Origin of the sequence: Evansella vedderi (assembly GCF_030813435.1) — a bacterium.
GTDB classification, from domain to species: domain Bacteria; phylum Bacillota; class Bacilli; order Bacillales; family Salisediminibacteriaceae; genus Evansella; species Evansella vedderi.
The window spans coordinates 1-57,671 of record NZ_JAUSUG010000006.1; the positions used below are offsets into that span (position 1 = coordinate 1).

Annotated in this window: 47 protein-coding genes and 2 pseudogenes; 31 read left to right on the plus strand and 18 right to left on the minus strand. The window is 36.4% G+C overall.

The genetic code is table 11. The features are described 5' to 3' along the window. The 5 genes and pseudogenes from J2S74_RS08820 to J2S74_RS08840 all read right to left on the minus strand — a co-directional run. Positions 1–582: pseudogene (locus tag J2S74_RS08820) on the minus strand (IS3 family transposase); the annotation flags it as partial. A gap of 421 nt (positions 583–1,003) precedes the next feature. After that, positions 1,004–3,451 (minus strand): CotH kinase family protein, encoded by a 2,448-nt coding sequence (locus J2S74_RS08825; protein WP_307324396.1) that lies wholly within the window; start codon positions 3,449–3,451, stop codon positions 1,004–1,006. Between the two features lie 35 nt (positions 3,452–3,486). Continuing rightward, on the minus strand, positions 3,487–4,176 hold the full coding sequence (locus J2S74_RS08830; RefSeq protein ID WP_307324398.1) for a DUF4956 domain-containing protein: 690 nt from the start codon (positions 4,174–4,176) through the stop codon (positions 3,487–3,489). 117 nt (positions 4,177–4,293) lie between these two features. Next, positions 4,294–5,031 carry a polyphosphate polymerase domain-containing protein gene (locus tag J2S74_RS08835; RefSeq protein ID WP_307324401.1) on the minus strand — a complete coding sequence of 246 codons (738 nt, stop codon included), beginning with the start codon at positions 5,029–5,031 and terminating at the stop codon, positions 4,294–4,296. Positions 5,032–5,218: 187 nt separating this feature from the next. Beyond that, the gene (locus J2S74_RS08840; protein WP_307324404.1) at positions 5,219–5,617 is read right to left on the minus strand and encodes a C40 family peptidase; all 399 of its coding nucleotides are present in this window, start codon (positions 5,615–5,617) and stop codon (positions 5,219–5,221) included. Positions 5,618–5,901: 284 nt separating this feature from the next. Here J2S74_RS08840 and J2S74_RS08845 point away from each other — a divergent pair. From J2S74_RS08845 to J2S74_RS08855, 3 genes and pseudogenes are all read left to right on the plus strand, one after another. Continuing rightward, positions 5,902–6,747 (plus strand): annotated as a pseudogene (locus J2S74_RS08845) (Rpn family recombination-promoting nuclease/putative transposase). Positions 6,748–6,976: 229 nt separating this feature from the next. Further along, the gene (locus J2S74_RS08850) at positions 6,977–7,483 is read left to right on the plus strand and encodes an RpnC/YadD family protein (RefSeq protein ID WP_307324407.1); all 507 of its coding nucleotides are present in this window, start codon (positions 6,977–6,979) and stop codon (positions 7,481–7,483) included. 229 nt (positions 7,484–7,712) lie between these two features. Continuing rightward, positions 7,713–8,219 (plus strand): RpnC/YadD family protein, encoded by a 507-nt coding sequence (locus J2S74_RS08855; RefSeq protein ID WP_307324409.1) that lies wholly within the window; start codon positions 7,713–7,715, stop codon positions 8,217–8,219. 104 nt (positions 8,220–8,323) lie between these two features. On the opposite strand, the gene J2S74_RS08860 is transcribed toward J2S74_RS08855, so the two are convergent. From J2S74_RS08860 to pgsB, 4 genes are all read right to left on the minus strand, one after another. Further along, positions 8,324–10,030 carry a gamma-glutamyltransferase family protein gene (locus J2S74_RS08860; RefSeq protein ID WP_307324411.1) on the minus strand — a complete coding sequence of 569 codons (1,707 nt, stop codon included), beginning with the start codon at positions 10,028–10,030 and terminating at the stop codon, positions 8,324–8,326. Positions 10,031–10,050: 20 nt separating this feature from the next. Then, a complete protein-coding gene (locus tag J2S74_RS08865) occupies positions 10,051–11,238 on the minus strand; it encodes a CapA family protein (protein ID WP_307324414.1) in 1,188 nt (395 codons plus the stop codon). Positions 11,239–11,253: 15 nt separating this feature from the next. Further along, positions 11,254–11,703 carry a poly-gamma-glutamate biosynthesis protein PgsC gene (gene pgsC, locus J2S74_RS08870; protein WP_307324417.1) on the minus strand — a complete coding sequence of 150 codons (450 nt, stop codon included), beginning with the start codon at positions 11,701–11,703 and terminating at the stop codon, positions 11,254–11,256. Between the two features lie 66 nt (positions 11,704–11,769). Continuing rightward, on the minus strand, positions 11,770–13,011 hold the full coding sequence (pgsB, locus tag J2S74_RS08875) for a poly-gamma-glutamate synthase PgsB (protein ID WP_307324420.1): 1,242 nt from the start codon (positions 13,009–13,011) through the stop codon (positions 11,770–11,772). Between the two features lie 2,203 nt (positions 13,012–15,214). On the opposite strand from pgsB, the gene J2S74_RS08880 reads away from it, so the two are divergent. Continuing rightward, positions 15,215–16,243 carry an NAD(P)H-dependent glycerol-3-phosphate dehydrogenase gene (locus J2S74_RS08880; RefSeq protein ID WP_307324422.1) on the plus strand — a complete coding sequence of 343 codons (1,029 nt, stop codon included), beginning with the start codon at positions 15,215–15,217 and terminating at the stop codon, positions 16,241–16,243. Between the two features lie 146 nt (positions 16,244–16,389). Here the strand turns inward: J2S74_RS08880 and wecB (J2S74_RS08885) are convergent, their stop codons facing one another. From wecB (J2S74_RS08885) to J2S74_RS08905, 5 genes are all read right to left on the minus strand, one after another. Continuing rightward, complete coding sequence (gene wecB, locus J2S74_RS08885) at positions 16,390–17,535, minus strand: non-hydrolyzing UDP-N-acetylglucosamine 2-epimerase (protein WP_307324425.1); 1,146 nt, start codon at positions 17,533–17,535, stop codon at positions 16,390–16,392. A 164-nt stretch (positions 17,536–17,699) separates the two neighbouring features. Continuing rightward, positions 17,700–19,238, minus strand: a complete 1,539-nt coding sequence (locus J2S74_RS08890; RefSeq protein WP_307324428.1) for an N-acetylmuramoyl-L-alanine amidase — start codon at positions 19,236–19,238, stop codon at positions 17,700–17,702. A 153-nt stretch (positions 19,239–19,391) separates the two neighbouring features. Then, the gene (locus J2S74_RS08895; protein WP_307324430.1) at positions 19,392–20,585 is read right to left on the minus strand and encodes a CDP-glycerol glycerophosphotransferase family protein; all 1,194 of its coding nucleotides are present in this window, start codon (positions 20,583–20,585) and stop codon (positions 19,392–19,394) included. Then, positions 20,578–20,976, minus strand: coding sequence for a glycerol-3-phosphate cytidylyltransferase (tagD, locus tag J2S74_RS08900; RefSeq protein WP_307324433.1), 399 nt, complete (start codon positions 20,974–20,976; stop codon positions 20,578–20,580). The genes J2S74_RS08895 and tagD overlap by 8 nt, the downstream gene beginning before the upstream one ends. Before the next feature lie 246 nt (positions 20,977–21,222). Beyond that, complete coding sequence (locus tag J2S74_RS08905; protein WP_307324435.1) at positions 21,223–23,289, minus strand: S8 family serine peptidase; 2,067 nt, start codon at positions 23,287–23,289, stop codon at positions 21,223–21,225. A gap of 195 nt (positions 23,290–23,484) precedes the next feature. Between J2S74_RS08905 and J2S74_RS08910 the strand changes: the two genes are divergently transcribed. Then, positions 23,485–25,647 (plus strand): bifunctional glycosyltransferase/CDP-glycerol:glycerophosphate glycerophosphotransferase, encoded by a 2,163-nt coding sequence (locus J2S74_RS08910; protein WP_307324436.1) that lies wholly within the window; start codon positions 23,485–23,487, stop codon positions 25,645–25,647. Positions 25,648–25,727: 80 nt separating this feature from the next. On the opposite strand, the gene J2S74_RS08915 is transcribed toward J2S74_RS08910, so the two are convergent. Continuing rightward, positions 25,728–26,687, minus strand: coding sequence for an LCP family glycopolymer transferase (locus J2S74_RS08915; RefSeq protein ID WP_307324438.1), 960 nt, complete (start codon positions 26,685–26,687; stop codon positions 25,728–25,730). Positions 26,688–27,154: 467 nt separating this feature from the next. Between J2S74_RS08915 and J2S74_RS08920 the strand changes: the two genes are divergently transcribed. The 23 genes from J2S74_RS08920 (at position 27,155) to J2S74_RS09030 (ending at position 51,157) form a co-directional block, all read left to right on the plus strand. After that, positions 27,155–27,292, plus strand: a complete 138-nt coding sequence (locus J2S74_RS08920) for a hypothetical protein (RefSeq protein WP_307324442.1) — start codon at positions 27,155–27,157, stop codon at positions 27,290–27,292. 38 nt (positions 27,293–27,330) lie between these two features. Continuing rightward, positions 27,331–27,489 (plus strand): LytR family transcriptional regulator, encoded by a 159-nt coding sequence (locus tag J2S74_RS08925; protein ID WP_307324444.1) that lies wholly within the window; start codon positions 27,331–27,333, stop codon positions 27,487–27,489. 369 nt (positions 27,490–27,858) lie between these two features. Continuing rightward, positions 27,859–28,605, plus strand: a complete 747-nt coding sequence (locus tag J2S74_RS08930; protein ID WP_307324446.1) for a YveK family protein — start codon at positions 27,859–27,861, stop codon at positions 28,603–28,605. Continuing rightward, positions 28,586–29,296, plus strand: coding sequence for a CpsD/CapB family tyrosine-protein kinase (locus tag J2S74_RS08935; protein ID WP_370875993.1), 711 nt, complete (start codon positions 28,586–28,588; stop codon positions 29,294–29,296). The genes J2S74_RS08930 and J2S74_RS08935 overlap by 20 nt, the downstream gene beginning before the upstream one ends. 117 nt (positions 29,297–29,413) lie before the next feature. Beyond that, positions 29,414–30,181, plus strand: coding sequence for a tyrosine-protein phosphatase (locus J2S74_RS08940; protein ID WP_307324449.1), 768 nt, complete (start codon positions 29,414–29,416; stop codon positions 30,179–30,181). Positions 30,182–30,835: 654 nt separating this feature from the next. Continuing rightward, the gene (gene galU / locus J2S74_RS08945; RefSeq protein ID WP_307324452.1) at positions 30,836–31,717 is read left to right on the plus strand and encodes a UTP--glucose-1-phosphate uridylyltransferase GalU; all 882 of its coding nucleotides are present in this window, start codon (positions 30,836–30,838) and stop codon (positions 31,715–31,717) included. Between the two features lie 70 nt (positions 31,718–31,787). Beyond that, positions 31,788–33,605, plus strand: coding sequence for a polysaccharide biosynthesis protein (locus J2S74_RS08950; RefSeq protein WP_307324455.1), 1,818 nt, complete (start codon positions 31,788–31,790; stop codon positions 33,603–33,605). A gap of 172 nt (positions 33,606–33,777) precedes the next feature. Beyond that, positions 33,778–34,209, plus strand: coding sequence for a hypothetical protein (locus tag J2S74_RS08955; RefSeq protein ID WP_307324457.1), 432 nt, complete (start codon positions 33,778–33,780; stop codon positions 34,207–34,209). Between the two features lie 353 nt (positions 34,210–34,562). After that, on the plus strand, positions 34,563–35,195 hold the full coding sequence (locus J2S74_RS08960) for a sugar transferase (RefSeq protein WP_307324460.1): 633 nt from the start codon (positions 34,563–34,565) through the stop codon (positions 35,193–35,195). After that, complete coding sequence (locus J2S74_RS08965) at positions 35,196–35,993, plus strand: NAD-dependent epimerase/dehydratase family protein (RefSeq protein WP_307324463.1); 798 nt, start codon at positions 35,196–35,198, stop codon at positions 35,991–35,993. A gap of 9 nt (positions 35,994–36,002) precedes the next feature. Continuing rightward, a complete protein-coding gene (locus tag J2S74_RS08970) occupies positions 36,003–36,842 on the plus strand; it encodes a glycosyltransferase (RefSeq protein ID WP_307324467.1) in 840 nt (279 codons plus the stop codon). A gap of 213 nt (positions 36,843–37,055) precedes the next feature. Beyond that, the gene (locus tag J2S74_RS08975; RefSeq protein ID WP_307324469.1) at positions 37,056–38,399 is read left to right on the plus strand and encodes a nucleotide sugar dehydrogenase; all 1,344 of its coding nucleotides are present in this window, start codon (positions 37,056–37,058) and stop codon (positions 38,397–38,399) included. An 18-nt stretch (positions 38,400–38,417) separates the two neighbouring features. Then, positions 38,418–39,767 (plus strand): oligosaccharide flippase family protein, encoded by a 1,350-nt coding sequence (locus tag J2S74_RS08980; protein ID WP_307324471.1) that lies wholly within the window; start codon positions 38,418–38,420, stop codon positions 39,765–39,767. A 12-nt stretch (positions 39,768–39,779) separates the two neighbouring features. After that, positions 39,780–40,871, plus strand: a complete 1,092-nt coding sequence (locus J2S74_RS08985; RefSeq protein WP_307324473.1) for a CapA family protein — start codon at positions 39,780–39,782, stop codon at positions 40,869–40,871. Positions 40,872–40,903: 32 nt separating this feature from the next. Beyond that, the gene (locus J2S74_RS08990; protein ID WP_307324475.1) at positions 40,904–42,478 is read left to right on the plus strand and encodes an asparagine synthase-related protein; all 1,575 of its coding nucleotides are present in this window, start codon (positions 40,904–40,906) and stop codon (positions 42,476–42,478) included. 68 nt (positions 42,479–42,546) lie between these two features. Then, the gene (locus J2S74_RS08995) at positions 42,547–43,917 is read left to right on the plus strand and encodes an O-antigen polymerase (RefSeq protein ID WP_307324476.1); all 1,371 of its coding nucleotides are present in this window, start codon (positions 42,547–42,549) and stop codon (positions 43,915–43,917) included. Next, complete coding sequence (locus tag J2S74_RS09000) at positions 43,892–45,028, plus strand: glycosyltransferase family 4 protein (RefSeq protein WP_307324478.1); 1,137 nt, start codon at positions 43,892–43,894, stop codon at positions 45,026–45,028. The genes J2S74_RS08995 and J2S74_RS09000 overlap by 26 nt, the downstream gene beginning before the upstream one ends. Positions 45,029–45,219: 191 nt before the next feature. After that, positions 45,220–46,332, plus strand: coding sequence for a glycosyltransferase (locus J2S74_RS09005; RefSeq protein WP_307324865.1), 1,113 nt, complete (start codon positions 45,220–45,222; stop codon positions 46,330–46,332). Between the two features lie 137 nt (positions 46,333–46,469). Beyond that, positions 46,470–47,543 carry a non-hydrolyzing UDP-N-acetylglucosamine 2-epimerase gene (wecB, locus tag J2S74_RS09010; RefSeq protein ID WP_307324481.1) on the plus strand — a complete coding sequence of 358 codons (1,074 nt, stop codon included), beginning with the start codon at positions 46,470–46,472 and terminating at the stop codon, positions 47,541–47,543. A gap of 320 nt (positions 47,544–47,863) precedes the next feature. After that, positions 47,864–48,424 carry an N-acetyltransferase gene (locus J2S74_RS09015; RefSeq protein WP_307324484.1) on the plus strand — a complete coding sequence of 187 codons (561 nt, stop codon included), beginning with the start codon at positions 47,864–47,866 and terminating at the stop codon, positions 48,422–48,424. An 18-nt stretch (positions 48,425–48,442) separates the two neighbouring features. Continuing rightward, positions 48,443–49,573 (plus strand): DegT/DnrJ/EryC1/StrS family aminotransferase, encoded by a 1,131-nt coding sequence (locus tag J2S74_RS09020; RefSeq protein ID WP_307324486.1) that lies wholly within the window; start codon positions 48,443–48,445, stop codon positions 49,571–49,573. 31 nt (positions 49,574–49,604) lie between these two features. Next, positions 49,605–50,615, plus strand: a complete 1,011-nt coding sequence (locus J2S74_RS09025) for a Gfo/Idh/MocA family protein (protein WP_307324488.1) — start codon at positions 49,605–49,607, stop codon at positions 50,613–50,615. A gap of 356 nt (positions 50,616–50,971) precedes the next feature. Then, complete coding sequence (locus J2S74_RS09030) at positions 50,972–51,157, plus strand: hypothetical protein (RefSeq protein ID WP_307324491.1); 186 nt, start codon at positions 50,972–50,974, stop codon at positions 51,155–51,157. A gap of 410 nt (positions 51,158–51,567) precedes the next feature. On the opposite strand, the gene J2S74_RS09035 is transcribed toward J2S74_RS09030, so the two are convergent. Next, positions 51,568–51,756 carry a hypothetical protein gene (locus J2S74_RS09035; RefSeq protein ID WP_307324492.1) on the minus strand — a complete coding sequence of 63 codons (189 nt, stop codon included), beginning with the start codon at positions 51,754–51,756 and terminating at the stop codon, positions 51,568–51,570. A gap of 97 nt (positions 51,757–51,853) precedes the next feature. On the opposite strand from J2S74_RS09035, the gene J2S74_RS09040 reads away from it, so the two are divergent. The 3 genes from J2S74_RS09040 (at position 51,854) to J2S74_RS09050 (ending at position 56,328) form a co-directional block, all read left to right on the plus strand. Then, positions 51,854–53,422 carry a YifB family Mg chelatase-like AAA ATPase gene (locus J2S74_RS09040; protein ID WP_307324494.1) on the plus strand — a complete coding sequence of 523 codons (1,569 nt, stop codon included), beginning with the start codon at positions 51,854–51,856 and terminating at the stop codon, positions 53,420–53,422. Positions 53,423–53,445: 23 nt separating this feature from the next. Then, entirely contained in the window at positions 53,446–54,222 is a 777-nt protein-coding gene (locus J2S74_RS09045) for a transposase (protein WP_307324496.1), read from the plus strand. Between the two features lie 552 nt (positions 54,223–54,774). After that, positions 54,775–56,328 carry an IS1182 family transposase gene (locus J2S74_RS09050; RefSeq protein ID WP_370875994.1) on the plus strand — a complete coding sequence of 518 codons (1,554 nt, stop codon included), beginning with the start codon at positions 54,775–54,777 and terminating at the stop codon, positions 56,326–56,328. 186 nt (positions 56,329–56,514) lie between these two features. On the opposite strand, the gene J2S74_RS09055 is transcribed toward J2S74_RS09050, so the two are convergent. Together J2S74_RS09055 and J2S74_RS09060 are read right to left on the minus strand one after the other, a co-directional pair. Then, positions 56,515–57,024, minus strand: a complete 510-nt coding sequence (locus J2S74_RS09055) for a competence protein ComK (RefSeq protein WP_307324499.1) — start codon at positions 57,022–57,024, stop codon at positions 56,515–56,517. Positions 57,025–57,276: 252 nt separating this feature from the next. Next, complete coding sequence (locus J2S74_RS09060) at positions 57,277–57,549, minus strand: helix-turn-helix domain-containing protein (RefSeq protein ID WP_307324501.1); 273 nt, start codon at positions 57,547–57,549, stop codon at positions 57,277–57,279. Positions 57,550–57,671 lie beyond the last annotated feature (122 nt).

The following is a 57,671-nucleotide window of genomic DNA, read 5'->3' on the forward strand; positions in this document are numbered from 1 at the left end:
TTGTTTTCCTTGGCTTAAATTGAGCGATTGTATATTTGGAGACAAGTCCTTGTTCTGTCATGATTCTTCCAATACGACGACGTGAAACTTGCCAACCTTGCTTTTGAAGTTCTTTCTTAATTTTTCTTTGTCCGTAAATATTGCGGCTGTTTTTAAAGATTTCAACAATTAAATTGGATAGTTCTTCATCCTGATTATCTCGGATCTTTGCTTCATAATAATACGTACTTCTTGGTAGTTGTAGGACTTCGCACATTGCTGATACCGAGTATTTGTGAAGGTTATTACGGATCACATCTACTTTCGTCCCATGATCAGCGCGGCTTGCTTTAAAATATCATTTTCCATCGCCAGTCGTTGATTTTCTTTTCGTAGTCTAATTAACTCCTCCTGTTCTGGAGTTCGATTGTCTTTCTCTTCAAAGGATCCAGTTGATTTATGTTGGCGTACCCATTTATCAAAGACAGAAGGCGTCAGCTCGTATTCTTTGATAATTTCACTTCTAGGTTTACCTGAAAGAGACAACTGGACAATCTGTTCTTTAAACTCTTTTGAATATAATCTTCTTTCCCTTTTGGCCATAATTGATTCTCCTTCGACTTTGTATTGAGTCAAGTTTATATGACCTTAACGAATCTGTCCAATTTAGTGTAACCTATTCATTCATGAAACGCGTAACGAAACGGAAAGGCCACATACCTGTCTCATCAAGCGTTCATGAAACGCGTAACGAAACGGAAAGGCCACATACCTGTCCCATCAAGCATTTATGAAACGCGTAACGAAACGGAAACACTACATACCTGTCTCATCAAGCATTCATGAAACGCGTAACGAAACGGAAACACTACATACCTGTCTCATCAAGCGTTCATGAAACGCGTAACGAAACGGAAAGGCCACATACCTGTCTCATCAAGCATTCATGAAACGCGTAATGAAGTGGAAAGACTACATACCTGTCTCATAAAGCGTTCATGAAACGCGTAACGAAATGGTTCGCCTAACCTTCCTTGGCGAAAACGGGTTTCAATGTGATGTCCTCCGTTAAAACCACTTCAAACGATTCATCCTGAATATTATTATCGTTATCTTCCCAGCCTACAAACGTATAGCCATCGTTAGGAACGGCAGTAATGGTTACTGGCAGGCCGCCGAAATAATATCCTGACCAATTGGAGGCATCAGTCACACCAGGGGTACTTTCATCCACCAAAATGGAATTAACCACAACCGTTCCTGCTGCAGGATCATGATTTTCCACAGAAATAGTATATTTATCCCCAAGTTGGAAGAAATCGCGTAAATGTTCCCATTGGTAGCCTGGACGCTCCTCAGCAAAACGCCTTAACACATCCACTTCCTTTTCCCATTGTTCATAAGATTCAGGGATACTCCAGCGATCGATATGCTCCCTCATTTCAACCTTATACAGCTCATAAAAATCTTCCATTTGACCCAAAACTCTCTCGGGTAAAAAGGCAGTATTGAGCATATCGGAAAAGCGATTGATAAATTTTACTTTAAAGTCTTCGTTCTTTATGAAAGCGGGGAAGAGGACATGGAACCATTTATCTCCAGTAGCTAGTTCTAGAGAATTTGTATTCACATTACTTCCACCTATCACGCCTAAACCATGTGGAATACCAAAACCATAATCCGTGTCAAACAGCATCCAGCGCCATCGGCCGTCTCGAACATCGGTCACCTTTGAATCTCCTTTAGAGTTATTCCTCGGTTGGGGATCTTCCCCTTTATTATAACGCCATAGCCTTACGTTATTTTTTAGCCAATCGGTGTTTGCCAAATACATTTGGGCGACATAATAATCCACAAAGTTATCAACATCCATTAGCGTTTGGACGTAGTCGTAATTTTTATCCACACTTAAATCATTGTTTTCCACAAAAGAAATCATGGCTTTGTAATGTTCTACGCCGTCCCTTGAGCCATCATCAAACTCCCCGTCATTTTCAATAATCGTTACGTCGTCCTCATCTACATCATATTGGTTAGCCAAATACCACTTATCATAGCGCTCGCGAATATTCTGGATACCCCAATATTCTCCGTTAATGAAAACAATGACTGGCCTAGAGCCTTGGGTATCCATATTCATGTGTTTCACTAGACGTTGATGCAACGCGTCTCGAAACATCGTATAGTGAAAATCATTTCCGGAGTTACGTAACAATAGCCTTTTATGGATAAGATTGCTCTCATCCCCAAACAGATCGTAATAAATGAGGTTTGTTCCGTATTCCGATCGTGCATATAAGCGGAGGGGTTTCTGGGAGAGATTGCTACTATAAGCCCCATGAACCCGTACCCCAATTCTTTGTGAAAAACCTAAAGTGCCATCTGTCTCATAAAACTCCATATTTGCTTCCCGTTCCCAGTCCTTTCCACGATTGTGCCAATTTTTATTTACGAAAAGGCCTGTTTCTTCATCGAAAAAATTATTGGAATCGGTGCTAATGGACAGGATAGGCAGACTATATTTACGCCGCATATTTTCATGAACAAAATAGGTGTGTGTAGCTGTTTCTGTAGCCAGTCCATCTTGTGTGATTGCTTTAGCCTTAACGACCGTTCCTTTGAAAACGTGATCCGTTGGCTTCCGCCAATAGGTGGAATTTTCATCTGTAGCTGTTCTGATATTCGAGAGGTTATTTGGTTCACGGCTTCTATCGGAAATGAAAATAGGTTCCTCGTATGTCAACGTACGTTCAGGGTTCCCTTTAGGGTCTGGCTCCGACCCATCCAAAGTATAGTAGATGACTGCTTCTGGATAGGGGGATATGAGTTCAAGCTGCACTTCCCTTTCGTAAAAGCCCCCACTCTTTGAAAAAACCACAGGTAATTGAAAGTCAGTTTTTTTAATAGAACGATAGGCTTCAAAGACAGGAGAATAAGCCACAATAGGATTGCCATTTAAGAAAAGCTTTTTATTCAAATTTTTTAAACCGGCAAGAGGTTTAATATTAGAGACCCTATTATAGCTTAAGTTCAACTCTTTCAGATTAGACAATTTCTTAAGGGGGGAAATATCGATCACTTTATTCTCCCGTAAGTTAAGTTCTTCTAGCTTTTTTAGTTTCATTAAAGGGGTTATATCCTCAATGTAATTGCCCCTTAAGTTTAAGGAAAGTAAGGAGGTGAAATGCTCGAGGCCCCTTAAATCCTGTATATTCCTGTTTCGAAGAGATAAGGATTCCACCTTTTTTACTGTAGCGGCCTCCAGCATACCTTCAGGGAGGTCCAACTCTTCCCGAATAGCTTCCTCTAACATAGGATCAGGAATGGTAATTTCTTTCCTAAATAAACCATCAATGAACAAGGTTTGTGCTGCAACTAAATTTTTTTCTCCAGTAAAGGAACTCAAAGGATTCCAGCTGCCAACAGAAAATAGTAATACGAGAGTGAGAAACAATATCTGATACTTTATCATTTGTATGATCCTCCAACGTTTACTCGTGGGTTGCATTAATAATTCGAGTAATTGGTGTAATTAAGGGATACATTTAGATTGGCGTTCTTTTCCCTAATAGCATCTATTAGTTCCTTATCTTTCACATTGGCCTTCGTAACAATGGTGTATTCCAATTGAATCATCGTTCCAAGGTTCGTCGTTTGAACTCTTGCGAGGGAATACGTCTCAATGAATTTTTGAAAAACCTCGTCAAAAAGGCCATCATACTGTAAATTCTCAGGGACGGTTATTTTTAAGGTGCGAGTTTCCATTTTTTTTGCACCGTAATCGACCACATACAGAAGGTAAATGAGTGCCGATAAGGAAATGGTAAAGGTAATGGCCAATAAGTAAAATCCGAGACCGCAAGCAATCCCAGCTGCCATTCCGAAGAAGATAAAGGCGATATCCTTCGGGTCACTCATGGCACTTCTAAATCGAATGATGGAAAAGGAACCTACTAAGCCGAATGCAACGGCAATATTATTACCTATAACAATCATAATGATGGAAACTACGATTCCCATAATGATAATCGTGTGTACAAAGGATTGGGAATATCTCGTTCCTTTGTAGGTATATTTATATAATTGCGTAATGATAAGGACGAGAATAAAGCTTAGGAAAATAGCAAAGAAACCATCAATAATGGTCACTGACGTTGTGAGATCATTGTTTCGGATAATATGAAAAAACTGATCCATCTCCATAACTCCTTTAAGAAGTGTCGTCAAGTAGAAATATAGTAAAGGCAGTTTTCATAAAGCTTGGAGAAGCGAAAGGCGGCGACTCCAGCGGGAAAAGCAACGGCTGAAGATTTGCTAAGCCTCTTTCATATTAGCTTCCCCAATATTTGTTAATAATTCAGTACTTGTACAAAATTTTGAAACGCTCTTTTGGGGACAGTGAGATTCACTAAGGAGTCGGGACAGCCAAAAGGGGACGCTATGATCTACCTTCACTTCCATGACCACAAGCTTGGGATTCACAAAAAAGCTTCCTTGGGGTCCATTTTCAATTCTCAGATCCTCTTTCCGACACCTTAGGTTATAATCGAAGGTCACCCGCAAATCAGGATCATCAACTCCTACAAAGGCTTGGCGATCATAGCTTACGATATTTTCAGGCTGTAACCGATAGATTTGTTTAAAAGCATCTAACTCTCTAAAAATTTGTAGATTAGAAATACCAAGCTTGGAAAAATCAGAGACGGATCCATTTATATAGTCATAGGCATCCCCTAACCGGATACTAGTCCTCCGTTTACTAACTCTCTTTTTATACTTTTTCTTCACTTCGAAGAAGGCGAAATCCTCCAGTGTTGCAGAGTTATAAATTCGTAACCTAAGCTTTTGCCTGAAAGGAGCTTTATTCCTCGTTTCAAAATAAATTCTTTTATCCTCAGAATCAAAATATAGACTAATAATCGTATATTTCCCTTCCGTATCTCCGTAACTGTCATAACACATCCGTTTTAATAATTCCTCCGTAATCCTTTCATACGTGGAGAAGGGAATTAAGTATTTTAATTCATAGCGGCTAAAGATCTCTTTCGACATTGGATTTCCCTCCTAAAAACAAAAAAGCCACATCCTTATGATGTAGCTTTTCCTGCGTACGTTCAGGAAATGTATGAAAATTTAAGGGCATGGAACGGCTCTGCTCATTGCCACTCGGACTGGTGAAAGAGGGGAGGGGGAAGAGGTGAAGTTAACGAATGCAAATAAAATGATTCCCACAGAAAAACTACTCATCAATCACCCTTTTTGCCCCAAGAAATACGGTTTTCCAATAGGGATACAAGTTTGAAATCTTCACTTTTTTACCTTTGCGAAAAGTGTGAAGAATTTTTTTGTTTCCTATATACAAAGCCACATGACCAATTTTTTCTATACCTTTCCGTTGTTTTCTTTTCGTGGTTGTAAAAAACAGTAAATCCCTTTTTTTAATATTAGGATAAGAAACTGCTTTTCCAACTTGAAATTGTTGTCTGGAATTCCGGGGAAGATGAATGCCATTTTGTTTGAAAATATATTGGATAAACGAACTGCAATCAAAATGATTGTCCGAACCAGCGGGAGCATTAAAGACATATGGCTTCCCCAATTGTTTTAACCCAGTTTCCATTATTTTGTTGATTGTCAAATCGTCTCCCCCTTTCAAATTGATTATCTAGTATAAATTATTAATTTAATCACCATTTGATTGAACAAGAGGGGGCCTGTCCCCGCTCGATTTTTGCGGAATTTTGTCGAGAAATTCAAAGATTTATTCCTCTTGAGTAATTGCCTTTATGAGGGATTTTATCAAGATGTCCTAAAAATAGAGAGGATGTTTTAAGTCCTTTTAATGTATTGATTTTTGTTGACGGGGACGTTTGTTCGGTGTATATTGGTGGTGAACAAATGTTCTTATAAGGGGTTGAGGGTATGTCTGAGCGATTGGATCATGACCGATTGTTTAAAGAACTTATCGAGACGTTTTTCAAGGAATTCATCCAGTTGTTTTTTCCAAAGGTTTACGAGTACTTAGAATTTGACCAAGTCCGTTTTCTTTCAGAAGAATTATTCACGGATGTAACAGAAGGGGACAAGTTTCGCCTGGATTTAGTTGTTGAAATGAAATGGAAAGGTGAACCAAGTCTTATCATTGTTCATGTGGAACCTCAATCTTATTATCAAGATACGTTTAATGAACGAATGTTTATTTACTTTTCCCGCCTTTATCAGAAATATCGCCGCAAAATCTTGCCTATTGCAATCTTCAGCTACGATGAAAAAAGAGATGAACCAACAACCTTTCAAATAGACTTTCCTTTTTTTACACCATTGGATTTTCGCTATTTAACAGTTGAACTTAATAAGGAAAATTGGCGAAACTAGATTCGCTCGGACAACCCTGTTGCAGCGGCACTTCTAAGTAAAATGGGGTATAATAGTAGTGAAAAAATAGAAGTAAAAAAAGCATTTTTTCGCATGTTACTGCGTTTGGAGTTAGATAAAGCAAGGGAATCTTTAATTGCTGGATTTTTTGATACTTATCTAAAATTGAATGAAAAGGAAGAAAAATTATTTCTTGAAGAGGTGAGAAGCATGAGCTCAAAGGAAGGTGAGAAAATCATGGAAATCATGACTTCGTATGAGAGAAAAGGGATAGAAAAAGGAGTTATGAAAGTTGCCAAGAGAATGTTGTTAAAGAATATGCCGATGGAGGAAATTGTTGATATTACAGGTCTGCCGATGGAAGAGATAGAAAGATTAAAGGAAGAGCTTTAATTTATGGAGGAAGCACCGGGGATTGTCAAATGTTTTCCTTTTTGTTCCGAGAGGGTAGGAACAACATTTGGTACTTGAACTGAAAGAAGTAGTGGCTTGTTAAATTTGAGTCACTGCTTCTTTTTTGTTGTCAGGGGTTGATCTGAAAAGGTTCTTGTACCTAGTTTAGAAAATAGGAAGATATTAAAAAAGCACGTTTGGTTTCATAGACTTTCCGTTTTTTACACCATTGGATTTTCGCTATTTAACAGTTGAACTTAATAAGGAAAATTGGCGAAACTATATTCGCTCGGACAACCCTGTTGCAGCGGCACTTCTAAGTAAAATGGGGTATAATAGTAGTGAAAAAATAGAAGTAAAAAAAGCATTTTTTCGCATGTTACTACGTTTGGAACTAGATAAAGCAAGAGAATCTTTAATTGCTGGATTTTTTGATACTTATCTAAAATTGAATGAAAAGGAAGAAAAATTATTTCTTGAAGAGGTGAGAAGCATGAGTTCAAAGGAAGGTGAGAAAATCATGGAAATCATGACTTCGTATGAGAGAAAAGGAATAGAAAAAGGGATAGAAAAAGGGATAGAAAAAGGGATAGAAAAAGGAATAGAAAAAGGAATAGAAAAAGGAGTTATGAAAGTTGCCAAGAGAATGTTGTTAAAGAATATGCCGATGGAGGAAATTGTTGATATTACAGGTCTGCCGATGGAAGAGATAGAAAGATTAAAGGAAGAGCTTTAATTTATGGAGGAAGCACCGGGGATTGTCAAATGTTTTCCTTTTTGTTCCGAGAGGGTAGAAACAACATTTGGTACTTGAACTGAAAGAAGTAGTGGCTTGTTAAACTTGAGTCACTGCTTCTTTTTTGTTGGCAGGGGTTGATCTGAAAAGGTTCTTGTACCTAGTTTAGAAAATAGGAAGATATTAAAAAAGCATCTTTGTTTTCATAGACTTTCCGTTTTTTACACCATTGGATTTTCGCTATTTAACAGTTGAACTTAATAAGGAAAATTGGCGAAACTATATTCGCTCGGACAACCCTGTTGCAGCGGCACTTCTAAGTAAAATGGGGTATAATAGTAGTGAAAAAATAGAAGTAAAAAAAGAATTTTTTCGCATGTTACTGCGTTTGGAGTTAGATAAAGCAAGGGAATCTTTAATTGCTGGATTTTTTGATACTTATCTAAAATTGAATGAAAAGGAAGAACAATTATTTCTTGAAGAGGTGAGAAGCATGAGCTCAAAGGAAGGTGAGAAAATCATGGAAATCATGACTTCGTATGAGAGAAAAGGAATAGAAAAAGGGATAGAAAAAGGAATAGAAAAAGGAATAGAAAAAGGAATAGAAAAAGGAATAGAAAAAGGAGTTATGAAAGTTGCCAAGAGAATGTTGTTAAAGAATATGCCGATGGAGGAAATTGTTGATATTACAGGTCTGCCGATGGAAGAGATAGAAAGATTAAAGGAAGAGCTTTAATTTATGGAGGAAGCACCGGGGATTATCAACTGCTGGAAACCGCAAGGAAATACCACATTTGAAAAGCCTCCTCGCTTAAATGCGAGAAGGCCTATGAAACTCAACTATTCTACTTTATCCTTAACCTCTATATCCCAGTAGCCTTGTCTTCGGTCGTCCGCACCACCGTATAAAACCATTTCACCTTCTTGGTTTTCACTAAGCCAAAGGGCTTGAATTCCTCCATAAAATAGAGGGGATTGGTGGACGATGGTGGAATATCCCATTTCCCGAAGCTGTTCTTTTACTTCTTTGTCTAAATCCCTTTCAAGGTATACAATGTTATCCTCCGTGTAAAAACGATACTGTTGAATAGCTTCATTTAATGTTAACGCCTCACCAGTTACATCGTCCTTACCATGCATCACTTGTAGGATCGTTTGCGCTAATAGGGCAGGGATTCTTCTTCCTCCAGGAGATCCAATCCCTAGAACGGCTTGCCCGTCTTTTTCAAAAATCGTAGGGGCAATAAAGGAACGGGGACGTTTCCCTCCTAATGACTCATTAATAGAACCCTCCGTCTCGCTGAAGTTAGCCCGTTGGTTATTCATGAAGAATCCATTAACATACTCTCCTGAACCGAAAAATTCTCCAAGCGAGTGGGTGGCAGAAACCATTCTTCCATTGCTGTCAATAACCACAAAGTGGGACGTATTCCTTGAATCATTTATTTCTCCCCGAGAGTCAAAAAGGTCCGATTCGGAATAGGCGGTGATTTCCATATTTTCAAAGACTTCAGAGGAAATATTATTTAACAGTTTTTCTGTTCGTTCCGTGCTAGTTAATTGCTCATGATCGACCTCTTCAAATTCTGGGTCACCTAGTGTAAATAATCTGTCCCTATAGGCTTCTTTGACCACCTCACTAATTAAGTGGATATATAAAGCCTCATTTTTTTCTTCCATTAATTTTTCTACATCAAGGTATTCTGTCATTTGTAAAATTTGAATTAATGTTACGCCGGAGGTAGGAGCTGGACCAGAATAGACAGTATAATCCCCATAGGTACCAGTGGCAGGCTCCCGTTCATGAACCTCATAACGTTGGAAGTCTTCCTCTGTAAAATGAAACTTTTCTATCATTGCTTTAGCTGTCTCTCCTTCGTAAAACCCCTTTGCCCCTTCTGATTGAATCCGTCTTAATGTCTCAGCTAGCTCCGTTTGCACAAGGATTTCACCAGCTTCAATTGCTTTACCGTCTGGATAGAAAACTTCCCGTTCCTCTTCCCCTAATTTTACATAACGCTGCCCTTGCGCAATTTGTTTACTTAATAACGGGGAAACGACAAATCCATCCTCACTATATCTAATAGCAGGTTCCATTAAATCAGCGAATTCCATGGTACCAAAGTTTTGGTGGATGGTCTCCATGCCGCTAACCATTCCAGGAATGGCAGCATCATGTAAGGTCCATTGTTCATTGAAAGGGGCAGCATCTCGGTAATCAAAAGCCGTTACCCCTTTATCTGGATCATAAATTAACATCGTTCCACCACCGCCGAGTCCGGAACCGTAGGGTTCTACTACTCCAAGTACAAAGGAAATGGCAATAGCAGCATCTACAGCATTTCCACCATTCTCTAACACTTGCATTCCCGCTTCCACTGCTAGGGGATGAACGGCACTTACTCCATAACTATAGACATTTTCAATATAGTCGCGGCGAGTATCCCTATCCCCGTAAGGATCATTGTGTGCAGAAAAAATGTCTAATGAGAAGATATACCAGCCCATCATTCCTAGAAAAATAAAGAAGCCTAATTTATTTGTCATTTTGACATAACCCTTATAAGTCATTTCCAATCTACTCCTTTGAGAGCATTCGTTGCATCTAAATCAATAATTAAACGGTTATTTTCCACGCGCCATAGCTCGGAGTCTAAGTTTTTTCGAAGGGTGTGGAAGATTCTAAAATTTTGGTATCCCCTTAATAGACCTCGTGTTTCTCGGGGCTGTGAATCGATAATTTGGATAGGGATAAAGGAAAGTTCCTTTCTACCATCCTCATATACATTTAGTTCAGCGATAGTACTTTCCTTTGTCCTAGACCAGCCTTGGTCAAAAACAAAGTTTCCTAGTCCATATAAAACTATTGTTTCATCAATAATTTCCACTGGATTTAAGACATGGGCATGGTGCCCTACGATAATATCAGCACCAGCATCGGCCAGTAATTGAGCATGATCAGCTTGCCGTGCATTGTACCGGGGACTATATTCTTCACCCCAATGGACATGAACAATAACGAGATCTGCATTCTCTTTGGCCTCTCGAATAACGGGAACATATTGATGGGGGCTTAAGGTGAAAACCCCGCCAGTTCCATATAACTCGGCAGAAAATCCATAAACATGCACATCCGTTAATCCAATCGTAGCAATGGTAAAACCATCATTTACTGTATGAACAACAAGGTCAGAAATATCTTCTAAGCTTTCCCCAACACCGACAACATCAACGTCAACATTGGCAAAATGCGCTAGTGTTTGCTCAAGACCAAGCTCTCCGTAGTCCATCAGATGATTGTTGGCAAGATTTATCGTAGTAAATCCTGCATCCTGTATGGCTTCCGCTGAACCCGTTGGAGCATATAAATGTATATGCTTATCGAGTTCAGCAGCCTCCAATTTATCATCATCTACTAAATCCCTATCAATGATAGGACTTTCGAAATTACCAGTTACATAGTCAGCGGAGTGGAAGTATGGCTCCACATACCGAAACACTCTGGAGGTATCTTCTCCCCTCCGCACAGCAGCATCCTCTACATGCCGCCCCATCATAATGTCACCTACCATTGATATACGTAAGGAAACGTCATCTCCACGACTTACCTCTGGAATGGGCGGTACCACAAACCAATGATAGGAAAACCAAGGGATGCTTAGGACGATAAAAGCAATGATGGAATGGAAAGTTGCCTTTTTCTTATGCCTTTTAATCATCTGCTGCATTTTTTCTTTAAAGTTATAAGATTCCATAGTTGTCTAACTCCCCTAAAACATGTGATAGATCGTGATGAAAATAAACGTAATAAAGGATAAGAGAAGGGTTGAGCTTAAGGTAGGGACAACCCCTTGTTTTTGGATACTATTGGCGATTAAACCAGGGACAATGACACCAATCCCCCTTAATTCATAAATCTCAAAGGGGACAATGGGATAAAAATAATCTAACCCCATCTTCAGCAAAATCCCTACCGTTAGCATGGCAGCAAATTTTCTACGTCCATAAAGGACCGTCAGCTTACTAATACCATGGGTTACAATAAGAAACGCGGCGATACTAATTAAAGCCACGGTGATTAAATACATAGGCTGATCAAACACAAGGGCAATGTACCCTGGAACAATTAAACCTGAGGGTAAAATCCCCGTTTTCTCTGCATAAACAAGGCTAAGGAGTATTCCGATAATAATTGCAATATATAAGTCAGTACCAAACAAAGTCTTTCGCTCCTTTTTCTTTACACTTTTTGAGTACGCTCTTGTAAAAAAAACAGTTTAATATTTTTACGTTTGTTCTAATAATTTTCCTGCTTCTACTTCCGGGGAAGAATTCTTTTCATTATCTAGTTGCCATTTTTGTTTTTCGATGGCTGCTGCTAGTTCTTCTCCGCCGCCGTGGATATTACCAATCCCATAGATAACGGATCCTTCAGCAATTGTTAGAAGGAGGTCTATGATATCGTCAATGGATTGGTCTTCCATATTAAAAAAGTTTTCCATGTTCAGCTTCCCTGCATCATAGGCCTTTGTAATAGGGGTTACACTTTTCCCCATGACAACAAGGTTTTTTACATTCATATAGGGAAGAACGTCTTTAGCAAATTGGATCGTTCTGTCTACTCGATCATTTCTGCAATTCATAATGACCGTTGCATGATCCGTTGGATAATCTAAGGTATTGATTCGCTTCCAAATGTTCAGTGTTGAGGTAGGGTCATTGGCAGCAAACCCATTGAAAAAATAGGTGGGAGAATGATAAGGTCCAAATTGATGTACCCTCATCGCTCCTGGGTCTGGCTGAGCATTCAACATTCCTTGTAAGGCAGTTTCTTCGTCAATTTCCAATACATGAGCAACTGCTAATGCTAAGGCAGCATTTTGCGGAAAAATCATGTAAGGAAATTTCTTTAAATACTCCTCATCAATCTGAGCTTCATCGGCAATGATCACCTTTGTATTTCGTTTTTCCGCAATAGACATGAAAGACTCGTTATATGGACTGTCTGAGATAATAAGATGACCGTTATAAGGGATAGTCCCACTTAAGGCTTCTGCAATATCGTCTAAGGAAGGACCCATTAAATCTAAATGGTCCTCTATGACGTTTGTGATGACTGTTATATTTGCCTGGACAAATTCATCTTCAAATACTTGTTGATATTCCGGATTAACCGCCATGCACTCCGTTACTAAACTGTCGGCACCACGCTGGACAACCTCATTCATTACTCTTTTTTGTTCACTTATATTTGGGCCTTGAAGACCTCGTTCAATGGGTTTCTCCTCTGGGGTATCCCAGTAAATCATTCGTGCAGATGTTCCGGTAGTTTTACCCACTACCTTTTTTCCAGCCTCTTTAAGAATGCCCGTAATTAAACGGGTAACAGTGGACTTTCCTCGAATTCCATTTACATGGATTCGCAAAGGTATTTTCTTCATGTTGCCCCTTAACCTGACCTTTTCCAATATTCCGAGAATTAGGATAAGGGAGGCAAAGATAAGCATATATACATAATCAAACTCCATTGGAAACCTCCTGATTGTTAAACTTTGAACTATTGTTTCGATGGCGTTAGAACATAGACATATATTCTTTCGGACATCTCATCATTTTTGAGGGGATGTTTTCTGAAGTTGGGCAATATTTGGTTGTTTGTTTGGGGGAGTTATTGCTATTTTTGTCTCTAAAGAAAAAATAGCTCAATTTGGATTTTATGAGTTAATTGTGAGAAAATACGTAAAAACCACAATATAGGTCGTTCGTATAAGGGGGAAGTATCCGTTGGTATTGATAAAAAAACGGAACTGGAGAAAGGGAAATCGGAGCTTGAAAAACAGTGATTGGGCGAATGAAGGATAGTGATATATAGTAAGTATGTATTTGAATCAATTTCATAATTCAGTTTCATATAATGAGAACAAATTTAGAATAATATTTATATCCTTTTTAAAAATTAATTAAATTTACCCGTTTTATAATGCTTAATGAGACAGGTAAGCCAGGCTTCCATTACGTTACGCGTTTCATGAAAGCTTGATGAGACAGGTAAGTGGCGTTCCCATTACGTTACGCGTTTCATGAAAGCTTGATGAGACAGGTAAGTGGCGTTTCCATTATGTTACGCGTTTCATGAAAGCTTAATGAGACAGGTAAGTGGCGTTCCCATTATGTTACGCGTTTCATGAAAGCTTAATGAGACAGGTAAGCCAGGCTTCCATTACGTTACGCGTTTCATGAAAGCTTGATGAGACAGGTAAGCCACGCTTCCATTACGTTACGCGTTTCATGAAAGCTTGATGAGACAGGTAAGTGACGCTACCATTACGTTACGCGTTTCATGAAAGCTTGATGAGACAGGTAAGTGGCGTTTCCATTTTGTTACGCGTTTCATGAAAGCTTAATGAGACAGATAAGTGGCGTTTCCATTATGTTACGCGTTTCATGAAAGCTTAATGAGACAGGTAAGTGGTGGTTCCATTATGTTACGCGTTTCATGAAAGCTTAATGAGACAGGTAAGTGGTGGTTCCATTATGTTACGCGTTTCATGAAAGCTTGATGAGACAGGTAAGCCAGGCATCCATTACGTTACGTGTTTCATGAAAGCTTAATGAGACAGGTAAGTGACGTTTCCATTACGTTACGCGTTTCATGAAAGCTTGATGAGACAGGTAAGTGGCGTTTCCATTATGTTACGCGTTTCATGAACGCTTTATGAGACAGGTAAGCCAAGCTTCCATTACGTTACGTGTTTCATGAAAGCTTGATGAGACAGGTAAGCCACGCTTCCATTATGTTACGTGTTTCATGAAAGCTTTATGAGACAGGTAAGCCACGCTACCATTACGCTACGCGTTTCATGAAAGCTTGATGAGACAGGTAAGCCAGGCATCCATTACGTTACGTGTTTCATGAAAGCTTTATGAGACAGGTAAGCCAGGCTTCCATTACGTTACGCGTTTCATGAAAGCTTTATGAGACAGGTAAGCCAGGCTTCCATTACGTTACGTGTTTCATGAAAGCTTTATGAGACAGGTAAGTGGCGTTCCCATTATGTTACGCGTTTCATGAAAGCTTTATGAGACAGGTAAGCCACGCTACCATTATGTTACGCGTTTCATAAATGCTTTATGAGACAGGTAAGCCACGCTACCATTAAGTTACGCGTTTCATGAAAGCTTTATGAGACAGGTAAGCCAGGCTTCCATTACGTTACGCGTTTCATGAAAGCTTTATGAGACAGGTAAGTGGCGTTTCCATTACGTTACGTGTTTCATGAAAGCTTTATGAGACAGGTAAGCCACGCTACCATTACGCTACGCGTTTCATGAAAGCTTTATGAGACAGGTAAGCCACGCTACCATTACGCTACGCGTTTCATGAAAGCTTAATGAGACAGGTAAGCCAGGCTTCCATTACGTAACGCGTTTCATGAAAGCTTTAAAAAACAGGTAACTAATGCTTTGTTTACGATACATGTTCCATGAATTTGTTTATGAGACAAGTAAACTTCTAACTAGTCTTCCATTTTTATTTCAAAATAGAAGAAGAGTAAATTAGACATTTTGGGGTGGTACTCCTTTTTCATACTTAAAAAGACTTGGTATATAAGGGCATAAATATTATTTGTAAAATATATTGTAGGTGTAGTGTATCTTGAGTATATAAATTGATAAGATATAGGTAAATGGAATAAAATTTATTACATTAATATACAAATGGAGGGGCGTATGAGTAATCATATAACGGTAATAGGTGCAGGAAGTTGGGGAACGGCTTTATCCATTGTTTTGGCAGATAATGGCCATGAAGTGATGTTATATAGTCATAATCATGAACAAATAAATGAAATTAATAATAATAGAACAAACGAAAAGTATCTTCCGGGAATTGAAATTCCAAAATCAATCCAATGTACCGGAGATATGGGACAAGCCTTAGAAGGAACAGAAATAGTTTTATTGGTAGTCCCTACAAAGGCCATTCGAGAGGTTTGTAAACAAATCAGTACTAATACAAATGTGCCATTAACCATCATTCACGCTAGTAAAGGGATTGAGCCAGGGTCTTATAAACGAATATCAGAAATGATACTGGAGGAAATCCCAGAGAAGTTAGTCAAAGATGTGGTTGTCTTATCTGGACCAAGTCATGCTGAAGAAGTCAGCTTACGTCAACCTACAACCATTACATCAGCATCGTCTAATCTACAAGCGGCAGAATTAGTACAAAGCTTATTTATGAACGCTTATTTTAGAGTTTATACTAATCCGGATATTGTAGGGGTGGAACTTGGTGGTGCCATTAAAAACATTATTGCTCTTGGGGCTGGAGTTTGTCATGGACTTGGTTATGGTGATAATGCAAAAGCCGCGCTAATTACAAGAGGTTTAACGGAAATTACACGATTAGGGTGTAAAATGGGAGCTAATCCTCTTACGTTTGCTGGTTTGACTGGAGTAGGGGACTTAATTGTTACGTGTACAAGTGTCCATAGTCGAAATTGGCGTGCTGGAGATCTAATAGGTAAAGGATATGCCATTGATGAAGTAGAAAAAGAACTGGGAATGGTTGTGGAAGGGATAAGGACAACTGAAGCAGCTTTTCATTTAGCCCAATCATTAGGTGTGGAAATGCCGATTACGAAAGCCATTTATGAAGTATTGTTCCAAGGAAAAGAGGTTAATCGTGCAGTTCATGAGTTAATGGACAGAGGAGGAAAAGACGAGATATCCATCAAAGACCTTGGATTAAGTTAATAGGAAGGTGTGCTAATAGGAGTTTTTTCTATTAGCACACCTTCTTTTTGGTATTGAAACGCAAGAAAGAGAGAGGGAGTGGACTTCGCGTAACAAAGGCCAGTCACTCTTGAAACTCGAGCAACAGTTTTTCCCCGGACTATTTTTTAAACGAAAAACTCCCTTGGTCTCTCAGACAGGATGTTAAAGTGATATAAGATTGCTTCAACGATGCGTCGGGATGCTTCTCCATCTCCATAAGGATTGGATGCCTGTGCCATTTTTTTATAAATTTCCTCATTAGAAAGTAATTCATCCCCTAGCTGATAGATGGAATCTTCATCGGTTCCAGCTAATTTAAGGGTTCCCGCTTCTATCCCTTCTGGTCGTTCCGTAGTGTCCCTAAGGACCAAGACGGGAACCCCGAGAGATGGAGCTTCCTCCTGTACCCCCCCAGAATCGGTTAAGATTAAATGGGCCCTCGCAGCAAAATTATGAAAATCAACGACACCTAAGGGCTCGATTAAATGAATTCTAGGGTCATTTCCTAGTTCCTCTTCGACAATTTCCCTCACTACAGGGTTTAAGTGAACAGGGTAAATAACGTGCAAATCATTGTATTTGGAAAGGATTCTTTTTATTGCACGGAACATATTTCTCATTGGAGCACCGAGATTTTCCCGTCGGTGGGCTGTTACTAAAAGAAAACGTTTATTGTTTAAATTTTTTAGTAGGGGATGCTCATAGTGATCTTTGACAGTAGTTTTTAGAGCGTCTATTGCCGTGTTCCCAGTTACAAAAATAGAGTCTTCCTTTTTTCCTTCTTGTAGTAAATTGTTAGCAGCTTTTTGCGTAGGAGAAAAATGCAAGTCGGTTAGGACCCCAGTAAGCTGTCTGTTCATCTCTTCAGGAAACGGGGAGTATTTATTCCAAGTACGGAGCCCTGCTTCCACATGACCTACAGGTATTTGATTATAGAAGGCAGCTAAACCAGCAACGAAGGTTGTGGTTGTATCCCCGTGGACCAAGATGATATCCGGACTAACTTCCTTTATAATTTTATCTAGACGTTCCAGTACACGAGCGGTTATTTCCACTAATGTTTGCCGTTCTTTCATTATATTTAAATCGTAGTCTGGCTTTATATCAAAGATTTGTAATACTTGATCGAGCATTTCCCGGTGCTGTCCTGTTACTGTAACAATGGTCTCCATATAATCATTGTATTTTTTCATCTCTAATATTAACGGAGACATTTTAATGGCTTCAGGCCTGGTTCCGAATACGGTCATAACTTTCATTTTCTTTGTCATATAAATACCTCAAATCTACGAATATAATTGTGATGTTGATATTATATATCTTTAAACAAAATAATAAAAGTGGATCAGATCATTCATTAGAAAAGGAAGGGATTACACAAAAAAGAGTGTAGGATCAAGATCAAGTCCTACACTCTTTCTCTTTAAAAGCCACTTTACTTAAAGTACTGGATAACACCCTCTAAAATTCCTACTGCGGCAAGTTGTCTGTATTTGCTTTGGCGAAGCTTTGCTGCATCCCCAGCGTGATCCATAAATCCGACCTCTAATAAAGCACTTGGAATTTTTGTTTCCCTAATGACATGGTAATTACCTTCTACAACCCTACGATAGTTTGTACCTATGTTTTTCACTACACTAGTTTGCAGGGCGTTAGCTAATCGAATACTTCTAGTCCTTTCGTGTCTACCATGCCAAAAGGTTTCTGTTCCACGAGCAGTTCCATTAAATGAATTAGCATGGACGCTGATAAAAATTTCGGCATCAGAATTGTTAGCCATTTGTGCTCGATTTGGTAACGATACGAAAACATCCGTTTCTCTTGTCATGATTACTTTTGCACCGGCATCTTCTAATAATTTCTGAGCACGCTTAGAAATGTCAAGAACGAGATCCTTCTCAACCATTCCATTTGCTATAGCACCTGGGTCACTGCCACCATGGCCAGGGTCTAACATGATTGTTCTTCCAGCTAAGGGGCCTTGTGGAACACCTAATACGGAATGAAGAGACCGAAAAACATTAGCATTTATAGCTAATTCTCCACCTAATATAAATACATCCTTATAGTTTGCGTTTTTTAAATGATTACTTGTGACAGACCGGATGTTATTTCCTACAAAAACGACGGTTGCTCCTTGTTTAACGGCAAGGGCTCCTCCTGATAGACCGTCCGGAAATCGGTTGGAAGTAGTAACAAATGTTTTATCTGTTCTAAGGTTAAATCGGTTGATTATTTCAATGTTGGTATGGAATAACGTTGCTCCATGAATTCTTTCTGTCTTTGTAGGGATCTTTTTATACACCTTTTCACTAATAACGAGTTCTCCACCAATGACATACGTTTTATCCACCTGTAAGTCACTCAAGGCGTTTACGGTTTGAGCAGGTAAAGAGTCTCTGCGAGTTAGTAAAATGGGAATTCCTTCAGATCCTGCATAGGAGGCGATAGATAAGGCATCCTCAAAACGGTCGGATGTCACAATAATGGCCTTCTCTGATCCATTTGGAGCGATCCTCTCGGAAATTAGTTGTGCAGTTTCAAACATATTTGCCCCTGCAATTCTCTCAACGTTTACTCCAAGTTGTTTTATTTCCTTTTCAACTCGATCTTCAATGGCTAAATGTCCGCCCAAAATAATAACATTTTTTGCACGTAAACGCTGAATTTCCTGCCTAGTGAAGGGGTCTAACCGGTTGCTTCTAGACAATAGTAACGGGGCATCATATTTTGACGATAGTGGAACCCCCGCAAGAGCATCGGAAAATCTATCTCCCCTTGCTATAATGACCGTTTCCGATCGATTCCAACCAGTGGACGAAATTAATGCAGAAGTTTCATATAAATTTGCTCCGTCAATCCTTGAAATGGATGGTATATTAGAATTTGCGTAACTATTAGGTGCAAAGTATGTAAGGCTCAGCATTAAAGTGAAAATGAAAAAAGGGAAAAAATATACTTTTGTATTTGGCATATAGTGTCGGAATACCTCCTTTTTTGCAAAAATATGGGTTATAAGGCTATTATACTATTTCTATTTGTTTTTTAAAGATGTTTACTAGATTTGTAATAATAAATTACAAAAAAAAATAAACCCTTGACACCAAAATGGCACAAGGGTTTATATTTATATCGTTTGTGAAACTTTTTCTTGTTGTTTTGATTTTTCCAAGTCATATATTTTTGCCACTAAATTTGCACTTGAATGGCCGTTCGAATAGTGATTCCACTGATCAGAGAAACGTTTTATCTTCTCCAAATCAAACTGGTTGTGCTGAATGAACGCAATGATATCATTGGTGTCTTTTGCAATGGGTCCTGGCATATTATTTCCGTAATCTTCCCAAAATCCACGTAACTTTTCATAGTTTTCAAGATCATAAGCAAAGAATATCATTGGCTTATGGAGTAGCGAAAATTCAAATGGGATAGAGGAATAGTCAGAAATTAAAATATCCGTTACTAATAATAAATGATTGATATTTTCATAGTCGGAGACATCATAGACAAAGTTTTCTACGGAATGATCGATAGTTGTTTTAACAGCAGGATGAAGTCTTAAAAGCAGGACGTATTCATCACTAAAAGCTTTATACATCTGTACAAGATCTAAAGCCAAAGTTGGCGATTCCAATTCGTTATCGCGATAAGTAGGAGCGTAGAGTAGTACCTTTTTATCCTTTATAGATGGATACTTTGACTCTAATACACCCTTAACCTTGTCCTTTTCAGAGTGATCATAAAAGAAATCCGTTCTTGGAATTCCAGTGGGAAGCATATTTTCTTCCTTTAATCCAAAGCTTTCACGGAAAATAGGGGTCATCTTTTCTGAACCAATAACGACAGAGGTGAACCTGCTGTACACTTTTTTAAACCGCTTTTTGGCACGATCTGAACGTTGCGCAATAGAAGGATCCTTTAATCCGAATTGTTTAATGGCACCAGCTGCATGCCACAGTTGAATACATTTCACATCCGGTTTAAAGTCCGTTACAGATAAAAATCCAAAGTAATTATCAACGAAAACTACTTTGGATGTGGCTAAATGATAAATAGATTGTATAAACTGCGATACATTCATAGATTCAAAGGACTTTATGGTGACCTCTTTATGGTCATCAAAATTAATTTTACAATTTGCCCCTTTAAGAACAATGATTTGTTGATCGGTTTGTGACTTTATTTCCTCTAAAACATACAAAGCATTGTCCCCAAAAGAGGTTACAAAGACTGTTTTTTCTTTGGCAGGTAAAAGGTTAAAGATCGTAAAGATTATCCTGAAAATAAATAGGTAGCTAGATATAGCTAGTTCCCTAACCATTTTTTACTTTTAATAAATCCTTTTTAATTTTAGTAGTAGAAATACCAACTGTACGTGGTAAATAGACTACTTCACAATATTCCTTAAGAAAATCAAATTTTCCTTCCCAGTCGTCACCCATAACGAAAATGTCAATTTCGTTATCAATAACGTCCTGGATTTTTTGTTCCCAAGTATTTTCAGGAATAACTTTATCTACATAACGAATGGCTTCTAAAATAAATTTTCTATTTTCATAGCTGTGATAGGCTTTTTTATTTTTAATAGCGTTAAATTCGTCTGTTGAAATGGCAACCGTTAAATGATCTCCTAAGTCTTTCGCGCGTTTTAGGATATTTATATGGCCATTGTGGAGTAAATCAAAAGTTCCGTAAGTGATTACTTTTTTCATTGTTTCTCCCTCCAAGATACTGCAATAATTTTTATATTATATTAGAGTGAATGGTAGTTAACAATAAATTTACATTCACTTAACATTGTATTCGTATTCCCAAGTAAATTCAAGTGGGCAGTTTTATACAAAATGGGAAAATTAATCAAATTGTAAAGATTGTTACCTACAATTAATATGACGATACAATTTCAGTATAGTTTCAGTTTTTAATAAAATTTTCCAATGCAAGTATCCCAAAATGAATTACTCCACTATCTTTTCTATTTCCTCATAAACCGATGGGCTGATGGCCAGTTCGCCCCCAAGGACTCTCAAATGATGGTAACGGGTGGACAATAAGTGCGCTCTTGTGACGTCCCTTACGTTGTCCCCAACTAATATGACACCGCTGTTATCCTTAGCTGCTAGCGCTGCTCCAGATAAACCATCTTGAAAACGGTGAGAGGTTGCAATAAATGCTTTATTGAAATTAGGGTTAAAATAATTCAGAACTTCAATATTGGTATCGTATCGAGTTAATCCTGCAATCCTCTTAGGGTTAGGGAGCTTTTCAAATACTTCATGAGAAATGGCCAGTTCCCCACCAATGACGAGTGTCTCTTTCACACCTAACTCCTTTAATGCTCTCTCTGTGGCTATGGGCAAGGAGGAAGTATTGGCTAATAAGATAGGGATCTGTTCTACTCCAGCAAAGGAAGCAACGGAAAGGGCATCTTGAAATCTTGAATCACTAACGATAATGGCAACATCAGACCCTTTTGGTGCTACTTCTTGAGAAATAAGTTCCGCCGTTACATGTAAATTCGCTCCAGCAACCCTACGTACTTCTATATTTAATTGTTCTTTAATGCTTTTTTCCACCGTAGGATCAACAGCTAAGTGCCCACCTAGAATGATGACTTTATTCGCTCCAAGTCGCTCTAACTCTTTTTTCGTAAAAGGATCTAGTCGATTATTTCGAGTTAGGATGAGGGGAGCATCATACTTTTTAGCTAAAGGAACTCCTGCCAAAGCATCTGAAAAGCGATCCCCACGAGCGAGGATAACAACCTCTGATTGATCCCAACCTTCTTGACTAATCAAGGCGGAAGTTTCATATAAGTTAACGCCACCAATTCGAGAGAGCTGTGGTACCTCTTTCCCAGTGTAGGTCACTAAGCCATACCCGTATAAACGATCCCTTCCAGGTGTACCTAAATCCATGACATATTTCTGTAAAACCTCACGGAGCTGTCCGTTGGTTTTCGTTGGATACTTTTCCTTTAATAAGGCTAAAAATCCCGTTACATGAGGCGCTGCAAAGGACGTTCCACTTGCCATTGCCAGTTCTCCATTTAAATAGGTACTTAGAATATCGACTCCTGGAGCTGTAAACTCCACTTCATCACCAGTGGACGAAAAGGAAGCACGCTTTAACTCTTGGTCTATTGCAGAGACGGCAATGACACTGTCAAACTTTGCGGGATAATAAACGTTATTTCCGGAACCATCTTCTTTCCCGCTGTTTCCAGCTGCTGCAACAATTAAAATTCCAAGTTCATAAGCATGATCCAGTATTTCCTTTAGGACATACGATTCTGTCTCTGTGCCAAAACTAAGGTTGATGATGTTCATGTTATTAGCAATAGACCAATCAATCGCTGTCAAAATACTAGAAAGTGTCCCGGTTCCATCCTGATCAAGGGCTTTGACGGCATACAAGCTTGTCCCAGGTGCAACACCGAAAATCTCATTTGCACCGACGGTACCGGCAACATGCGTTCCATGACCATTATCATCCTTCCAAGAATCTGTGTAGGAAAGGGTGGATACGCCCCCTGCTACAGTCAAATGTGGATGGGCACTAATTCCCGTATCGATAATAGCAACTTTTATGTCCTTACCTATGTAACCTTCTTCCCACGCAGCAGTGGGATTTACTACTTCCAAATTCCATTGTGTTTCTATCGGTTCTGGTAAACTCCCCGTATTAGTAAAACCAATATTGACGGATGGTGAAAAGTGATAGGTAACATTGGAAAGCTGGACGGGACTGTTATCTTCTACTGCTACGATATTTTCGTTATTTACTAAATAATCTAATTTATCCTCTTCAATGGTTATAGAAGCAGCAGAAATCGCTTGGAAACGGTGAAGAATTTCCTCAGCGTGAAGATGAATGAATTCTTTACCAAGCTCATTTTCATAAATAACGATTACTTCCTTTAAAGGGCTACTCTTTTCCGCAAAGGAAAAGGGTGGAAGTGAAAGGAAAACAGTAATAAAAATCATAAAACCAATAAATCTAGGGTGCATTTTATCTCTCCTCATATGGACAATCCATGACAAAATAAATTCAATAGATTCATTATATAAAAACGCAGTCTAGGATTCTATAGAATAGTAGAAGATTAGAGTAATATTTTAATAGAAATCAACCCATTCCCTTGTGCCGTTGGGAGAAACTTTATATTGACATATTCTTATGATAAAATACATGGGAATGTAGGATAAGGAGGGTTTTTGTTGAAAAGTGTAAGTATAGTTACACCGGTCAAAGAAAATGACAGAGCATTTATTACTGATTTATATACTATATTGCGAAATCAGATGTTAACCAATTTCGAATGGATTATTATAACGGACGGAAACTTCACTCTCCCGATAAACCATACAGATGAATTGTCTATAAAGGTAATGGAAAATGAGTTAGAACCAGGGGTTGCTGGGGCAAGGAACACTGGGATAAACCATGCCACAAAGGATTATGTTTATTTCTTAGATAGTGACGATATCATTACGGAACATACCTTATTTTGCTTAGGGGAAACAGCATCGATAGAAGAGGTGGATATTGTTATTGGTCAGTTGAAAAGACAAAACAAAAAGCTCACCATACCGGATAGCTATAATGCGATGTTTACGAGGTTATTGAAGGACCGGCATGTGAACGCTTCAGAAGCAAAGACAAAGCATTTACGGTCATCTTCTTTAAATATGTTGTTTCGAAGAGAGCTCCTTATGGAAAACGATATTCGGTTTGACAGCAGCTTAAAATTATTTTCGGATATGCCTTTTAATTTTGCTGCTTTTGATAAAGCGGATAAGATTCTATATGACCAGGATGCCTTCTATTTAAAAACAGTTAGAAATGAGTTTGATGAAAACCCATCCCTTCAACAAGAGTTGCAGCAGGAAATTATCTATTACTATCCATTGGCAAATAAGCAAGCGAGAAATGGGTTGGAACAAGATAAATTCCTAACCATATTAGATAACAGGCTGATCAAGGCCTATTATTACACGTACGTGCGTGAAATCTATTCTAATGATAAGGATAAAAAATATATTCTTGAGCGCTGGAGCGATGCTTTACATCAATTAAGTGAGGACTCCCTTTCCAATAAGAAAAGATATGCAGCAATGGAAATAAGGGCCCTTGCTTCTGGTAAAGTGACAAAAGCAAGAAATTTAGCTAAATTTAGGATCCTTGTGAATAACGTGAAGGAGTTTAAACAAAAGAAGCCAGCACAACGGAAGGTATTTATTTATCAAAAACTTTTAACAAAACTCCCTATCAAGAAAAACCTCATTCTATATGAAAGTTTCTCAGGAAAGAGTTTTTCTGACAGCCCAAAATACATTTATCGTTATATAAATACTAACTATGGAAGCAAATATAAAAATGTTTGGGTCTTTGAAAACAGTAGAACGGATCTTACTGAAATCAAAGATCAAGTAAAACGGTTGAGTTTGAAACATATCTATTATTTAGCTAGGGCTGAATTTCTTGTATGTAATGCGAGGCAGCCAGTGTGGTTTGAGAAAAGAGAGGAACAAACTTATCTGCAAACGTGGCATGGGACTCCCTTAAAGAAGCTTGGAATGGATATTGAAGAAGTGCATATGCCTGGCACAACAACGGAAAAATACAAAGCGAATTTCACCAATGAAGCAAGTCAGTGGGACTATTTAGTCTCACCGAATAACTATTCTTCGGAAATATTTAGAAGGGCATTTTTATTTCATAATGAACTATTAGAATACGGTTATCCAAGAAACGATATTTTAAATTCCCCCGACAAAGAGGTTTACGGGGAGAAAATAAAAGAAAAGCTTGGAATTCCTAAAGGGAAAAAAGTGGTACTCTACGCCCCAACGTGGAGAGATGATGAGTTTTATGGAAAGGGCCAATATAAATTCCAATTGAAGCTCGATTTAAAGCGAATAAATAAAGAGCTTGGAGATGATTACTATTTTATTCTTCGCACCCATTATTTAATCGCTGATAAGCTAGATGTAGAAGGGGTAGAGGATTTTGTATACAACGGCTCCAATTACGATGATATAGCCGAGTTATATTTAATCTCTGATATTCTAATCACAGACTATTCATCGGTCTTCTTTGATTATGCAAATTTAAAACGTCCGATCTTATTTTATGCCTACGATTTAGACAAGTACAAAGATACTTTAAGAGGATTCTATTTAAATCATGAAACAGAATGGCCAGGGCCAATACTAAAGACGAATGATGAGGTCATCCAGACACTTAAGGATATAGATAAAGAATACGGACCTTATTTCGAAAGATTAAATCATTTCCATGATGAATTTTGTGAATGGGATGATGGTCATGCAGCCAAAAATTGTGCGGAGGAAGTCATAATAGGGAAATCCAAGGAGTAAAAGAAGATAGAAAAAGCAGCAGACAAAAGGTGTCTGCTGCTTTTTCCTATATTTATAAGCGTATCTACTTATCTATATCCTTATTCATCATCATTGTCATCGGCTTTTGCCACGGAGGTACTGTCCGCGTCTAAGCCAAGGTGAGCACGTAATTGGTTAGAAACGTCTAGTCTTTCCTCTTCTGGTACAAATAAGTACCAAATACCGTTTTGCCTACCTCCACCTCTTCCAGAGAATTCAAGCGTGGTAGCGTTTTTTCGAGCAGTGTGGTAGTTTTGGGTTATTTGCATGATGTCACTGAACTCTAGATTAGTTGTAATGTTATTTTCCAATGAAGATAATATTTCTCCTGTCCTTGTGACACTAGAAACTTGTGCACCTTCCTCAATAATAGCTGATACGATTTGACGTTGCCTGTCATTACGTCCCAGGTCGCCTCTCGAATCGCTTTTACGCATACGAGCATAGGCAAGTGCTTGGTCTCCATTTAGGAAGATTTCCCCTTCTTCAAAGCGATGACCACTTTGTCTAAAGGCAAAATCGTTATTTACGGTTACTCCACCAAGGGCATCAACAATATCTTTAAATCCTGCCATATTAACAGTGGCAAAATAATCAATAGGTATATTTAAATAATTTTCGACAGTTCGAATGGCCATGTCTGGTCCACCAAAGGCATAAGCATGGTTGATTTTATCGTGGGTGCCTCTTCCCACAATTTCCGTATACGTATCTCGAGGGATACTTACCATTTTCATGGATTCTTCATTAGGATTAACGGTAATCACCATTAACGTGTCCGTTCTTCCCCTCTCTGTTCCGTCCGTATCTACTCCCATCAATAGAAAGGATAGGGGATCTTTTTGGGATATATCCACGACAATTTCCCGTTTCTCTGACTTTTCCCTCTCGATGGTTACGTGCATGGTACGAACGGTATCTTCCACGTTCTTATATATATAGAAGCCATAAGCCCCAATCGCCAGCATTACAGTGAAGAAGGAAAGGCCAATGGTAATGAATACTTTTTTCTTTGTCATTTTCTAATTGCCCCTTTTAAAATAAATGAAATATAGTTGGTGTTAGAGCGCGTTCAAAAGTGTGTTGCAGCTGCGCGCTTACTAGGTGAAACCACTTCTAGTAAGCCTAAAAGAAAAGCAGCGACTACGCCAATTGCTTAAAGTCTGTTGAAAAAGCTCAGAAACAAAGCTTTTACAGCTTTTTCAACAGACTCTATGAGTATAGTTTCTTTCCAGTATACAAGCAATCTAATATTTCAACAAATTTCTACTTAATTTGAAGAATGTGGCAAAACTATAGCAGTATTTACAAATTATTGAAAAGGAAAAATAGCCTTTTAATTAAAGAACATTCATTTCCAAAATATATAAATTTCCGTCAAATATTTACTTATTCTATAAAATATCTTATGATTATTAGCGTGTATAAATAACAAAATGACTTTTAGTGGTTGTTATATAAATTTGAGTTGGTGGGGGAGAGGGAATTGGGGATTGAAGATTTTAAAAAAATAATGATAGAAATTAAAGACTATAGCGAAAAGGAACCGGAAGTAGATACGGAGAAAATCCTTTCTTATATTCAAGAAAAACTGTCCCGGCAATTTGACATAAAGGAAGATTGAGGTCAAAACGACGGTAAAGTTATTAGGAGCCTAATAAAATGAAATTATTTGATAAACTGCCGAAATCTATTAAAAAGTCGATACGGTATATCAATCAGGATGTAACTTCATTAGATAAGTTACTTCAAATAGAAAAAGAGCTTAATAAGCATATACAAAAACGCAAAAAACAACTTGATGGTGAAAGTAGTATATGATTACTTTTTATTTATTTAATCTATTAACGATAAGTGATAGATAATTTTTTTGTTCGCATTTAGATCGTAGTTTATAAAAGAATATAGTTAGCTTGGATACGCTGCAGGCGTAATGTCACCGTCCTGGTTCCCCGCGGGCAACGCTGGAGTCGCCGCCTTCCACTTCTCCAAGCGTATAAAAAAAATAACAAAGTTTGCAAAAAACAACATTTTTCATTTTGTTAAAACTGACTGAATGAAAAATGCTTTTACCAAATTAAACTATTCTAATAGTATATATTCCAATTTTCGTCATTATATTTACTTTTTCTGCAAAATGGTCTAGGATATATAAGGTAAAATGACATGAACGTTTAACAGGAGGATATGATGGAAGAGACAATTAGCTTAAGGGAAATCTTTGATACTTTGAAAAAAAGATTAAGTTTAATCATTATCATTTCGGTAGCTGCTGTTGCGATAGCGGGGCTTATATCTTATTACTTGCTAACACCTATGTACCAAGCATCCACACAAATACTCGTTAACCAATCGAAGGAAGAGGGGCAAGCTTTAACGCAGGGTGACCTTCGAACGAACATTGAGTTAATTAACACATATAACGTTATCATTACATCCCCAAGAATACTAGAACCAGTAAAAGAGGAGTTACAATTAACTCGTTCTGTAGGAGCAATACGAAATCAAATCCGTGTAGGTAGTCAAAATAACTCCCAGGTCGTTTATATTCAAGTAGAAGACAGTGATCCAGCTATGGCGGTACAAATTGCCAACACAGTCGCTACTGTATTTCAACGGGATATTGTTGAGATTATGAATGTGGACAATGTATCCATTCTTTCTGCGGCGGAGTTATCCGATAATCCATCTCCAGTAAGCCCTAACCCAACATTAAACATGGCAATTGCCCTAGTTGTGGGCTTAATGGCGGGAGTGGGATTAGCCTTCTTACTTGAATTCTTAGACAGAACCCTCAAGACGGAGGAACAGTTGGAGAAGACGTTGGGGATTCCAGTACTAGGCACAATATCTTCCATCAGTGATAAGAATGTAGAAGTGAAGAAGCTTACATTTACTAGACGGAATAGAACAGGACGTGAGAATATTGAGGCGTAACAAACGAAAATCACAACTATCAGATAAACAAAGAAGTTTAATTACCTATTTTGATCCGAAGTCACCGATCTCTGAGCAGTTTCGTACGTTACGAACAAACATTCAATTTGCATCGGTAGATAAGACCCTTCGAACAATTATGGTGACTTCCTCCGCACCGGGGGAAGGTAAATCTACAACATTAGCGAATCTTGGGATTGTTCTTGCCCAGCAGCAAAAACGGGTTTTAATAATAGATGGTGATATGCGAAAGCCTACCGTACATTTCACGTTTCAATTACCGAATACAAGTGGTTTAACGAATGTTATAACAAAGCAACAATCCTTTGAGGATGCTGTTTACGAAACATCCGTACCATTTTTGGAAGTCCTAACGTCCGGTCCCGTTCCACCCAACCCAAGTGAATTATTAGGGTCGAGAGCAATGGGGGAATTCATTAAAGAAATGGAAAAAATTTACGATTATATACTATTTGATGCTCCTCCAGTAGCTCTTGTCACCGACCCACAAATATTATCGAAGCACTGTGACGGAGTGATTTTGGTAGTCCGAAGTGGTAAAACAGAGGAAGATATAGCGAAAAGAGCAGTCGAGTCGTTAAAGAAAGTGAATGCAAATATTATTGGGGCTGTTTTAAATGATAAGAAGTTAGAAGAAACAAGCTATTATTATTACTACGGCGAAAAATAGAAATATAGATTTTTGTAAAATATAGTTAATTGGACTCCCGAAATAGTTGAGGGTATGGTATAATAGTATGCATTGTGTGTAGTGCTTTTATACTAGATGAGGGAAGGGGCATTCTTAATGATTGATCTTCATTGTCATATTTTGCCGAAGTTAGATGATGGGGCACAATCGCTGGAGGATGCTCTTGCTATGGCTGAGAAGGCTGTGGAAGAGGGGATCACAACGATTGTTGCAACTCCGCATCACCAAAATGGAAACTATGAGAATACTAAACTTGATATTATGAATGAAGTGATTGGATTAAATAGATTATTAGAGAAATATCATATTGACCTAGAGGTTTTACCTGGACAGGAATGCCGACTTTATGGGGAACTTATGGAGGATTACTATAAAGGAGAAATATTGACTTTAGCTAATAGTAACTATATTTTTGTGGAATTTCCTTCTGGTTATGTTCCTCGATTTGCAAAGCAAATGTTTTACGAGATTCAATTGAGTGGACTCATTCCGGTCATTGTCCATCCTGAACGTAATCAACAATTAATGGAGGAACCGGAACGTCTATACGAATTTGTTAAAAATGGGGCACTTACGCAAGTTACTGCCGGCAGTGTGGTGGGGAAGTTCGGAAAGAAGATTAAATCCTTCACAGAAGAAATGATGGGAGCTAACTTAACACACTTTATTGCATCAGATGCACATAACATAACAAGCCGTAACTATCACATGACCGAAGCTTATGACACGATTCAACAGGAATATGGTGAAGGGATGGTTTATTTTTATAAAGAGAACGCCCAATTAGTTATTGAAAACGGACATGTTATGACTGAAATACCAGAGAAGATACAACGGCGAAAAAAGATATTTGGACTATTTTAGATTGTTGCACAAGTCAATAACAAGAGCTTTGGCATCGTCCAAAGCTTGGTTTATGTCATTATTTAAAGCGAACTTTAAATAATGACATAAACCATAGGTGATGTCTCCTAGCCTTTATCGATGGAGATACTCGGCTGCGCTGTGGGAACTTTGTTCCTTAGGCATCTATTGCCATTGGTGCAGTGTGAGGATAGGTTAAATGCCTACTACATATTTTGTCGACTTCATTCGACAAAATATAGTTTAGATTTATTTTAGCACTAAATTGCTGAAATGACTAGTATGAAAGCTATTACATTTTAAAATTATATAAAATATAGTTAACTTTTGTATAGCCTAAAATAATAAAAATGAAGAAAAGTGTCGAATAGTATCATATGGCATTTAGATAAAGAGGTTCAATATACCTATTAATATCAGGACTTTCATGACATCGACACATAAAAGTTTAGGCAAGTGGATGGATCAATGTTGGCAATGGTACGCTTGCCGCTCGCCTTTTATGAAAAACCGCATAAAAGGCTTAAAAAACTGCGGCAGCTTTGCACATTGCTTAGCAAACTCAAAAGGAAAAGCATCTTTAGAGCTTGCTCCTTTTGCTTAAGCTTTTATAGTATTTTACGTTAAGGATAATAAATTTATGGGGGAGATCGAATGAAAAAGGTAAAAAAGGCTATCATTCCTGCTGCTGGTCTGGGGACGCGCTTCTTACCAGCGACGAAGGCGATGCCGAAGGAAATGCTGCCAATCGTAGATAAGCCGACAATCCAATATATCGTGGAGGAAGCGGTTCAGTCTGGTATTGAAGACATTATTATTGTAACTGGTAAAGGGAAGAGGGCGATTGAAGATCACTTTGACCATGCCTTTGAATTAGAACAGAACTTATTCCAAAAGGGAAAAACAGATTTACTAGAGAAGGTTCAGTATTCTTCTAAAATGGTAGATATTCATTATATTCGACAAAAGGAACCGAAGGGACTTGGACATGCTGTATGGTGTGCCCGTAAGTTCATTGGGGATGAGCCATTTGCCGTATTACTTGGGGATGACATTGTAGAAGGGGACAAGCCATGCCTTAAGCAATTAATCGATCAATTTGAGGAAACATACTCTTCTGTGATTGGGGTACAAACAGTGCCAGAGGAAGAAACCCATCGATACGGTATTGTAGATCCAATCGAAAAGAATGGAAGAAGATATAGCGTAAATCAATTTGTGGAGAAGCCGCAACAAGGAACAGCACCTTCTAATCTAGCGATTATGGGTAGATATATTCTTACTCCAGAAATCTTCATGTACTTAGATAAGCAAGAAAAAGGTGCTGGGGGAGAAGTACAGTTAACAGACGCTATCCAAAAGCTCAATGAAATCCAACGGGTATTTGCTTACGACTTTGAAGGAACGCGTTACGATGTGGGAGAAAAAATGGGGTTTGTAAAAACAACCATTGAATTTGCCTTAAAGAATGAAGAACTACAATCTGATTTAATTCACTATTTAGAAGGACTTCTAGAAGAAGTAAAAGTAAAATAAAATTCATCAAACTCTATACTAGCTTTCCTATACAAGGGAAGCTAGTTGTACTTTGAAAGGAGGACAAGCCTTGAGTTACCGGATGCGTTTAGGGTTATTAATGTCTGCTGATTCATTTATTGTCATATTTTCTATTTTTATAGGGTATTGGCTATTAGCTTCTACGGACTTAATCGTCCCACTTGTTATCATTGTAAGCTCCGTAAGCTTATTTATCAGTCATCATATTTTTGCTCATTTCTTTAAGCTGTATAAACGAGTGTGGCAGTATGCTAGTATCCAAGAATTATCGGCAATCTTTCAAGCTATCACGTTATCTATCGTTACAACTGGTCTCGTACAGTTAATTGCTTTCCAGGGAATTTATACGCGGACATTAATCATTACGTGGATGCTGCATATCCTATTGATTGGGGCATCCCGTTTTGCATGGCGATTGTATCGAGACACTGTTTTTAAGGTGGATAAATCGAAAAAACGCACGTTAATTATTGGTGCAGGTTCAGGTGGATCCATGGTTGCCAGACAATTATTAAACAGCTCCACATCAGAACTTCACCCTGTAGCCTTTATTGATGATGACTTTACGAAACAACAATTGGAAATAATGGGGTGCCCTGTAGTAGGTGGGACAGAGGATATTGCATCTGTCGTAAAAGAAAAAGACATTGAACACATCATTGTTGCCATTCCATCCCTTACGAAGACAGAGTTGAACCATATATTTAAGGAGTCTTCCAAAACAAAGGTTAAAACACAAATCATGCCTTCTGTAGAAGATATTATGTCTGGAAAGGTTTCCGTTAATGAAATGCGTGATGTACAGGTAGAGGACCTTCTTGGGAGAGATCCAGTTGAGTTAGATACACATTCCATCTCAGAAAAGTTAACTGGCAAAACTGTATTAGTTACTGGTGCTGGTGGTTCCATCGGTTCAGAGGTTTGCCGTCAAGTTAGTAGCTTTCACCCGAAAAAGTTAATCCTTTTAGGGCACGGTGAAAATAGTATCTATTCGATTGAATATGAGTTAAGAACGAAATTTCCTCACATCGAAGTGGAACCGGAAATTGCCGATGTACAGGATTTAGAGAGAATGAAGTCCGTAATGGAAGCGTACAAGCCAGATGTTGTCTATCATGCAGCTGCCCATAAACATGTTCCATTAATGGAACGAAACCCACATGAATCGGTAAAGAACAATGTCATTGGTACAAAGAATGTGGCAGAAGCAGCAGACCAAGCTGGAGTAAAAGTTTTTGTAATGATTTCTACAGATAAGGCAGTAAACCCAACGAGTGTTATGGGAGCAACAAAACGAATTGCAGAGATGATTATCCAGCACATGGATATGATAAGCAAAACTAAGTTTGTAGCCGTTCGTTTTGGAAATGTTCTTGGTAGTCGAGGAAGTGTTATTCCATTATTTAAAAAGCAAATTGCTGCTGGAGGCCCGGTAACAGTAACTCATTCGGAAATGGAAAGGTATTTCATGACCATACCGGAAGCATCTAGACTTGTATTACAAGCAGGAGCTCTTGCCAAAGGTGGAGAAATCTTTGTCCTTGATATGGGGGAGCCCGTTAAGATAGTAGACTTGGCGAAAAACTTGATTCGACTTTCCGGATTTACGGAAGAAGAAATTGAAATCAAGTTCTCTGGAATGCGACCAGGGGAGAAATTATTTGAAGAGTTGCTGGGGAAAGATGAAGTGCATGAAGAACAGATTTATCCGCAGATTTATAGGGGGAAGACACCACCTGTTAACGTGGATGTTATTTTTGATCTTATCAATGCGTTTGAGGGTGCAAGTGTAGAGCAATTACGTGCTGAAGTATTGGATATTGCGCACTTTAGAGTAGAGAGATTGTTGAAGGTGGTTAGTAGTTAAAATAGGCTAATGATTATTTCTGGTTGGTTAGATACAATTGTGGCGGGCATTTGATTTCATGTTATGGATTTGTACCTTCGGTATCTTCCTTGTATTCTAACCAACCAGTCACTAACTACTCCTTGTTTTTAGGGAGAGGTCATGTTTTGATTTCGATACTGCATACTTTTATTTGTTGTACCTGGGTACTTATTTATATATTTATGTTTTAAAACTTACATCATTAGTTATTGCAACTAGACTTGAGTTATTAATTATCTACGGAATTGAGGAACTAGTGATGGAAGCTAAATATAAATTTAAAAAGCTAATTGTATCTAAGGAAGGTTTAACATTGATTGAAAAATCAAGAGTGGATGTATGTAATGCTAATAGTTTCCAATTTGGAAGAATGTACGAGCAATATTTAGAGCTTTATACTCAAAGCCATAGTGAACCACTTTTTATAACCTATATAGAAGATTACTGGGATGGAGATTTTTGTCCTCTTCATGGTGAGGTTAGTTATATTGATGGACAAGTGCAATGTAGTATTCATCCTAGAGTTGATGATGACAATGTTGAAGAAGATGCTGATAGTGGTGGAGGAGTTCCATTTTTCTAAAGATTAGAAGGCGTGGACTCTTCGAGCCTTTCTGTGTGAAGAGTTCTACTGATTGAATGGGTATGGGGAACTGACTATTGTAATCAGATAAGGTGCTGGAATCCTTGGTGCATAAGGTTTCTGAGTGTTTTTAATAGTTTTTAAGATTTGATTGAATGGTAATTTAATAGGAAGAAACACGGTTCATTTAGTTAACAAAATAAAAAATTACTACGATTGAATGTTGTTGATTGAATAGATACTACGAGGTGGATATTGATTATAGATGAGGTTTAGTAGGTTAGTAGTTGGTTGGAAAGAGTTTTCCAATTAAGTCCTAACAAACTAAAAAACTTTCAAGGAGTGCAACGGATATGTATATGAAGTTAAAAAGATTAATAGATATTTCTCTTTCGTTAGTAGGGTTGATTGTATTATCCCCTATTTTTTTAATTCTTATTTTAGGGATTAAATTAGATTCCAAAGGACCAGTACTGTTTAAACAAAAGCGTGTAGGGATTAACAAAACACATTTTAATATCTTGAAATTTCGTACAATGAGGATCGATACCCCGAAGGATACACCAACACACCTATTAGGTAATCCGGATCAATATATTACAAAGATGGGTAAGTTTTTAAGAAAAACATCATTAGACGAACTACCTCAGATTTGGAACATTTTTGTTGGACAGATGAGTATTATTGGTCCTAGGCCTGCGTTATGGAATCAGTACGATCTTATTGCTGAACGTGATAAGTACGGCGCAAATGATGTGCCGCCAGGATTAACAGGGTGGGCACAGATTAATGGTAGGGATGAACTTCCTATTGAAGTGAAGGCCAAGTTAGATGGGGATTATGTAGAAAAAATAGGCTTTGGTATGGATGTAAAATGTTTTTTTGGAACAATTATTAGTGTAGTTAAGAGTGATGGTGTTGTTGAAGGTGGGACTGGGACAACAACAAAGAAAGAAACTGCTAGTACTAAGGAGAAGATTGAATAAATGAGAAAGATGTTAATTACGGGCAAAAACAGTTACGTAGGAAAGAGCTTAGAGAAGTTATTTGGGCAGTATCCTGAAAGATATTCAATAGATTCTATTAGCTTAAGAGATGAGTCGTGGAAAAAAACAGACTTTTCGAGGTATGATGTTGTGATTCATTTGGCTGCTTTGGTTCACAAGAAAGAAAAACCTGATATGGAAGGCTTGTATTTTAAAGTAAATAGAGATCTACCAATAGAAGTTGCAAAAAAGGCAAAAAAAGCAGGAGTTCAACAGTTTATTTTTATGAGCACAATGGCTGTTTATGGTGAGGAAGGTAAGATTGGTCAAAAAGTACTCATTGCAAAAGATACTAAACCAAATCCTAAAACATTTTATGGAAAAAGTAAACTTCAAGCTGAATGTGAATTACAAAATTTATCTAGTGAATTTTTTAAAATTGTAATCTTAAGACCTCCTATGATTTATGGTCCAAATTGTCCTGGGAATTACACAAGGTTACAAAGTATAGCTATAAAAACACCAGTGTTTCCCTTGATTGAAAATCAAAGAAGTATGTTGAGTGTTGGGGAATTGTGTGCATATATAAAAGAATATGTAGATTTAAAAGCAGAAGGAGTGTACTTTCCGCAAGATGAAGAGTATGTGACCACTAGTTACCTTGTTAAGAAGATTGCAGAAGACAATGGAAAAAATATTTATATGTCTAAAACATTGGGTTGGTTAATAAAGGTCTTTGGAAAAAGAATAAATTTATTCAATAAGGTTTTTGGGAATTTGATTTATGAAAAAAAATAGGAGATTGATATGAATAATTTAAAATACTCAGTATTAATGTCGGTATATCATAAGGAAAAACCAGAATATCTCAAAGATAGTATAATCAGTATGTCGAACCAAACCATACCACCAGATGAAATAGTGTTAGTGAAAGATGGACCATTAACAAAAGAATTAGATACTGTAATCGAAGAGTTTTTAAGTAATGACTTATTAAAGGTTATTTCTTTGACTGAAAATGTAGGTTTGGGAAAAGCATTGAATATTGGTTTAAGCAAGTGTAGAAATGAACTCATTGCTCGAATGGATACTGATGATATTTCAGTAAATAATAGATGTGAAAAACAATTGGAGGTCTTTTCAAAAAATGATAGTTTAAGTGTTGTTGGTACAGCAGTTGCAGAATTTATTGGTGAAACTGATAATATTATAGCGTATAAAGAAGTAAAAACAACTTACAGAGAGATACTTAATAATATTAAGTTTAGAAACCCAATAAACCATCCTAGTGTAATGTTTAAAAAAAGTGATGTATTATCAGTAGGGAGTTATAAACATTTGGATTTGAATGAAGATTATTATTTATGGTTGAGAATGGTTCAACAAGGCTTTGTGTTACAAAATATAAATGAGCCATTGGTAATGATGAGGATAACAGATGAAACATATCTTCGCAGGGGCGGTTGGAACTACTTTATAACTCAAAAGAAACTATTTGATTTTATGTTAAAAAATGGGCTGATTAACATTTTAGAATACACTTATAACAATTTAGTCAGATTAATAATGAGGGTTTTAATACCTAATAGACTTAGAAAAATACTATATTTAAAAGTTCTAAGAAAAAAGGTAACTACTCATATTTAAATAGTGGCATATAAAAAGTTTCAATTTACAATACATGTTTTGATGATAGATTAGCTAGGACTGAAGATAATGAAAGTTATTTTTGCATGAAGGAAGGCCTTTTTTAAGTAAAGGTACTACAATTTGTAACAACAATGTACGAGTCAGCGGAAAGAGGACATTCTATCAAATTGAAACGAATGCTTACGATAAAATAATATAGGGGGTAATAACATGGTATTAATTAAAGATGATGTTAAACTCAATCCATTAGCACATCAATTAATAAGAAAACTAGAAACAAAAGAAGCAACAATTGGCGTTGTAGGGCTTGGATACGTTGGTTTGCCACTAGCAGTTGAGAAAGCCAAAGCTGGATATGAAGTAATTGGTTTTGATGTACAGCAAAAAAGAGCGGATATGGTGAACCAAGGTATTAATTATATAGGAGATGTCGTTGACGAAGACCTAATTTCTATAACTAATAATGGTACTTTAAATGCAACAACAGACTATTCGTTAATTAAACAAGTGGATGCTGTAGCAATTTGTGTACCGACTCCACTAGATATTTATCAACAGCCAGATACGTCATATGTAGAGAGTTCAGCTAAAGAGATAGCAAAATATCTTCATAAAGGGATGTTAGTTGTACTCGAGAGTACAACTTATCCAGGTACGACGGAGGAAGTATTAAAACCTATCTTAGAGGAAACAGGTTTAGTGTGTGGTGTAGATTTCTTCATAGCATACTCACCTGAAAGGGTTGATCCAGGAAATAAAACCTTTAATACCAAAAACACACCAAAGGTTGTTGGTGGTATGACACGATCTTGCACCGCTGTTGCAGCATCAATGTATCGTAATGTGCTAGAAGGAGAAGTTCATGAAGTCTCCAGTCCAGCTGTTGCTGAAATGGAAAAAATCCTAGAAAATACATTTAGAAATATTAATATAGCATTAGCAAATGAAATGGCCATCTTATGTAATAAAATGGGGATTGATGTTTGGGAGGTAATTGATGCCGCAGCCACTAAACCATATGGTTTTATGCCTTTTTATCCAGGACCAGGCCTAGGTGGACACTGTATCCCTATTGATCCATTCTATTTAACATGGAAAGCAAGGGAGTATAATTATCATACCCGACTAATTGAAACTGCTGGCGAAATAAATAATAGTATGCCAGATTTTGTAGTAAACCGTTGTATGCAAATTTTAAATAAAGAAGGTAAAGCATTAAATGGTTCTAAGATTTTGGTGTTAGGTGTTGCTTATAAAAAAGATATAGATGATTACCGAGAGTCACCTGTACTAAAAATTCTTCAACAGTTTAATGAAGCAGGTGCAGATTGGACTGTTGTTGATCCATATGTAAGAGAATTCAAGTTAAACAACGATGTTAAAGAGGCGGTAATAGATTTAAGAGAAGATCTGGTCGAGAATGCAGACTTGGTGTTGATCGCAACTGACCATAGTTGTTTTAATTATAAAATGATAGCTAATAATGCAAAGGTTATTTTTGATACACGAAATGTATCGATCCAACAATGTAAAGGTGGATATTACAAATTATAAAATTTGTGGGGGATATAGTTGGGATTTATTTCGAAAAAAATAAAAGAATATTTACGAAGGGGTTTTCTAAGAAACGTTATTACTTTATTAACAGGTACAGTCCTTGCACAAGCAATATTGTTGCTTTCAACCCCAATATTAACAAGGATATATTCACCTGAGGATTTTGGTTTGTACGGAAATTTTATAGCTATATGTGCAATAATAACCATAATTGTTAGCCTTCGTTATGAATTAGCTATAGTGTTACCCAAAAGTTCAAGAGAGGCAAAAGGTATAGTTATTGTTTCTGTTTTTATTGCAACAGCAATTACAATAAGTTTACTTCTGATAATTTTGTTATTTGGAGAATATCTGGCTTCAAATTTTAGTTGGCTTAATAAAGAATATTTGTATTTAATTCCTATTTATGTATTTTTAACAGGAATGTATCAAATTTTAAATTATTGTTTTACAAGAACAAAATCATTTAAGCCTTTAGCAGTTTCGCAGTCAGGTCGTTCACTTGTTACTGTAGCTGTACAAATTTTAATTGGATTCTTCCTTTTGTTTGGAACATATGGCTTAATAATTGGCCAGCTTATTGGTCAATTATTTGCCGTAATGTTATTAGTCTATTATTTAATAAGATATTATAATAACTGGGATTTGAAATCTATAGAGATAGTAGAACTTAAAAAATTAGCTGTTAAGTATAAAGATTTTCCTTTATATTCTTCAGGGAACTCATTTATTAATACACTCTCTATGCATATTCCTGTTGTTATTATTACCTATTATTTTTCAGCGGCGATTGCAGGATTCTATATGTTAGCCTATAGGTTAGTAAGCTTACCAATGGGTTTAATTAGTAATTCGATTACGCAAGTTTTTTTACAAAAAATAGCTTCCGACAAATCAAATCAACGTAATAACAAAAGCTCATATAAATTATGGACTGTATTGAGTCCTTTATCAATTTTGATCAATGGTATAATTATATTTTTTGCGCCTTGGGCTTTTGGATTAATATTTGGTTCAGAATGGGTAGTGGCAGGTGAATATGCAAGGTGGATTGCGTTTTGGACATTATTTCAATTTGTAGCATCACCATTAAGTACGATAAGTTATGCTTACAATAAGCAAAAATTATTTTTCGGGTTCCAAGTTATTTTACTAATTTTAAGGGTCTCTGCACTAATGATAGGTGGCGTTTATAGCAGTCCTATTTTAGCAATAGCTTTGTTTTCCATAGTAAGCGGGCTTTTTAACTTAGTTACAGCAGGAATGTACATCTATATCGAAGCTGGAAAAAAAGAAGCTTTTATTGCCACATTCGTTAACTTAATTATATTTATATTCTTTTTATGGTTGATAATTGTTTTGTAAGGGGAGAGAAGTGTGAAAATCGTTTTAATTGGTGACACTTTACTTAATGAAAAACAAATTAAAATTGATGATAAAGTAATAAGTGAATGTCAGGATGCTGATCTAGTCATTTTAAATTTAGAAGGACCTATCACCGATGCTCCTCCTATGAAAACGAGTGGCAGCGCGATTTCCTCAAGTCCGGATAATATTCATTATTTAAAGGAGCTGAACGTAAGTGTAGCAATTTTAGGGAATAACCATATTATGGACCATGGTGTACAAGGTTTAAATGATACAAAAAACATATTGAAAGAAAATGGGATACGTTTCGTAGGAGCGGATGATAAGCAGAACCAAATATGCTCTCCAAGTATTTTAGAATATAACAATATAGTAATTTTTTCATATGCACATTATGAAGGACCTATGTATGGCGAGCAAGGCTTTGGGCCTGTTGAGTTACCGTCTTTAAAGACTTTAAATAATAAAATTAAAGATTATAAAGAGAAAGGATTTAAAGTCATATTTAATTACCATGGAGGAGAGGAATTCTTTACTATTCCTTGGCCAAGAAGAAGAGGTTTTTTAACACGACTTTCTAATTTAGGTGCAGATATTGTATTTGCGCATCATTCCCACTCTGTACAACCGCTTGAAATAAAAAATGGCAAACTTATTATCTATAGTCCTGGAAACTTTTACATGGACACGCCTTATCAAAGAAACAATATTAACACTAACAAAGGTTTTATCACTATAATTGCCAATGATTTAATTAAAAAATTGGAAATAGTTGTAGACAGAGAAAAAAAAGAAATAAAAGTTTTTAACTCTTTACAATTAAGCCTATTGACAGATGTTGTAATACCAGAGTGTGAAGCTAAAAGAAAGTGGATTAGTGAATGTAAACAAATATTTAATAAACCAGTGAGGAGAAGTTCTTTATTATCAAATTTTAACTTTATTGTTCGTATTATTAGGTATATTTTGTTTACAAAGCAATTAATTAAATTGAAAATTAAGATTAGAGATTTAGATATATTAATTTCTAGTTTACCTATAATTGGTACCATATATACAAATCGATTGTATAGAAAAGGCTATAAAAAATTTAAATTTTAAACGCTTATGCTTATTTTAAAGGGGCAAGTATATTGAATATATCATTAAAAAATAAAATTGGGGCTAAATGGAGAAAAAAAGGTTCTCTATTTATTAAGGGGATCGTTAATGAGGATGTTGAACTTGATCAGCTAGTTAATCTGCAAGTGTTAAATGAGAATGCAGTTAAAAAGTTACTTCAAAAACAAAATACTTTTTTTTCTCTAGTTTGTGAGACGGATACTCTTGTGTTTGCAGCTGTTGATCATTTAAGGTCTTATCCGATATTTTATAGTGTTGAAAACGGAAATCTATATTTAAGCGATGATGCGAATTGGATTCGTCAGCAGATTCAAGAAAAAAAAATAAATAAGCTCTCTGAATCTGAATTTTTGATGACTGGTTATGTAACAGGAGAAAACACACTTTATTCTAAAATTAAGCAACTTCAAGCAGGAGAGTATCTTGTTTATAATCGTACCGATAAAACTTTAAATATCAATAATTATTACTTTAAAAAACGAGAAAAAGTTAACTCTGATAAACATAACTTAATAAATGATTTAGATCAAATTCATATTAATGTCTTTAAAAGACTTATTAATAATTTAAATAAACGTACTGTAGTGCTACCACTAAGTGGTGGCTATGATTCTCGAATTATTGCTATTATGTTAAAGCGCTTAGGTTATAATAATGTTGTGTGTTTTACGTATGGAAAACATGGTAGTTGGGAGTCTACTGTCTCTAAAGAAGTAGCTGATGCTTTAAATTTTAAATGGATTTTCATCCCTTACTCAAAGAGTAAGTGGAGGGAATGGTCAATTAGTAAGGAAAGAGAAGAATATTTTAATTTTGCTAGTGGGCTTTCTTCATTACCTCATGTTCAGGATCACTTAGCAGTAAAAGAATTAACTTCCAAAAGATTGATTCCAGAGGATTCTATTTTTATTCCAGGACATACAGCTTTTTTATCCTTTTCTGGCTATGATCCAACATGCAATGATATTAAACATGTAGCTAATAATTTACTTAATAAACACTATTCACTTTGGGACTGGAATGGAAAGAGAACTGACTTTAAACATCAGTTAAATAATAAAATATTTAATTCACTTTTTAAAAACAATGATAATAATACATTCGAAAACTTATTTTATCAATGGGAAGTCCGTGAGAGGCATGCGAAATTTATTTGTAATTCTGTTAGAGCATATGAGCATTTCGGTTACGAATGGCGAATACCATTGTGGGAAAAAGAGATGGTTGATTTTTGGATGTCGGTGCCTCAGAAATATAGAGTAAACAAAAATCTATTTAAAGATTATTTTAATGAAAAGCTAAGTTTAAGTATGCCATTGGTTAGTAGCCCCAACAGTGATTTTTTAGGAAGGGATGTTTCAAGGGGCTTTAAGCTTAAGCAATTAATAAAAAAAAGCAAGAATAGTTATATGCTACTTAGTAAGTCTAGGAAAGTAGCTGATTACTATAAACACCCATTAGATTGGTATAGTATGCTTACCTTTTATGAGTATTTTACAGGTATTATAAGGGGAGCAGAAAATATAAATTCATTTCTATCAGAAAAGTATATTTCAAATATTAAATCAAAACAAAAAGAAAAATAGATTGATTGTATATCTTACTAAAAGGAATAGCTTAATTATTATAAAGTGGTGCTAAGGAGTAATAATAAATGCATGCTCTTATTATTTTAATGATCGCTTGTTTGATTTCATTTTTCATATTGAAAAAAGCAGTTGGTCCAATAAGTTTAACTCAGGGTAATCCCTATAGCTTTTTATGTTATTATGTGATGCTATTTACAATAGCGGGCATTTTTTTCGTCGTATTAAGTAATATACAAATAAATTACTTTGGAATGTTAACACCGGAAGCGATAATGCTTACAGTGTATCTTGTCTCTTATTCATTGATTGCTTTTTCGCTTGGTGTACTGTTAGCTGTAATAATAACAAGAAGTAAATTTAAAAAAATGTATAATAATGTTAACTTAGATACTGGAAGCTATACAAAACGAATTTCAATGACTAGTACTTGTTTTAGTCTGCTACTTATTTCGACTTTAGTCGTTATATATGTTTATATCAACCTTCCAGTAATACCGTTAACAAAGATCCTAAGTTCGCCTTTAGAAATGGCGCAAGCAAGAATAATGGCTTCACGAGGATTTGGTGGAATTAGTTATATAAGAAATATATTAGGTTTAACTTTTGTTCCATTATCGTCTTGTATTATTTATGCAGTTTATTTAGTGTATAAAACTAATCCATTAAGATTTGCATTCTATTTTAGCTTATTGTTATCCATTCTCATGTTATCTTATAATTTGGCTAAGGCCCCAGTTATTCTTTATTTTTTATCTTTACTGGTGATATACGGATATGTTCGTGGCTATAACTTTAAATTTATTAAACGAAATGTTGGAGCAATCATAATGATTTTCGTTTCATTAATCCTTATGTATATCTATATTATGGGTGTAGAGTTACAATATATTTTTGATATTAACAATCCAGAATCGTTGGTTTTTAGGGTTCTCCTTGGGCAAGTACAGCCGTTATTTCTTCACTTTTATGTATTCCCAGAGAATATACCATATCAATTAGGTAAATCAAACTTTGGCTTTTTGTGGACTGAAAGTACAGAAATACCAGCCCGTTTATTAATGGAGTATGTAAACCCCTGGGGGGTTCAGAGCGGAATTGCGGGTGTAGCTAATTCTTACTATATTTCAGAAGCTTGGGCAAATTTTGGATTTTCTGGTGTTATTTTAGCTCCAATTTTCTTTGGATTTATATGGCATATTATATTTTTAGTGTTATTAATAAAGCCCACGCCTATTAAAATTGGAATTTTAGGTTTTTTAATAATTCAAATAGCTGTAATTACACATGCAAGTGCTACTAGGTTATTTTATAACCCCGAAATAGTAGTAAGTTTAATGTTAGTTGCAATATGTATTTTAATTGGCCAAGTTATATCGAGTATAGTTTGCAAGAGTTATAGGAGGAAATCGTATGAATATTCTATATCTAACAGATGATGAAATTACATCTGGTGGAGCTGTTAAAGAACATATTAATGCAATATGTAGGGGATTTAAAAATAAAGGACATAAAGTTACTTTAATATGTCCATCTATAGACAGAAATGCATCCATATTAGTGGATCAAGTTATTACGTATGGTTCAGGAAGATCGATACCAAGAGTGGTTGCTATGCTAAAGACAATCAAAAAATTATTAAATGAGGAAAATATTGATGCCATTTATATGAGATATCGGGCCTCTCAATTACCTTTGTATTTCTTAAAATCTTTTACTGCACAGACAAGGTATTTGGAAATCAATGGTATTGCCGAAAAGGAAATGAGAATAAACAAATTTAAATATTTATTAATTCGATTTGTACAAAAAATAATCGAACGTCCATTTTTCTTGAAAAGTAGTGGTGTATTCACCGTTACTAAGGAAATTGCTAGTTATTATAAAAATAATTATAATATACAAAAAGAAAATATATACGTTTTTAATAACGGTGTATGGCCTGAAAGATTTGAAACTAAACCTAATAAAAGAAAATCAGAAAAAATTACATTGGGCTTTGTTGGAAATATAGTTTGGTGGCAAGGGCTAGAGACAGTAATTAAAGCTATAGGAGATCAAAACTATAGAGATAAGGTGGATTTAACAATCGTTGGATCTGGTGATGAATTAGAAAAACTAAAAAGGTTGGCTGAAAGTTTAGATGCTAGTAACATTCAATTTTTGGGACAAGTACCTTCAGATGAGATTCCTAAAATTATGACTGGGTTTGATATTGGGATTGTATCAAAAAGTATTAAAGGGGAAGGATTATCTCCAATAAAACTATATGAATATTGGGCTGCTGGGTTACCTGTGATAGCAACTAATTTACCAGGACTCGATATAGTCGAAAATATAGAAGGTGGTCTTAACTATGAAATGGATGATGTCGATTCATTGAAAAGTTCATTAAATACTTTGTTAAATGATAAATCTAAGTGGGAAGTTTATGGAGAAAATGGACGAAGGTATGTTGAGGAATATGCAAACTGGCATAATATCGGTGACTCCACTGTTAAAATAATAGAAGGTAAAAGCAATTTTAATGAGAGAATTAAGTTAGTATAAAATATTCTGCTCTTAATTAACTCTTTTTGTTGTTGTAGTTTATTAGGTTAGGTGCTGAAAGGTAAAAAATATAACTGTAACAATTTATAAATTGATGTAAAGGAAGGAGGAAATCACCTTCCTTTTTCTTTTATACTTTAAATATTAAAGAGGTGTTATTTTTGGCTAGTCCATACACGGTATTGTATATAGTGTCGACATTAGAACGATCCGGTCCTATAAACATTTTATATAATACTATCAAGTACATTGATAGAACAATGTTTAATGTGAAAATATTGACTCTTTCACCAGAAAAAAGCAATTCAGCAATTGGGGATTTTTCCAGCCTTGGAATTGAAGTTGTATCACTAAATATGTCAAGGATCAAAGGAGCTATTTTAGGATCTAAACACCTTGTTGAATATGTTAAGAAATATAAACCTGATATAATTCACACACATGGTTATAGAGCAGATATATTATCATCAAAATATTTAAAGAAATTTAACCGTTGTACTACAATGCATAACTACCCTTTTTATGATTTTGTTATGACATATGGAAAATATATGGGTAATTTAATGGCGCGTAAACAAGTTAGAGCACTAAAGAAGATTGATAGAGCTATTGCTTGTTCACAAACAATTAAAGATGAAATGGTAAAACATGGGTTAAATACGCTAGTAGTTCAAAATGGGGTTGATAAAGAGTTATTTAAGGTAGTAAAGAATGATGATAAAAATTTAATCAAAAAAAAGTTAAAACTGCCACTTGATAAAAAAATATTTATTTCAGTTGGACATTTGAATATGCGAAAGGATCCCAAAACTTTAATTAAGGGATACCTTAAAAGTAAGGCTAAAGATGATGGGATATTATTAATGCTAGGTAGTGGACCGTTAATTGAAGAATGTAAGGAAATAGCTATAGCTAATTCAGAAGTCCTTTTTTTAGGACATGTAAATAACGTTAAGGAATATCTGAATGGAGCTGATTATTTTATTTCCTCATCACTTGCAGAAGGGTTACCAAATTCTGTATTAGAAGCTTTGGCGTCAAGCTTACCAGTATGTTTGTCTGATATACCTTCCCATAATGAAATTTTAAATATCAATAATAATGCTGGATATTGTTTTAAAACTGAAGATATTGACGATCTAACGAAAAAATTAAACCTTTTAATAGAACAAGATAGTGAATTTTTATCAGCTCAAGCTGTTAGCATTATAGATAACAAATTAAACGCAGAGAACATGTCAAAAAGTTATCAAAGTATATATTTAGATATAATAGAAAAAAAGTTTAATAAATCAGACTTATAAAATTAAGAAGAATAACTTAGTGTAATATAATTTGAAAAGGGTATGAAATGGTATAAAAACACCATTATTTTCTGAATTAAAAATAAAACATAATCAATCTGTAGTTGATAATTATGTAGAAACTAAAAGGAGGATCTATGAAGAAAATTGTTACTATCGTAGGGGCTCGTCCACAGTTTATTAAGGTTGCCCCTGTTTCTAGAGAATTAAGAAAATCGTTTCAAGAAGTTCTAGTTGATACTGGTCAGCATTATGATTATAAAATGGCAGGGATCTTTTTTGAGGAATTAAAAATTCCAAAACCTGACTATAATTTAGGTGTAGGTTCAGGTACTCATGGTAAACAAACCGGTGAGATGTTATCGAGGATAGAAGAGGTATTGTTAAAAGAAAAACCAGATGCTGTTCTGGTATATGGGGATACAAATTCTACTATAGCTGGTGCTCTTGCTGCAAGTAAGTTGCATATTCCCTTGTTTCATATAGAAGCCGGATTACGCAGCTATAACAAAAAAATGCCAGAAGAAGTAAATCGAGTGTTAACAGATCATATCTCAAATTTACTATTAGCACCTACAGACACAGCTATTAAAAATTTAGAAAAAGAAGGTATAGTAGAAGGGTTACATCAAGTTGGAGATGTGATGTATGATGCCTTCTTATATAATTTGGAACTAGCTAATAGACAAACTTCTGTTAAGAATATTACAAATGGTAAACCTTATTACCTAGCAACCTTCCATAGAGCGGAAAATACGGATATGAAAGAGCGATTAGAAGCGATCTTTTCATCGCTGAAGAAGTTGAGAGAACAAGTAATTCTTCCTTTGCACCCTCGCACAGAAAAGAAACTAAAGGAATTTGGGCTTTATGACTCTGTCATGCAATCACCAAATATCAAAGTAATTGAGCCTGTTTCCTACCTAGAAATGATTTTATTAGAAAAAGATGCAACTGGAATTATTACTGACTCAGGCGGGGTTCAGAAAGAAGCTTTTTTTGCTAATGTACCATGTTTTACTCTAAGGGATCAAACTGAATGGGTTGAAACAGTAAACTCTGGGTGGAATCGATTAGTAAACCCGATTTTAGAAGAGCTTCATCATGTTATACATGCCACAAATAAACCTAACAAGTCAGAAAAATTTTATGGAAATGGACAGGCTGCTTTTAAGATATCAAAAATCATTGATAATTTTTTTCAGAGATAAAAATGTGACGCGAAAATGAAAGATGTTTCCATAAAGATTAATATTAAAACTAAATCTAATAGAGAGTCAGTGTTTTAGAATACCATGAATTTGGAAAAGTAGTGAACTAAACTTAACTACCGAATTAATTCAAACCATAGACCTACGTAATAGTTATCATTCAAACTCTGACTATGGTTTTTGTTGAGCTACATGAAAAGGCTATATTTGATACAAAAAATGCAATGAAAGATGTAACCGATATAGTAATTATTGAATTACTATAGGAAGGAGTCTCAATACGACTTCTTCCTTAATTTAGTTAATAAGGAGAATTTAAGATGCATTATTTTGTACATGAAAGTAGTTATATAGATAATGATGTAAAAATAGGAGAAGGAACAAAGATTTGGCACTTTAGCCATATTCAAAAAGGTGTTCAAATAGGGGGAAATTGTTCACTTGGACAGAATGTTAATGTATCTAACAACGTTATAATTGGCAATGGCGTAAAGATTCAAAATAACGTTTCAGTATATGAGGGTGTGGAATTAGAAGATTATGTTTTCTGCGGACCTTCTATGGTTTTTACAAATGATTTAACACCAAGAAGTAAATATCCCAAAGGTAGTGAAGGTTACAAAAAAACCCTTGTAAAATATGGAGCATCAATTGGGGCTAATGCAACTATTGTCTGCGGTAATACAATTGGCAGTTGGGCTATGATTGCGTCTGGAGCGGTGATAACAAAAGATGTTCCAGACTACGCATTGATGGCAGGGGTTCCGGCTAAACAGATTGGATGGGTATGTGAATGTGGCATACCACTCAAAGAAAACTATGATTGTAAGGAATGTGGACGGTCCTATATGTTAAGTGATGGACAATTAAAAGAAAAATAACTTTCAGGAGAGATGGAAATGCAGTTTAGAGACTTAAAGACGCAGTATGAACAGCATAAATTCTTAATTGATTCTGCGATACAGGAAGTTTTAGACAGCGCTCACTTCATTGGTGGCAAACAAGTTAAAGAATTGGAACAACAATTAGCTGAGTATGTCGGTGTAAAACATTGTATTTCATGTGCAAATGGAACAGATGCGTTATCACTTGTTTTAATGGCTTGGGATGTTAAAGAAGGTGATGCTGTATTCGTACCTGATTTTACGTTCTTCTCTACGGGAGAAGTAGTATCATTTAACGGTGCTACACCTGTTTTTGTAGATGTCGATGAGACAACATTCAATATTGACCCTAATAAATTGAAGCAATCTATTGAAAAAGTAAAACTTGAGGGGAATTTGATGCCGAAAGTAGTAATTCCTGTTGATTTGTTTGGACTTCCTGCAAATTACGAAGAAATTGAAAAGATTGCTAAACAATATAACTTGTTAGTACTTGAAGATGGAGCACAAGGCTTTGGTGGAAGTATTAATGGTAAAATGGCCTGTAGTTTTGGAGATGCTGCTACGACTTCCTTTTTCCCAGCTAAGCCACTAGGGTGCTATGGTGACGGTGGTGCTATTTTTACAAATGATGATCGTACAGCTGAATTGTTAAATTCATATAAAGTTCACGGGAAAGGCATTAATAAGTATGACAATGTTAGAATTGGCGTTAATTCAAGGCTAGATACAATTCAAGCTGCTGTATTGCAAGTTAAATTAAAAGCTTTTAGAGAATATGAACTTGACGGGGTAAATAAAGCTTATGAGCTTTACAATCAAAGGTTAAGTAATATAGTTAAAACACCTTTTATTCCTGATGGTTATTATTCGAGCTTTGCTCAATATACAATAAAACTTGATTCAAAAGAGCAACGAGATTCATTGCAAGCTAAGCTAAAAGAAAATGAAATACCAAGTATGATTTATTATATAAAGCCAATGCATTGCCAACAAGCATTTTCAGATTTAGAATTTGAGGAAAAGGATTTTGAGGTGACAAATAAACTTTGTGATACAGTACTATCATTACCGATGCATCCTTATCTAAAAGAAGAAGAAATTGAGAAAGTATGCGATGTGATTATTGGATTTTTTAATAACTAATTTCTAATACAAAGAAAGATGAGGTTTCATTATGAACTTTGCAATCGTTGGATGTGGATTTATAGCCAAAAAACATGCTGCAGCTATTAGTCAAACTGAATCAGCAAGGCTTGTAGCTGTATGTGATAAAGTTACGGATACAATGCAGCTTTATAAAGAAGAATATGGTGCAAATGACTATAACGATTTAGAGGAAATGCTTGAGAAAGAGGATATCGATGTGGTTTGCATTTGTACTCCAAGTGGATTCCATGCATCTATCGCAGTACAAGTAGCTAATGCTAAGAAACATATTGTTATAGAGAAACCTATTGCTATGACGTTAGAGGATACAACAAGTATAATAGAAGCTTGTAAAGTTAATGAAGTAAAATTATCTGTTGTTCATCCTAATCGTTTTAGACCTGTAGTGCAAGAATTAAGAAAAATAATGGATCAAGGGTTATTAGGAAGGATTAGTCATGTAAGTTGTATCGTGAATTGGAATAGAAATCAAGAATATTATGATCAAGCCTCTTGGAGAGGAACTAAACAATATGATGGTGGAGTTTTAATGAACCAAGCTATTCATAATCTTGACTTACTACTATGGTTCATGGGGCAGCCAAAACAAGTTTTTAGTATGGAAGCTACGAGGTTCCGTAATATAGAAGCGGAAGATGTTTCTATAGGTACCATTCAATTTCAGTCTGGAGCTTTAGGAACAGTTGAGGCTTCTACCACGGTTTATCCTAAAAATTTTGAAGAGTCAATCACTATATTTGGGGAAAAAGGAACTATAAAAATTGGTGGTACTAATGCGCTATTCTTTGAACATTTAGAACTTGAAGATATGACTGAAAACCAAATACAAGATATAAAAGAAAGTGTTAAGGCAGATCCTTGGGGAACACCAGGTCATCAGTGGATTATAGAGGACATGGTAAATGCTATTAATGATAATCGAGAACCTGCGGTTACTGGTGAGGACGGTAAAAATGTTCTAAACCTAGTATTATCTTTCTATGAATCTGCGAAACGAAATCAACCAGTACAACTTTAATGGAAGTAGAAGACTTCTGTAAGCGAGGGGACGGTTCTTGCCCTTCCTAAACCGAGGTCGGCTTTTCGTTTTACACTAAAATACTCGCAGAGATTTTTAACTCAGCGAGTCTATTTTTAGGACTTTTCACTTTAATACGGTGATTTATTGAACTGGATTAAAGGTCCCTTGTCCCAGAGAATTTTGCGACTGGACAGGGGGATAATGAACTACACCAAAAAGCTAGACACAAATTAGTAAGTAGCTATCTGGGTATGAGCTCTGTTGTCTCTTATTCTTAATTATAAAAGTTAGTGAAATATTACCAAAATGAGATAAAATTATAAGTATAAATCTGTAGTGTGGAGGGGTAAAAGTTGGCAATTAAACCAGTAATAGATTTAGTGCGAATACACGGACCAGCTGCTGGAAAATTTGTTAAAGAAAATTGGAAAGAAATTGCTGCAGTTGTTGGTGTAGCTGGAAGTGCTGCCCAAAAGTATAATGCAAATAGAAAGGAGGAAGCGTGGGGACGGTTCTTATGCTCCTTTATTAAATTATAGTGACAAAGTACGTTGCGTAAAACTGGTGTTAGATATACTAATTATTTTTCGACCTCGATTTATAACGATTTCACATCCATGTTCAGAAGTAGAGGGGACAGGCCTTTTGCACCCAATGGATAGGACAAGGTTCGTCCCCTGTGCTTCTTTAATTCTTATGAAGTTATATCGATAAAATTTGTGATCTGTTCTTCTCTCACAAGCATGGGGATTGTTTCCTGCACTTCCAAGCAGTTTTGTATGAACAGTTTTTGCTCATTAATTTTGAACACTATTAGCTTATTAAGTTTGTATACTTTTTGCTTAGAAGCACGACGGGTCTTATGCTTCTGCTTTCAATTAGAGTTTAATGTATTTTGAAGGAAGTTTCGTCTCAAGAAGGAAGCAGAGGGACAGATCTTGAGCTTCCTTTATGGCAGTGCATGATCCGTCCCCCATGCTTCCAGGGTATGTAATGAATAAAATCGACAAGATTCAACTTCATCGATTATAATAAGGTTAAGTTCCATTAGCAATTGGAACTCTTCGTGAAAGTCCACTGTTAAGCCCTTACTACCTGTTATATCTTCAGTAATGTATCTTTTTTCCTTAATCCCCAAGTTAGTAAATGCCACTAAAATATAGTGAAACTCCTTAGATAGAATTAATTTGTTTTTTAACATAGAAAATTAAATAGAAAGCGATGGAGGTATGAAGATGTCGGCGAAAGTGACTAGTATTGGCCTGAAGGGGCTAGAAGGTTATCGTGTGCAGGTGGAGGCTCAGGTGAAAGACGGAGTTGATTCCTTTATTATTGTTGGGCTACCTGATGCATCGGTGAAAGAATCAAAGGAGCGGGTTTCGGCCACGCTTCATAGCATGGGTTTTCCAATAGTAGATAGGAAAGTTGTTATTAATCTCTCACCAGTAGAAGTGAAAAAGAATGGTCCACTGTTTGACCTTGCCATTGCCATTGGGGTCTTAAAAAGTGGAGGGTTTCTAAAAAAGGAGAGAATTCCAAATGATACTGGATTCATTGGTGCTTTGTCGTTAGACGGTTCTGTACTACCGGTGGAGGGGATGATTGCTGCTATCTTAGCTGCGAAACGACTTGGTGTAAAGCAATTGTATCTTCCCTTTGATCCTACGATCCCTAGAGTGGACATAGAAGAATTGGAGCTGCTCTATGTTGAGACTCTTCAAGATGTGTTAGATCTTTTAGGGGGACGTCAACCACTGCCATTTAATCAACTGAAATCTAGTTCTTTTAATGAGCAGCTATTGGTAGAACGGGACTTTAATCAGATTATCGGACATGGGTTTGCCAAGCGAGGCCTTGAAATCGCTGCGTCAGGGGAACATTACGTTCTTATGGACGGTCCTCCTGGATGTGGAAAAAGCCTCCTTGCCGAAACGTTTCCATCCATTTTGCCGCCATTATCAAAAGAAGCCCAGCTAGAAAAGATCAGCCTATACCAATTAGCTGGTGCACCGTATAACTCCCTAACATTGCCTCCCTACCGCCACCCACATCATTCTGCATCTGCTGTTTCCATTATCGGAGGAGGAACGAACCCCAAGCCAGGGGAAGTTTCTTTAGCACACCGTGAGGTACTGTTCATGGATGAGTTAGGGGAATTCTCCAAGAAGACCCTTGATATGCTAAGACAGCCTCTAGAAAATGAGAAAGTAACCATCAGCAGAGTCCACTCCACCGTTACCTATCCAGCAAAATTTATTTTTATCGCAGCAATGAACCCTTGTCCATGCGGGTATCTAGGGTCTAACCGAAACTATTGTACTTGTTCAGAGAAACAAATAAAAGCGTACAAAAACCGAGTCTCCGGACCCATCTTAGATCGTATCGATATCTTGTTATCCTTAAAACCTGTGAATCTAAAGGGACATGACTTTCAAGGAATAGAAACTTCCGAGGATGTGAGGGCAAGGGTACAGCGTGCACGAGAAAGACAATATGAGAGGTATGGAAAGGAAATTTGTAATGCCAGTGTTCCATTCGAACAGCTGATCAAACAGCAACCGTTAACAAGTAACCAGCAGCATGAGCTTCAAAGTCTATCTATTAAACGGGGATACAGTAATCGAGTACAAATTAAGCTTATTCGTCTAGCAAGGACCATTGCTGATATGAGGGGAGAAGAGAGGATATCCGATGATGCATTGTTAGAAGCTTTGTCTTTGAGAAAAATGGAGCCTGCTACTATGCCATCCATGTTTGCTCAAACAAGTGCTGGAGAATCTAGTGATGAATACCAAAAACACTAATATAGTAGGACTGGTGATATTTGATGCCGAGAAAAGCAAGGGAGAAGAGCAGGAGTGGAATCTATCATGTTATCATAAGGGGAGCAAATCGACAGGAAATCTTTCATGACGAAGAAGATAGTAGAAGGTTTCTAGAAACCCTTTTGAAATACAAGAAAGTGTCAGGATTGAAAATCTACGGATGGTGCTTAATGAGTAATCATGTCCATCTTCTTTTAAAAGAGGGGAACGAAGGTATTGACGTAACGATGAAACGGCTTGGCGTTAGTTTTGTCTTCTATTACAACTGGAAATACTTGACCACCGGCCACCTCTTTCAAGATAGGTTCAGAAGTGAAAAGGTAGAAACAGAAAAGTATCTATTAACCGTTGCAAGATATATTCACCAAAATCCACTAAAAGCCGGTTTAGTAAAGAAAGTGAACGATTGGAAATGGAGCAGTTGTTCAGGATATTATGGGGGAACATACTATCCTTCGGATCTGTTAGATCATACCTACATATTGAAACTATTTTCAGACGATTTGAGAGTTGCGAGGGATAGATTTAAAGAATTTAATGAAAAGAAGAACGATGATAAATGTTTAGAGGATTCTACCAAAATAAAGCGATTATCCGATGACGAGGCAAGGGTAAAGATTAAGAAGATATTAGGGGATATAGAAATCGCACAAGTAAAAATCCTGCAAGGAACCAAAAGGACCGAAATCTTAAGGGAGGTAAAGAAAATAAACGGAGTCTCCCAACGACAAGCCGCAAGAATCCTCGGCGTCTCTCCTAATCTTATATTTAAAGCCTAGCTTGGGTGCTTGGCACCACCTACATTTTGTTGTGATACTTGGGGATGGTTTACGTGCTTCCTTTTTTGAGTGAATAAAATGGGTGCATGAGAACCGTCCCCTCGCTTCCTCTTTCCGGAAACTCATGGATATCACTCCTATTTGGAGAAGGTTTACTACTATTCATTGAAGATGATAAGGTTCTTCGTGCCTGTCACCGCCCGGGTTTTGTCGAGATGCAGGGGATTAATTTTTATGTGTAGATGCCATACCTACATATTTATAATGCCATAAACATGAACGAGCAACCCACCGAGTAAGTATTATTTTAATACAGCTCCTCGGTGGGGTTTTTAATTTAAACTTTGTTGCTTTTTGAGATAAGCTTGGAGGAGCGGAAAGCGTCCCCCTGTCCCACTATGTCATCCAAAAAGGAAAGGGACAAGGTACCTGTCCGAGACCACTGAAAAACAACTCCTAAAATATGTAAAATGATATAAATGAAAAAATCCTCCATTTTTTGGTATAATGGAATTGTCGAGAAACCAAAAACCAAAAAGGGAGGATTTTTTTATGCTGAATCAGCATAAGCAATTAAGCTTCTATACCGAATTATACAATAAAATTCCAGAAAATCATACATTAAGACTGATTAATAATTTTGTAGATTTTGGCTTCATTAATGAATTTCTTGAAAGTAGTTACTGCAGATATTATGGCCTTCCAGCTAAGGAGCCTGAGTTAATGATTAAACTCTTGCTTCTTCAACATCTGTATAACTTATCGGATGAACGAGTCATGGAAGAAGCTTCATTAAATCTTGCCTACATGTATTTTCTGGGTATCAATCCAGAAGACACACTTCCACATCCCAGTTTATTATCCAAATTTAGACGACATAGATTACTAGATTTTACGCTAGATGAGGTATTAATTGAAGTTGTAAAGCAATGTGTGGATCACGGCATTATTAAAGACACAACTGGAATAAGTGTTGATACGACTCATACACAAGCAAACACATTTCGTGCGACTCCAGAACGTGTGATGAAACGCTTAGCTAAAAAGCTTTTTTGCCATTTAAAAGAGGAAATTGGAGAAGTTCCTGATAACGTCGATGTAACTATTCCCAACTATAAAGAGATTGAAAACCATCGAGAAGCCAAAGAAACAATGAAAACTTATTTAGAAGAAACTCTGGATAAGGTAGAAGAAACCGTTGAAATAGAGAAGAACCCTAAAACAAAAGGAACGATTGTGCTTGCAAGGGAAATACTGAAGGATCCAAAGTTCTTGGAATCAAAGGGTGTTCGCTCTATTGTCGACCGTGAGGCTCGAGTTGGACACAAATCAAAAACCAAGGACTTCTTTGGCTATAAAACAGAATATATGATGACAACAGACCTCATTATTACAGCTGTAAATGTCGGTGATGGAGCCTATGTTGACGGAAAGAAGTTTGAAGAGCTATTAGAATTAACGAAGAAAAGTGGCCTCACAATAGATGAATTATACGGTGATAAAGCCTACTTTAGAAAAAATATACTAGATTCTATTAATGCATGCGAAGCGAAAGTATACATACCTGTCAGCGAAATGGCTTATAAAATTGATGAAGAAAAATTTAGTTATAATAAGGATTCAGATGAGTGGTTTTGCGCCCAAGGGAATAACACGGTAAGGAAGTATCATAAAAAGACTAAAAATAGAGAATCCTATCGTTATTATTTTGAGAAAGAAATGTGTAGAGACTGTCCCTTAAGGGACAGCTGCATCACTGGGAAAGCTGTAGGGAAAATCTTAGAAGTTGGAGTTAATACCCCTGAATTCTATGAATATAGCCAACAGCAAAAGACAGAAGAGTTCAAGAAGAATTATAAGAAGCGAGCTTCCCAAGAAGGGAAGAACGGTGAGATGAAACAATATCACGGGTTAGATCGTGCCAAGAGGTACGGTCTAAAAAGCATGGCCATTCAAGCAAAATTAACAGCTTTAGCCGTAAACTTAAAGAGGATAGCAACCATACTATCCTCTAAAAAGGCTGGAAATCCTTCCATTTTGCTTTTCAATTTCTCAATGTGGATCAAATTTGGTGGCCAAATTAAAACAACGATGAAAATCAGCTAAAAAAGACGACTTTTTCAGTGGTCTCTCACTGTCCCCTTGTCCCACATAAAGCGGATGGGCGGTTGGCCATCTCCCGTAAGAGATGACCATTATCAAATGAAGGAAAATACCTAGCGACGATAATAAATATTATTACAAATGGTGGAAAAATAATCAAAATTATATTTCGGTATTGCTTAAGTATGATTAGATTACATTGTCATCGTCATTGTTATTACTGCTGTCCATCCATTCCTGTGAAAACACAAGAATACAGTAGGAGGTGCGGTACATTTGCTGTCTTAAAATGGTTTTGTCTGTATCCAAAACAATCTTATGTTTGTTTTTTAAGGTGACGATAGATTGTTTCTCCTTGTCAGGGTTAGCCTCAATGCTTTGTATATGTGCCGGAAATAGCCAGCAGCAATGAAAGCTCTTAGCCGAAAGTGTAGGGAAGGCATAGATGCCAAGATCAGGGTTAATCGGAATAGGCATTTTTCGATTAATCCCAGTTTTTGAAGTAACAGCGATTTGACGCCCCTCGAAACTAGCCCCACCACGTACACACGCAGACCTCATCAGTTCCCTTGTTGTTTTCTTAACATAAAATAAGGCGTTTGTTTCAAAGATAATTGTGTAATAGTCAATATGGGTAACAGGGAGGATTGCCATTGTATTCTGGTTAATCTGGTAATCATTTAATATTTTAATAGACATTAGATCATCTCCTTTAGAATCCATTGGTATGGTTGCAGTTAAAACACTTGTTTAATTTTAAAAAACTTATGTAATCTGAGAAACTCCAAAATGATGCAGCTTATGTAAACATAAATGCAATCAAGAAAACCACCTCGTTTTGTTGTAGTGCCATTCTGATCAAATTGTGAAAGGGTTTACATGTTTATGTGGATGAAGCCATGATGTAATAGTAAAGAAGTAATTTAAGAGTTGAACCAAGATGTCGTATTCCTAAAACTTATTTTTATTTGCAGCTTTACTAAAAAACTCTATTACTTCATCCTCCACTTCTTTACTAATAGACGAAGGGAGTGTACCAAGTGCAATTGAAATTCTATACAGCATATCATAGGTAGGATTTTTCTTACCCCTCTCCACTTGGCTCAAATAACCAATATCGATATCTGCTTCCTCCGCTAATTTCCATTGTTTAAAATCTTTATTCTTCCTTCTTTTTTGAATAACCCTACCTAAACTCCTACTAATAACCTCTTTCCTCTTCAATGGACCTCCTCCTTCTTACCTATTATTATAAAATTTTACAAAAAAAATTAAAAAGACTAAAGAAAGGAAAATGGGTAAAAATGTCAATAATTGTGACAATTTGGTGAACGTGTCTGTCCCTG

Coding starts and splice junctions, on each gene's coding strand:
- J2S74_RS08825 (WP_307324396.1), bottom strand. CDS start 3,451: ATGATAAAGTATCAGATATTGTTTCTCACTCTCGTATTACTATTTTCT.
- J2S74_RS08830 (WP_307324398.1), bottom strand. CDS start 4,176: ATGGATCAGTTTTTTCATATTATCCGAAACAATGATCTCACAACGTCA.
- J2S74_RS08835 (WP_307324401.1), bottom strand. CDS start 5,031: ATGTCGAAAGAGATCTTTAGCCGCTATGAATTAAAATACTTAATTCCC.
- J2S74_RS08860 (WP_307324411.1), bottom strand. CDS start 10,030: ATGACAAATAAATTAGGCTTCTTTATTTTTCTAGGAATGATGGGCTGG.
- J2S74_RS08865 (WP_307324414.1), bottom strand. CDS start 11,238: ATGGAATCTTATAACTTTAAAGAAAAAATGCAGCAGATGATTAAAAGG.
- pgsB (WP_307324420.1), bottom strand. CDS start 13,011: ATGGAGTTTGATTATGTATATATGCTTATCTTTGCCTCCCTTATCCTA.
- J2S74_RS08880 (WP_307324422.1), top strand. CDS start 15,215: ATGAGTAATCATATAACGGTAATAGGTGCAGGAAGTTGGGGAACGGCT.
- wecB (WP_307324425.1), bottom strand. CDS start 17,535: ATGACAAAGAAAATGAAAGTTATGACCGTATTCGGAACCAGGCCTGAA.
- J2S74_RS08890 (WP_307324428.1), bottom strand. CDS start 19,238: ATGCCAAATACAAAAGTATATTTTTTCCCTTTTTTCATTTTCACTTTA.
- J2S74_RS08895 (WP_307324430.1), bottom strand. CDS start 20,585: ATGGTTAGGGAACTAGCTATATCTAGCTACCTATTTATTTTCAGGATA.
- tagD (WP_307324433.1), bottom strand. CDS start 20,976: ATGAAAAAAGTAATCACTTACGGAACTTTTGATTTACTCCACAATGGC.
- J2S74_RS08905 (WP_307324435.1), bottom strand. CDS start 23,289: ATGAGGAGAGATAAAATGCACCCTAGATTTATTGGTTTTATGATTTTT.
- J2S74_RS08915 (WP_307324438.1), bottom strand. CDS start 26,687: ATGACAAAGAAAAAAGTATTCATTACCATTGGCCTTTCCTTCTTCACT.
- J2S74_RS08925 (WP_307324444.1), top strand. CDS start 27,331: ATGAAATTATTTGATAAACTGCCGAAATCTATTAAAAAGTCGATACGG.
- J2S74_RS08930 (WP_307324446.1), top strand. CDS start 27,859: ATGGAAGAGACAATTAGCTTAAGGGAAATCTTTGATACTTTGAAAAAA.
- J2S74_RS08940 (WP_307324449.1), top strand. CDS start 29,414: ATGATTGATCTTCATTGTCATATTTTGCCGAAGTTAGATGATGGGGCA.
- galU (WP_307324452.1), top strand. CDS start 30,836: ATGAAAAAGGTAAAAAAGGCTATCATTCCTGCTGCTGGTCTGGGGACG.
- J2S74_RS08960 (WP_307324460.1), top strand. CDS start 34,563: ATGTATATGAAGTTAAAAAGATTAATAGATATTTCTCTTTCGTTAGTA.
- J2S74_RS08965 (WP_307324463.1), top strand. CDS start 35,196: ATGAGAAAGATGTTAATTACGGGCAAAAACAGTTACGTAGGAAAGAGC.
- J2S74_RS08970 (WP_307324467.1), top strand. CDS start 36,003: ATGAATAATTTAAAATACTCAGTATTAATGTCGGTATATCATAAGGAA.
- J2S74_RS08975 (WP_307324469.1), top strand. CDS start 37,056: ATGGTATTAATTAAAGATGATGTTAAACTCAATCCATTAGCACATCAA.
- J2S74_RS08995 (WP_307324476.1), top strand. CDS start 42,547: ATGCATGCTCTTATTATTTTAATGATCGCTTGTTTGATTTCATTTTTC.
- J2S74_RS09000 (WP_307324478.1), top strand. CDS start 43,892: ATGAATATTCTATATCTAACAGATGATGAAATTACATCTGGTGGAGCT.
- wecB (WP_307324481.1), top strand. CDS start 46,470: ATGAAGAAAATTGTTACTATCGTAGGGGCTCGTCCACAGTTTATTAAG.
- J2S74_RS09015 (WP_307324484.1), top strand. CDS start 47,864: ATGCATTATTTTGTACATGAAAGTAGTTATATAGATAATGATGTAAAA.
- J2S74_RS09020 (WP_307324486.1), top strand. CDS start 48,443: ATGCAGTTTAGAGACTTAAAGACGCAGTATGAACAGCATAAATTCTTA.
- J2S74_RS09025 (WP_307324488.1), top strand. CDS start 49,605: ATGAACTTTGCAATCGTTGGATGTGGATTTATAGCCAAAAAACATGCT.
- J2S74_RS09040 (WP_307324494.1), top strand. CDS start 51,854: ATGTCGGCGAAAGTGACTAGTATTGGCCTGAAGGGGCTAGAAGGTTAT.
- J2S74_RS09045 (WP_307324496.1), top strand. CDS start 53,446: ATGCCGAGAAAAGCAAGGGAGAAGAGCAGGAGTGGAATCTATCATGTT.
- J2S74_RS09050 (WP_370875994.1), top strand. CDS start 54,775: ATGCTGAATCAGCATAAGCAATTAAGCTTCTATACCGAATTATACAAT.
- J2S74_RS09055 (WP_307324499.1), bottom strand. CDS start 57,024: ATGTCTATTAAAATATTAAATGATTACCAGATTAACCAGAATACAATG.